Source organism: Streptomyces sp. R-74717 (assembly GCF_047305335.1).
GTDB lineage: Bacteria > Actinomycetota > Actinomycetes > Streptomycetales > Streptomycetaceae > Streptomyces > Streptomyces atratus.
In genome coordinates this window covers 8239922-8296627 of the sequence record NZ_CP102361.1, presented here as the reverse complement: position 1 = coordinate 8296627, position 56706 = coordinate 8239922, and the positions used below count along the sequence as shown (strand labels likewise).

Sequence of the window (56706 nt, the reverse complement as noted above, 5' to 3'; positions counted from 1 at the left end):
GCTCGTCCCCGGTCACGATGCCGGCCGCGCCGGGCAGGGACGCCGTGTAGCAGGTGAACATGGCCTGGAAGATCGTGGCCGTCGCGGTGTCGCGGTCGGGGTTGACCAGCCGCACGATGTCGGACAACGGCGTGTCCGCGTGGTCCAGCACGTCGAGGACGTGGCGGTGGGTGGCAGCGGCGAACTCGGCGAACGGCACCTCGGGGCGGTAGGCGGAGCGCACCGGCACCACGTTGACGAGGTAGCCGACCCACTCGGCCAGGGACCGGTCGGTGCGGCCCGCGGTGGGCACGCCGACGATCAGATCGGACTGGCCCGACAGCCGGTGCAGCAGCACCTGGTAGGCGGCGAGCAGCAGGTTGTGCAGGGTCAGCCCGTGCTCGCGGGCGTACCCGGCCAGCGGGGCGCCAGGCACCTGGAAGGCCAGGGACTCGCGGGGCGCGCCGGCATCGGGCAGGCCGAGGTCGGGCAGGGTGAGGGTGGGCAGTTCGCCGTCGAGTTCGGCCTGCCAGAAGTCACCGTGGTCGCGGGGCGCGGCCGGGGCGGGCACCGGGCGGGGGGCCGCCTGCTCGCCACGCAGTTCGGCGGCCAGGTCGGCCACGACGATCGCGAAGGATGACACGTCGCACACGATGTGGTGCAGGGACAACGCGAACAGCCAGTCGGTCTCGCGACGCAGCAGTGCGGCCCGCAGCGGGGTACCGGAGCCGAGGTCGAACGGGCCGGTCGCGACGTCGCGGTACCAGGCGGCCACCCGCTCGGCGGGCCAGGCGCGTCCGTCGGTGACCTCGACGTCGGGGGCGGTCGTGTCGCGCACCTCGGCGTGCGGGGCGCCGTCGCGCGTGGTGATCGCCACGCGCAGGCTCGGGTGGCGGGCGGCCACGGCTTGAAGTGCGGCGTGGAAGGCGTCGGGGTCGACGGTCCCGGTGACACGGAACGCGCGCGTCACGTTGTAGTCGCCGCTGTCCGGCACGGCCCGGTGCAGGAACCACAGGGCGCGCTGGGCGGGGTTGAGCACGTAGCCGCCGGTCGGGGCGGCGACGGGAGCGGCCGGCGCGGTCGGGGCGGCCGTGGTCGCCGCGGCGGCGAGCTCGGCAATCGATTCTGCCCGCAGGGCCGCGGTGGGCGCCAGCTCGACCCCGAGTGCCTCCTCCAGGTTGTGGCGCAGCCGCACCGCGGTCAGCGAGTCGGCGCCGAGGTCGGCGAGGGAGGCGTCGGCCGACGGCGGCTCGGGCAGGCCGAGCAGGGCCTCGATGTGAAGGCGCAGCGCGTCCGTCAGGGAGTGGCCCGTCAGCAGGTCCGTGAGCGAGGAGGTGCGCCCGCTCAGCGTGTCGTCGAGGAGGACGGGCAGGTCGCCGTCGAGGTACCGGCGGCGGGCTGCGTAGCGCTGGACCTTGCCGCTGGAGGTCTTGGTGATGGTGCCGGGCGGCACGATCAGGACGGTGCGGGCAGTGACACCGTGGACGCGCGACAGCGTGGCCCGCACCCTCGCGGCGATCTCGGAGTACCGCTCGGGCGGGGTGTGTGCGCCCACCTCCTGGCACACCACGACCGCTTCGTCGTCGTCGTGCTCGATGCCGAAGACGGCGCACCGGCCGGGCCGGACCTCCGGGTGGCAGGTGCCGGCGTCGGCCTCCAGGTCCTCGGGATAGACGTTGCGGCCACGCTGGACGACAAGGTCCTTGGCACGGCCCACCACGAACAGCTCGTCGCCGTCGCGGAAGCCGAGGTCGCCGGTGCGCAGGAACGTCCCGAAGGTCTGCCCGCCCCAGTAGCCGGCGCCATTGCTGCCGCCCGCGACAGCGATCTCGCCGACCTGCCCGGTGTCGACTTCGGTGTCGCCGTCACGGTCGAGCACCCGCACGTCGGCGTGGTCGGGCAGCCGGTAGGCGGTCAGCTCCCGGCCGTCGTCGAAGGTCCGGGAGGCGGTGGGTGCGACGGTCGTGACGAGCAGGGTCGCCTCGGCGAGGCCGTAGCAGGGCAGATGCGCCTCGGGCCGGAAGCCGGTGTCGCGGAAGGTCTCGGTGAAGGCCCGCAGGGTGCGGGGGTAGACCTGAGCCGCGCCGTTGAACGCGACGCGCCAGCCGGACAGGTCGAGTCCCGCCTTCTCCTCCTCGGTCACCTTGCGCACGCACAGGTCGTAGGCGAAGTTGGGGCCGCCGCTGATGTCGGCGCCCTCCTCGCTGATGGTCTCCAGCCAGCTCGCCGGGCGCCGGATGAACGACAGCGGGTCGAGGATGACGCCCTTGGCACCGGTGTACAGGGGCTGCAGCATCGCGCCGATGAGGCCCATGTCGTGGTGGAGGGGCAGCCAGCTGACGATCGTGGAGTCCGCCGTGACGCCGAACGACCGCTGGATGGCAGCCTCGTTGTGCATCAGCGCACCGTGGGTCACGACGACGCCGCGGGGCGTGCTGGTGGAGCCGGAGGTGTACTGGAGAAAGGCGACGTCGTCGGCGGCCGCGAGCGGCAGGTCCGTGCCGTCGTCAGCGGTGAAGGGCTCGATCAGGTCGGCGAGCAGCCAGTCGTGGGCTGCGGCGAACGCGCGCAGCTCCGGGTCCTCGCCGGCGGCGGCCAGGTCCCGAACGAACGACAGGGACACGACGAGCGATACGTCGCAGTCCCGGGCCACGTTCAGCACCCGCCGCCGCGCGCTCTCGTCCATCGGCAGCGGCACGGGCACGGCGATCACGCCGGCCGCGAGGCAGCCGAGGAAGGCGGGGGCGAACTCCGGCGCGGTCGGGAACAGCAGCAGCACGCGCGCGCCGGGCCGCACCCGCTCGGTAAGGGCGCGGGCCACGGCCTGCGACCGGCCCCACAGCTGCCCGTAGGTCAGATCGGCTCGCGGGCCGCCGCCGACTGACGCGATCGACAGCGCCGGCTTCTCGGACGAGTCCTGCGCGTGTTCGGCGAGCCGTGCGATCAGCCCGCCCGGGACGAACCCGGTCATTGCTTTCCCTTCCATGTGAACCGGACGGTCGCCTCACTCGCGCCGAACATGAGCCGCGGGTCGAGCAGGCGGGTGCCGGCCGGGTCGATCGCGAAGTCCAGGGTGGAGTCGAGCAGTTCACGCAAGGCGATGCGGATCTCCAGGCGCGCCAGCGGAGCGCCCAGGCAGTAGTGGATGCCGTGGCCGAAGGCGATGTGTGGGTTGTGCGAGCGCTCGATGTCGAACACGTGCGGGTCGTCGAAGACCCGCGGGTCGCGATTGGCGGCTGCGATCCACACCGACACCGACTGCCCGGCGGGGATCTCGTGCCCACCGATCACGACATCCCGGATGGTCTTTCGTTCCACCCGGGTGGTCTCCGAGCGGTACCGCATGACCTCGTCGATGGCCGAGTCCAGGAGTTCGGGCCGGGCCCGCAGCTCGGCGACGGCCTCCGGGTGGCGACCAAGGACGATCATCGCGTTCACGAGGGTGATGGTCGCGGCCTGCCCGGTGGACATCAGCAGCGCGACCAGCCCGGCTGTCTCGTCGTCGCCGAGGCCCTCGCCGTCGATCTCGGCCGCAATGAGCTTGCTGGTCAGGTCGTCGGTGGGAGCGGCGCGCCGCTTGGCGATGAACCGGTGCAGGTACGCCTCGGCGACCTGGGTCAGGGTGAACACCTTCTGCAAGCCGTTGCCCTCGGCGCTCGGGTCGGCGAGCGCCAGGAGGCTCCTCGACCACTCCTGGAACAGCTGCTGCCCCTTGTCGGGAATGCCGAGCATCCGGGCGATGACCGTGGCCACGACCGGTGAGGCGAACTCCCGCACATAGTCCGCCTCGGCCCGGCCCCGCAGGCCGGCGAGGAAGGTCTCGACGGTCTCGCGGATCATCGGTTCGAGCCCGGCGACCCAGCGGGGGGTGAAGGCCTGGCTCACCAGGCCCCGCAGGTTCCGGTGCCGGGGCGGGTCCATCCAGGTGAGGTTGCCCGTGCGATACAGGCGCATCGGTGAGTCATCGGGCACCGGCCGCACCACGGCGTTGGAGAAGGCGCCGTGGTTGGCGAGCACCTCCTTGACCTCCGGGTAGCCGAAGACGTGCCAGCCTCCGGCACCCGGGGCCCGGGTGACCGGGTCGCGGGCGCGCAGCCAGTCGGTCAGCTCGGCCTCGTCGGCGGGCGGCGGCGTCCACACGCTCGTCGTCACGCTCATGCTCCCTCGGTTGCGACCGGTGTGAGGTGTTCGGCGACCCAGTCGTTCGCGTAGACCGTGTCGGCGTACGGTTCGCCGCTGTCGGCGCACAGGAACGCCACCACCGGCTCCGGGCCTGTGTGCCCGTCGAAGTGACGGGTGATCGCGGCGTAGACGCAGCCGGTGGAGCCGCCCGCGTAGATCCCGTGGTCACGCAGCAGGGACCGGCAGCCGGCCACCTCGTCCCGCTCGGACAGCACGACCACCTTTCTGATCCAGGCGTCGTCGATGAGCGGCGGACGGATGCTGGAGCCGATGCCCGGGATGCGCCGGCGGGCCGGCGGGGCGCCGAAGATCGCCGAGCCCTCGACATCGACGGCGACCACGGCGGCCTCCGGGTGTTCCTCGCCGAGCCGGCGCGAGAGCCCGTTGATCGTCGCGCCGGTGCCGACCCCCACGAAGAGGTAGTCGATCCGGCCGACGTCGTCGAGCAGTTCCCGCGCGGTCAGCTCGTAGTGGCCGCGCGCGCCGTCCGGATTGGAGTACTGGTTCGGCCAGTACACGTCCGACAGCTCCGTGCGCAGCTCGGCGACCCGCGCGAGCCGGCTCAGCAGGTAGCCGCCGGTGCCGTCCGTCTCGGTGACCTTCTCCACCCGCGCGCACAGCCGCCGCAGCGTCCGCTCGGTGGCCGCGTTCACGTTCGGGTCCAGCACCGGCACGAACGGCACGTCCAGCTCGTTCAGAAACGATGCGAGGGCGAGTGCGAAGTTTCCGGAGGACGACTCGACCACCGTGGTGGTCCGGGTGATCTCGCCGCGCCGCACCGCCTCACGGAGGATCCAGATCGCGGCTCGGTCCTTCGCACTCCCCGTCCGGTTCTCCGACTCCATCTTGGCGTAGAGCCGGATGCCCGGGTGAGGCAGCCGCACGACCCGGGTCCTGGGCAGGGCGCCCAGGAGCGCGTCCACCCGGTCGAGCAACTGCCTGTCTATCCGCCCTTGGTCAACGTGCGCAGACACGGAAGCCCATGTCGTAGCAGCTGTAGTCGGGCAGGTTGTAGATCCGCACCCACGCCAGGCAGCCACGGGGGTCGCAGTTGTTGTAGAACGAGCCGCCGCGAATCACGCCGAGCTCGATCGAGCCCGCCTTCGTCTTGATGACACGCCCCGGCTTGTTCTCGTCGAACGGGTAGTGGTGGAAGGCGCTGGCGGTGAGCTCCCACACGTTGCCGGCGAGGTCTACGACGCCGTACGGGCCGGCCGCCTTCGGGTAGGCGTCGACGGGGGTGGTGTCGGCGACGTTCATGGTGTGGTTGCAGTGCTCGGCGGTGGGCTCTTCGTTGCCCCACGGGTAGGCGCGGCCGTCGGTGCCGCGCGCGGCCTTCTCCCACTCGGCCTCGGTGGGCAGCCGGGTGCCGGACCACTCGCAGTAGGCGAGGCAGTCGTAGGAGCTGACGTGGGTGACCGGGTGGTCGTCCTTGCCCTCCACGGTGGAGTCCGCGCCGCGCGGGGTGCGCCAGGTCGCGCCGTCGATGTCCTTCCACAGGTAGTCCTGGTCGGGGACGACGACGGCGGGGTCACCGATCCACACCCAGCTCTTGCCCTTCTTCTCCGCGCTGGTCACGTGGCCGGTCGCCTCGACGAAGCGGCGGAAGTCCGCGACGGTGACCGGGTACTTGGCCATGCGGAACTCGGCCACGTCGACCTGGTGCTCGGGCGCGGCCGCCCGTGGCTTGCCGTCCTGCCGCAGCTCGTCGGAGCCCATGGTGAAGGGGCCGCCGGGGATGGTGGCCCAGTAGTCCGCGGGGAATGCTTCGGCGGGGATCACTTCGGCCGTCACCTCGGTCACGGATTCTCCTTACGTCGTTGTGGATGCGGTCGGAACGTGCCGGCCGTCGAGGTAGTAGCGCCATACGGTGGACAGCGGCGCGCTGCCACAGCGCAGCAGCCGGTCGTGGAAGGCCTTCAGGTCGGCGGCCGAGCCGCGTACACCGGCCAGCTCGCGCCACCGTCGGATGTGCAGTTTGCCGAGCGTGTACATGGCGCCGGCCGGGTTGGCGACCACGGCCAGCACCTCGCGGCCGGCGCGCTCGGGCGACCACGCGCACAGCGTGGCGGCCTCAGCAGCGGCAGCGCCGAACTTTCTCCGTCCCGAGTGGACGGAGAGGAACACCAGCAGGCGGGTGGCAGCCTCCAGCGCGTGGCGCAGGGCGGCGACCTCGACGAGCGGGCGGCCCTCGGCAAGGCCGCGCTCGATCGCCAGCTCTTCGGTGTAGTGGGCCCATCCTTCGGTGGTCCCGGGGAACCACGGCACGCACCTGCGGATCATGCCGGCGTGCTCGGGGGTGGCCTCATGGTGCAGGTAGTGGCCGGGGACGACCTCGTGCACGGCGATCATCTCGAGCATCGGCTCGTTGAGGTAGTCGCGGAGTACGGCGGGGTCGCGCGGCTCGGGGACGTGCAGCACGTGCGGCTGCGGCACCGTCTCGAGCGCTCCGGCGTTGTCGAAGACGACCGCCGCGGAGGTCGACGCGTCGCGGGCCGGCCGGATGTCGAGACCGTGCCGGCTGGTGAGGGTGACGACGTCCTGCTCGGCCCAGAACTCCCGCAGCCGCTCGATCATCCCCGACAGTGCGGTGACCACCGATCCGGCCGGGAGCTGTGCGCTCAGCAGTTCGTACGCCTCCTGCCGGCTGCGCACGCCCAGTTGCGCGGCAAGCGCGTCGAGGCGGGCGACCAGGTGCTGCACCTCGGCCTCGGCCTCGGCGAGCAGCTCGTCCACCGGCGTGTCGACCCCCTCGGCCGCCTCAAGGTAGGCGGCGAGCAGGTCGGGACCGAAGATCGCACGTGCCGGCTCGGTGGCCGCGACCGCGTCCGCAAAGCCTGCGAACGCGGCGCTTGCCGATTCGGCCAGCCCCATGAGAGAGCTGTCGGCCGCTTCCGGCCGCAGCGCGACGAGCTGGGCGACGACGTTCGGAACGGACACCGCGCGGGCCCTGGCGTTCTCGATGCCACTGATGCGCTCGCCCGCCGGCAGAGTGCTGCCGAATGTCTTCGCCGCGGCGGCGAGGAAGTCCGGCAGCTGCGCGAGATGACGTGACAACGCCGTGACGCGCTCGTCAAGTGGTGCGTACGCGCCGCGCAGGTAGATGTGCACGTCGGTCTCGGCAAGCCACAGGTCGGGCCCGCGGTGGGACCGGCCGAGCTCGGCGATGCGGAACCGCTCGTCGGTGAGTACCCGCATCGCCGTGCCGAGGTCCGCCCGCACCTCCGGGTCCGCGTCCTCGGGCAGGGCGTCGAGCTGCGCGCAGACCGCAGTCAGCAGACCGTCCACATCGGACGGAGCGTCGGGCGCGACGTCAGGCAGCCGGGCATCGAAGTCGTGACAGCCCGCCCGCCTGCCGGCCTGCGGATATCGCTCGAAAACGTAGTCGACCACAGCGGAAACGGGACTCAGGGCAGCAGACGTCATTTCACTTTTCTCAGAGAGCAGCGAGCCAACGGCGCGCGGGAATGAACGCGAAATACCCGTTCACGGAATGCGGGACGGATTCGTCCGGCTAGGCCGTTTCAGTACCCGGATTAGGCTCGATAACGTCGCCGTCCTCGCCGTAGATCACGTCGTCGTCAAGGCTGGCCAACATATTGCGAAGCTCCTCCGGGGACATGGCCTTCAGTTCGTCGGCGTCCACCAGCTGTGAAAGTACCATTCGACTTCCCTGTGAGATTAGAGATCCGGCATTGTCGAGGGCCTCGCGCACGCTCTTCGGGCGCATGTCGGTCCATACCCGTTCGATGTGGTCGAGGCATTCCTTGCGAGGGCGGGGGCCGCCCACCGCCGTCCAGCCGTCCGGCAGATCACGGACCGCCGGCCAAATCGAGTACTGTTCCTCGCCGTTTACCACCACTAGGTATTGGGCGTTCTCGTCGTCGAACATCAGATTAGAGGTCCCATACAGTCGTTCCCGATTGGAGAAAGGCGGGATGCACTATCGGCAAGAGTCACTGCTGGATCTTAAACTGCCGCCCATCCGGGCGGTCCGGAAATGCATTCTCCGCAGTTCGGCTGGATTCAAGCTAGGTCAGGCCGATTAAGAGTGTCAAGAAACCGCGACTGCCCACACACCCAATGAACAAGACAGCAACGGTCGTTGTCGGGGCGGGTGAGACGAGGTGGTCAACCGCAGGCCTCATGCAATCGCCCTTGACCATATGGCCGGACCTGGGAATCCTCGGACCCCTGCGGAAGCGCTCCGTAAGTCGAAGGAGCGGAAGGCTGGAGCGGTCACAGACGTTGAACTCGTTGCACCCCCACAATCCGGAAGATTACGAGCCGGGCGGAAACCATCCAAGCGGTGCCGCCCGAGCATGAGCTGTTCTCGGAGTGGTCACCGCACACCGTTCGACCGGCGCCGCGCTCCAGTTGGACAGCAGCCGACGCGGGCTCCGGCCAGACACCGTGCCCGACCGGAACCGGCCGGTCACGACCAGCGGTACACGCACAGGCGACCCCGGTGTCCTCTGCCCGCGTGCGCCCGGCGACGCGGAAGACGATAGGAGATGTCAGTGACGACGACGGCCCAACCGGTCCCTGTGGACGTGCGGACCGAGCTGAGCCCCGAGGAGTTCCGCGCCGATTACATGGGGCGCAGGCCGGTGGTGATGCGCGGCGCGGCCGCACACATGCCCGCGGTGTCCACCTGGTCGGCCGCCCATCTCGGCGCGGTGGCGCCCGACCAGCACGTACGCGTCAAGGTCGGCACCGTCTCCGCGGGGCGCACCGCCGTCGTCCGCCTCGCCGACTACGCCCGCGAACTCGCGGAGTGGGAGGCCGAGGTCGCCAGGGGAGACGACCCCGGCGATCCGCCCGGCTACCTGCACGATGTGCCGCTGCTGTCGATGATCCCGGCGCTGCGCCGCGACCTGGAGCCGTTCCCTGCCGACTACTTCCCGCCGTTCTTCCGCGATCAGTGGTGGAAGTTCACGCAGTTCTTCGTCGGGCCCGCGCGCGCGGTGACCCCGCTGCACTTCGACACACTGCTCACCCACAACCTGTTCTTCCAGATACAGGGGTCCAAGCGGTTCGTCATGGTGGCCGACGCCGAGCGCGACAAGTGCTACACCTACAACTGGCGGTGGGCTGCGGTCGACCCGGACGCGCCAGACCTCGACCGGTACCCGCTCTTCCGTGACGCGACGGTGCTGACGTGCGACGTCGAGGCGGGTGACGTCTTCTACATGCCACCCGGGACGCTGCACAAAGTCACCTCGCCCGGCGCGTCGATCTCGTTCAACATCGACTGGCACGACCGTGCCAGCGCACTGCGCGGCGTCTCTGCGGTGCGTGAAGGCATGCCGCTGAAGAACCTGCGATACAACCTGCTGTTCGCGCTCGGGGTCGTCGCCGGCCTGCCACGTGGCCTGCTGCTGCCGGGACTGCGCTCGTACTACTCCTACATCTCCTAGTGAAGGCCGGGCTACGGTCGCGCTACTCCTCTCATAGGGAAAGGGCTTCCATGAGCATCTTCGACCAGCACGAGTCGAACGTGCGGTCCTACAGCAGGCGCTGGCCGGTCGTCTTCTCCCGCGCCACCGGCAGCCACCTGCACACCGAGGAAGGCCGACGCTGGCTCGACTTCTTCGCCGGCGCCGGCTCGCTGAACTACGGGCACAACAATCCGGTGCTCAAGCGAGCGCTGCTGGACTACGTCAGCAACGACGGCGTCACCCACGCACTCGACATGTTCACCACCGCACGGCACGACCTGCTCAAGACACTCGTCGAGGTGGTGCTGCAGCCGCGGGGCATGGATCACAAGGTGATCTTTCCGGGCCCGGGCGGCGCCAACGCCGTCGAGGCGGCCCTGAAGCTGGCCCGCACGATCACCGGCCGCAGCGAGGTCGTGCACTTCAGCAACTCCTTCCACGGCGCAACGCTCGGCGCGCTCGCGGTCACCGGCAACCCCTTGCATCGCCGCTCCGCCGGCGTGCCACTCACCGGCGCGACCCCAGTGCCGTTCGACGGCCACGACGGGCACCCCCACCCGGAGCATCTGGCGCGGCTCCTGGACAACCCGGGCAGTGGGCTGGACCGGCCGGCCGCGGTGATCGTGGAGACCGTGCAGGCCGAGGGCGGGGTGAACGTGGCGAGCGCCGAGTGGCTCCGTGCGCTCGCGGATCTGTGCCGGCAGCACGAGATCCTGCTGATCGTCGACGACATCCAGGCGGGCTGCGGACGGACCGGCCCGTTCTTCAGCTTCGAGGACGCGGGCATCGTGCCGGACCTGATCTGCCTGTCGAAGTCGATCAGCGGATACGGGCTGCCACTCGCGCTCACCCTGGTCCGGCCGGAGCTGGACGTGTGGCAGCCGGGCGCCCACAGCGGCACGTTCCGCGGCGTGAACCCGGCGTTCGTCACCGCGACGGCGGCGCTGTCCGCCTACTGGCGGGACGACGCACTGGAGAAGTCGACGCGCGTCAGGGGCGAGTGGGTCAAGAACGCACTGCAGGACATCGTCAACGCCCACCCCGACGCGGGCCTGTCCACCCGCGGCCGCGGCCTCATCCACGGTCTGGTGGTCGGCGCGGGGCTGGCCGACACGGTGGCCGACGAGGCGTTCGCGCGGGGCCTGCTGGTGGAGACCGCCGGTCCGCGGGACGAGGTGGTCAAGCTGCTGCCGCCGCTGACGGCCTCCGACGCGGAACTGGCCGAGGGGCTCGAGATCCTCAATATGTCCGTGCGCGTGGTTCTCGAACGGGCCGGATGAGCGCGATCATGGCCGTACCGATATTCAGGCCGTTAGTGATCCGAGACAGGAATCTGCTTGTGACCTCGCAGCACATCAACCACGTTCGCGTCTTACCGCACGCCCCGACACGACGGGGAGCACGCTGATGGCGGAGGGGAAAGAGGGCGGTACGCGGCGCGCCCTGGCTGAAGCACTGGCGCCGCTCTCCATACGGGAGTTCCGCATCCTGTGGACCGGGCAGGCCGTGTCGGCCGCCGGAGGCGGGATGACCAAGGTGGCGCTGATCTTCGCCGTGCTGGCGGTGGACGGCTCGGTCACCGACATCGGGCTCGTAATGACCGCGCAGGTCGCGACGCAGGTCCTCTTCACGCTGGCCGGTGGGGTGTGGGCGGACCGGTTGCGCCGTCAGTTCCTGATGCTGGCATCCGACCTGATCCGCGCAGCCGCACAGCTGGTGCTGGCCGTGCTCATCCTGGGCGGCGACGCCCAGGTATGGCATCTGGCCGCCGGCGCCGCGGTCTTCGGCGCCGCCCAGGCGTTCTTCGGCCCGGCGTCCAGAGGCCTGATGGCGGAGATCATGCCGCCGGAACAACTCCAGCGCAGCAACGCGCTGATGTCCTTCAGCACCAGCGCCTCCACGGTACTGAGCCCGGCGCTGGCCGGCCTGGTGATCGCGTTGTGGGGGCCGGGGCTGGTGCTGGCCATGGACGCTGTCACGTTCATCGTGAGCGCTGCGTCGCTGGCGATGCTGCGGCTCCCCGCTCGCACCATCCCCGCGCCCGAGTCGTTCTGGCGCGACCTGGGCACCGGCTGGCGCGAGTTCGCCGTGCGACGGTGGCTGTGGCTCAACCTGATGGTGCACATGCTGCAGAACCTCGCGGTCGCGGCGTACTACGTGCTCGGCCCGGCGATCGCGGACAAGTCGCTCGGCGGGCCGTCCGCCTGGGGCGTCATCGTCGCGGGCTGGGCGGCCGGCGCCATCGCGGGCGGGTTCATCGCGCTGAAGCTGGAGCCGGGCAGGCCGTTGATCGTCGGTAATCTCGCGCTGGCCCTGACCGCGCTGCCGCTGCTGGCACTCGCGGTGCCGATGCCCCTGTGGGCCGTGGTGGGCTCGGCGTTCCTCAGCGGCGCGGCGACCCTGTTCCTCGACGCCCTGTGGCAGGCGTCGATGCAGCACCTGATCCCCGCAGAGGTGATGTCGCGGGTTGAATCCTACGACTGGCTGATCTCCACGATTGCCGCGCCGGTCGGCCTCGCCCTGGTGGGCCCGCTGGCCTCCCAGACCGGTCAGGCCCAGACCCTGCTGATCGCTGCCGCGATGATCGTCATCCCGTGCAGTCTCACCCCGCTGGTGCCCGGCATTCGCGCGGTCCGGCGTACTCCCGACGGCCGTATCACCGGCCCGGCCCCACAGCAGCCTGCCCACGTGTGAGACGACGAACGAGGAGCCATGACCAACGGACAGGATGACTGGATACGCCGTTACCGGGCGGCGCCCGAGGCGGCGGTGCAGTTGGTGTGCCTCCCGCACGCCGGTGGGTCCGCGAGCTACTTCCGGCCGATGGCGATGGCGCTGTTCCCCGCAGCCGAGGTGCTGGCGGTGCAGTATCCCGGCAGACAGGACCGCGTCAACGAACCGTGCATCGGCGACTTCGCGGAACTGACCGAGCGCACGCTCGCCGCGATACGTCCCGAACTGGGCAGGCCGGTAGCGCTGTTCGGGCACAGCATGGGCGCGCTGCTGGCGTTCGAGGTGGCCAAACGTCTGGAGGCCGACGGGATCGTGCCGCTGGCGCTGTTCGCATCGGGGACGCGGCCACCTTGCCGGCCGCTTCCCCGGCACGCGCACACGGCTACCGACGAGGAGCTGATCGCGGAGCTCGCCGCGCTGGACGGCACCGACGAGCGGTTGCTGGACAATGAGGACATGCGAGTGCTGGTGCTGTCCGCGCTGCGCGCGGACTACCGGATGCTGGAGTCCTACCGATGCGACAGCTCCACGGTGGCGTGCCCGGTCGTGTCCCTGACCGGCGACAACGACGCCGTTGTGTCGATCGATGACGCGGCCGCGTGGGCGAGCCATACCGCCGGCCGGTTCGACCTGCACGTCTTTCCCGGTGGGCACTTCTACCTCGACGACCACTGGGACGGTGTGGGCGAGGTGCTCACCAAACAGCTCGGGGCGCACGTGCCGACGCGGACGGGGTGACAACGCTCGCGGTCATGCCGGCCGTTGCCGGCTTCGTCTCCCGGTGTCGGCGAATACGCTGCGCCTGGCCCGGGACCCGACTTGGATCTCGATCGTGCGGTACCGGCGGGCGGTGCGGACGAACCTCTTGATGCTCCAGCCGGCAGTGTCCTCGATGGAGCGGCTGACTGTCAGGACATCGCCGCCGGCACCCCGGACGCTGTCCGGTTCAGCGACCGGTTCCGCTTGTGACAGGGATGGTCCGAGCGGGCGGTGGAGGTGGCCGCCGGGCACCGCGGCTGCCTGCCTGCCGCGGTGCCCGAGCCCGAATCGGCCACGCCGCCGTCGATCACTGCGGCTTCCTCCGACCGGGACACCACGCCCGCTCGCCGGCACGGCCGGCGGCTGTTCGAGGTGGTGCATGCGCTGACCGACACCGGGCGCTGCACGTGAGCCAAGTCAGGTCCGGGTTTCGGCGAACACGCCGGCCTGGCCCGGGACATGGAACCGTGGTGCCACGATGTGTGGCTCGTCGGGTGACGTGGGCGATTCCACGGGCTCGCGCGCCCGGGTGCCTGTCGTCGATGTATCGGCTGCCCGACCTCAGCGATCGACCTGCCACGCGGGCTTCGCGAGGATCTCCAGCACAGCGCAGCCGAAGGCGAACCCGGTGGAGTCACCTAGCATGACGACCCGGTCCCCAACCTCCGCGGCCCCCGTCTCCAGCAGGTGGGTGAGCCCGACGAACGAGTCGCCACCACTGATGAGATGGCCGACCGTGCGTCCCAGGCCCCACGTCGTGCGCTCGTCATCGATCTCGAACTCGGCGAAGAAGTCGCGGTCGACCAGGAACCGCCCGGTGTACGGCAGGAGCCAGTGCCTGATGTCGCCGGCCCCGACCCCGGCGTCGGCGAGCGCGGCCCGCACGCAGTCGTGTTTGGCTTCGGTCATCGTCCGCATCATCGACACGACCCGCTTGCGCTGCGCCCGGCGGTACTCCTGGCGGTCTTCGAACCGACTGGGGTCGAGTGCGCTCAGCCCGCTGAATCTGCCGTCACCGACGATCTCGGTGGCGAGGAGCCGCGCGACGCCGTCCCCACGGTCCAGCACCATGGCGGTCGCGCCGTCGGCGGGCACGCCGCCTTGGTCGTCGCGGTAGCGGTCGCCCTCGCGCGCGTACTTGTCCGCCGAGGTCAGCACGGCCGCACTGCCGGCGGACACGTACATCGCGCCGAGCTCCAGCGACGCGATCGCGCCGTTGCAGCCCTGCCGCAGCCCGAGAGCCCGGGCCCGGCCGTCGTGGGCCATGCCCTGGACGTAGGAGGCCGGCTCGGCGACACCCTCCGGGCCCTGTTCGTCCACGTAGGCGTGGACGAACACGCCGATGCCGGCCGGGTCGATGGCTGACCGGGCGATCGCGACTCGCGCGACGTCGACGGCCATGTCAGCGGCGCATCTGGAGCCCGCGACCGCGATCGACTCGTAGCCGTGCGCTTCGCGGATGGCCGGGTCGTACCGGCCGGCCGCCACCGCGGCCTCCACCAACTCCCTCTCCCCCAGGGCCACGGCACAGGACCTGACGTACACATCGCCCCACTGCACGAGGCAACCTCCCGGAGTAATAACGGTGCTGAGGGTGAACGAGTCCGACCGTAACGATGTCCACTCAGCTCCGGCAACGCTCATGCCCGGGGGCGGGCCGTGCGGCCGAAACCGGCCCGGCGCGTCTGGTCACAGCGCCACCGGTCGGCTTGTCGCCCTCGTCCTTCCGGTGTTCACGCTTCTCATGCGTACCTTCACTGAGCGGCGACGCTGTGGATACGATCCCGCGACGAAACCGGGCTGGACGGGACAGAAATCGATCACACTCTGTCCAGTGTGGTGTCCGAAGGACCTGGGCTGGAGAGGAGCACCACCGTGACAGCCGCCGCGCTGCCGAACGTAAATACCGTGGATGTCGCGGGGGTCGGGTTCGGGCCCGCCAACCTCGCCCTGGCGATCGCCCTCCAGGAGTCCGACGCACCGATGACCATGGCCTTCCACGAGCGGCAGGCGAGCTTCGGCTGGCACACCGGCATGCTGCTCGAGGGCGCCACCATGCAGGTCTCCTTCCTCAAAGACCTTGCGACGATGCGCAACCCCAGCAGCCGCTATACGTTCCTCGCCTACTTGCACGCCCACGGCAGGATGCCGGCGTTCATCAACAGCAAGATGCTGTACCCGTACCGGATCGAGTTCCACGACTACCTCGGCTGGTCCGCGGCGCAGTTCGGCACGCACGTCTCCTACGACTCGACGGTCGTGGGCATCCGCCCGGTCCAGGGCACGGACGGTCACGTCGGCCTCCTCGAGATCGCCACGCAGGGCGCGGACGGCAGCCGGCATGTCCAGCGGGCACGCAACGTCGTGCTCGGCACGGGGATGGCACCCAACCTGCCGCCGGATGTCACCCCTTCGGCGCGGATCCGGCACAGCTCGCAGCTGCTCACCGGCGACCTCGCCGCGCCGCGCCACGGGCGGTACCTGGTCGTGGGGGCCGGGCAGAGCGCCGCCGAGTGCGCCGACTATCTCCACCGCACCTACAGCGACGCGGCGGTGCACACCGTCTTCGCGCGCTACGGCTACAGCGTCTCCGACGACAGCCCCTTCGCCAACGGCATCTTCGACCCGGCTGCCGTCGACGACTTCTACCGCGCGCCGGAACAGACCAAGGAGTCGCTGCTCGCGTACCACGGCAACACCAACTACGCTGTGGTCGACCTGGACTTGAGCCAGGAGCTGTACCGGCGGGTCTACCTCGAGGAGGTGCAGGGCCGCCCACGGCTGCACGTCCACCGCGTCTCGCGGGTGCGTGCCTGCACGGAGACCGCCGACGGGGTCGAGGTGGAGGTGGAGTCGCTGGTCACCGGTGAGGTGACGCGGCTCGTGGTGGACGGCGTCATCTACGCCACCGGCTACCGGCCCGTCGATCCCCTGCCGCTGCTCGGCGACCTGGCCGACGAGTGCAAGAAGGACGAGAGCGGCGGCCTGTACGTGGACCGCGACTACCGGGTCCGCACCTCGGACGCGCTGCGCTGCGGCATCTATCTGCACGGCGCAGGTACCGAGGGCAGCCACGGCCTGAGCGCGGGGCTGTTGTCCAACACCGCCGTCCGCGCGGGCGAGATCGCGAAATCGATACTCCGTCAGACCTGATACGGAGAGACACAGTGTTCGTTCCACCGATCTACCGGGTCACGAACCCCGGCCGGCTTCACCACATCATCCGGCAACACCCGATGGCCATGCTGGTGAGCAACGGGCCCACCACGCCGTACACGACCCTCCTGCCGATCATCCACCTCCCGGGCGCCGAGGAGCCTGAGGCGTTCGCCGGTTTCTCGCTCCTCGGCCACCTCAACCGGGCCAACCCGCACTGGCGGGCGCTGGCCGGCGGCACCCCCGCGAGCCTCGTCTTCACAGGCCCGAGCAGCTATGTCACCCCGGCCCTGTACGACACTCCGGTGGCCGCGCCCACCTGGAACTTCGTCACTGCCGAGCTGACCGGTGACGTGGTGCCGCTGCCCGAGGGCGAGGAGACCCTGGAGGTCGTCCGGCGCACGGCCGAGCTGTTCGAGCAGCGGTTCGGCCAGGGCTGGGAGGCCGGTGGGTCGGTCGACTACTTCCGCACCATCGTGAGCGGGGTCGGAGCCTTCCGGTTCGACGTGACGTCCGGACAGGCGATGTTCAAGCTCAGCCAGGAGAAGAATCCCGCGATCCGCGACCGGGTCGCCAAGAGCATGCTCGACGACGGTGACGGAACCCGTCGCGCGCTGGGAGTCCACATGTGCCGAATGGGGCGGACGGAGACGACGCGGCGACCCACGCTGTGGGGTGGGTCCGCGGAGCCGGAGTGTCTGCTGGACGGGCTGGCCCGCACCGTGGCCGAGCGGCCCGACGAGCTCGCCCTGGTCGACGGGGCGACCCGGCTGACCTACGCGGAGCTGTGGGCCTGGGTCGCCGAACTCGCCGCGACCCTCACCCGCCACGGCATCGAACCCGGCAGCCGGGTCGCGGTGACCGGCGGACGCAGCGCGCGCACCGTCGCGGCCCTGCTCGCCACCATCGCGGTCGGCGCCACCTATGTGCCGCTGGACGCGTCGTATCCGGTGAACCGGCTCACGTTCATGCTGCACGACAGCGGCGCGAGCGTCCTGCTGCACGACGGCCCCCGGCCGACGATCGCCGATGAGGTTGTGACCCTCGCCATCGAGGACCCCTCCGGAGCCGAGGCCGACGGCTTCCGGCCGGTCGCCTGCCGGCCGGACCTGCCGGTGTACGTCATCTACACCTCCGGATCGACCGGCCTGCCCAAGGGTGTGACGATCCAGCACAGTTGCCTGGACAACATGGTGACCTGGCAGCGCACCGACTCCGTCCGGCCCGACCTGCGGACCGCGCAGTTCGCGCCCCTGAACTTCGACGTGTGCTTCCAGGAGATCCTGGGCACCCTGTGCGGCGGCGGCACCCTCGTCATCGTCCCCGAGACACTGCGGCGCGACCCGTTCACCTTCCTGACCTGGCTGGCCGACCACCGCATCGAGCGCCTGTTCCTGCCCTATGTCGCCCTCCACATGCTGGCGGTGGCGGCATCGGCGCAGGACGGCGACCTGGGCCTGTCCCTGCTCGAGGTGAACACGGCGGGCGAGCAGCTGCTGTGCACGCCGCCGATCCGGGCACTGTTCGAGGCCCTGCCCCAGGCCCGGCTCGGCAACCACTACGGACAGAGCGAGTCCGCGATGGTCAGCTCGTACGTACTGCCCGGCGACCCCGCCGCCTGGCCGTTGCTGCCGCCCATCGGCCGGCCGCTGCCGGGCTGTGAGCTGCTGGTGCACCCCACCGACCCGGAAGATCCGACCACCGGCGAACTGCTCGTCGCCGGCGCCCCGGTCTCCCTGGGCTATCTCGGCCGGCCGGAGCTGAACGCCGACCGCTTCGTCACCGTCGAACGAACCCCGCATGGACACACCAGGGCCTTCCGCACCGGCGACCTGGTGTGCGTCAAGGACGACCTCGTGTACTTCCTCAGTCGGCTGGACCACGACGTCAAGATCCGCGGCATCCGGGTCAACCTGCTGGAGATCGAGGCCTGCCTGATGCAGCAGCCCGGCGTCGCCACCGCGGTCTGCGTGGCCCTGGAGCCGGTCCCCGGCTCGCGTCAGCTCCGCGCCGCCGTCACCCTGCACCCGGACGTGACGGAGCCCGGCGACCTCCGCGCGGCGCTGGCCGAGCTGCTGCCCGAGGCGTCGGTGCCCGCGTCGGTGACCGTGCTGCCCGGGTTGCCACGGACCCCGAGCGGCAAGATCGACCGCGACTCGGTCGCCGAGTCCCTGGCGACCAAGGGTGACCGATGACGACCGAACCGGCCACGGGCGAGACCACGACCGGCGAGCCGACCACGGGCGAGGCCACCGGGCCGTACCGGCGGCGAATCGCCGAGATCTGGTCGGCCGCGCTCGGCACCCCGGTCACCACGGCCGACCACCACTTCTTCGCAGACGGCGGCGACTCCTTCCAGGCCGCGCTCGCGACCGCGACGGTGCGCCGCGAGTGGGGGCTGGAGGTCACCGTTCAACTCCTCATCGATCACCCGGTGTTGGGGGACTTCGCAGATCGGGTGGCACGGTTCGTGGACGAGCGATGACAGATCGCGTCGATCATGTCGTGGCCGCCTGGGCACGGCGCGCCCCCGACGCCCCGGCCGTGCCGTCTCGCTCGGTCCGGTGGGGTTGCGTACGGTGCGGGTCCGGCCGCCGCGGACCTCGCGGAGCTGGATGGTCGAGGCGTTCCCCGGCGCCGACGGCGACTGGGACCTCGTCACCACGTGGCGCGCGGACGTCCTGTCGCCCGCCGACGGACGGCGTCGGCCGACGAGGTGGCGGCAGCGGTGGCGGAATTGACCGGTGCGTGAGGGAGACACAGAACATGTTGATGATCTTGGACTACCCGGGGCGCCGGCCGGAGGCCCCGGTCACCGCGCTGGGGCTCGACGGCATGGTCACGCTGCTGACCGACCCGCTGCCGGTCGAGGGCACCGGCCCCGCGTACGCGGCCCGACTCGACGACGGTCCCGATCCGATCCTGGCGTACTGCGCCGCGTCGGCGATCGCGGTCCACCTCGCCCGCCGGTCCGGGCGCCCGCGCCCCCTGGTCCTCTTCGATCCGATGCCGACCACCGACGACGACGTCGCCCGCGCCTATGCCGGCGCGGTCGCCCAGGTGCCGGGGAGCGGCGAGCCGCCGGTACCGATCGAGGAGCTGCCCGCCGAACCGGAGCCGTTCCTGAAGGCCGTCCGCGAGGACCTGACGCAGCGCGCGGAGACGGCCCTGCGGGCGCAGGGGCTGGGCGACGGCGCGATCGCCGAACCGGTCGCGCACTTCGCCCGGCAGCACGTGTCCTATCTCGCCTACCTGCTGGCGGCGCGGGGCGCGTTGCCCAAGGAGCCCATCGGGCCGATGCTCCAGGTTCTCTCCCACGACCACCCCGACCACCGGGACTGGCTCCCCGAGGGGGAGCTGACCACCATACGCGTCGGCAGCGACCGGGCCGGGCTCACGGCCCACGAGTCGACCAGGACCGGCGTTGTGTCGTTCCTGTCCGCGACAACGAGGAGGCAACACGCATGACGGGCGAAGAACTGCGCGCCGCGGTTCGGACGATCTGGCGGGAGGTGCTCGGGGCCGACGTCGACGACGACACCGACTTCTTCGACGCGGGCGGTACCTCGTTCGCCGCGCTGCGCATCATCGCGATGCTCAACGACCGGCACGGGACCCGGACGCCGGTGAAGGTGCTGTTCGACAACCCCCGGTTCGCCGACTTCGTCGCGGTCCTGGACAAGGAGCCTGAGCTCAGCCCGCGGAGCTGACGAGGTCGGCCGCGCAGCCGCCGCACCGGTTCGTCCGGGTGCGGCGGCTCACCGGTGACCAGCCGCAGCGTGCGCCGCCTCGCGATCAACCATCCGGACAGCTCTCACATGGACGCGTCGGACGAGACGACGTCTTGTGCAGGATCACGTCGTCGGGGCCGAGCGGGTACGCGCGCCGGGAGCACGGCCGGGACTGCGACGATCAGTTCGGGAACGCGCTCGATGACGACGGCCACCCGGGCGGCCCCCATTACCTTCTTGGGGCCCCGCACCGGGGTTCCCGGCCTCCGGGCCCGGCATGACTGCTCCCCCTGTTGATCGCATGGCAATGCCGTTTCGTCGGCCCGGTTCACCGTCTGCTTCATTCTCGCCATGTGTCTCTTCCCGCACTACGTCGGGCCGACGGACAAGATCTCGTGCCAGAAATCGGACGTGTTCCCGCCGCAGGGCCTGAGTCACGCCGAACATGATTCTTGGCGTCGCATCGCCTGGTCAACATCCTGTCTGAGCTGGACAATCGGGGCGACGCCTGTTGCGATGAGGACTTCCAGGCCATCGAGAAACAGGGGGCGTCCTTGTCTGTGCCGTTGACGGTCGACTTGTTGCATTCGGCGCTGTACGCGGGCGGGAACCCGTACGAGGTGTGGCGGGCCATGCGGGAGGTCGGCCCCGTGCACCACCAGGTGGCGAAGACCGGCTCGGAGTTCTGGGCCGTGGTCGGGCACGAAGCCGGCAAACGGGTGCTGACCGACTGGAAGGTCTTCACCTCCACCCGCGGCACGACGCTGCGCGAGGACGACAACTCCGCTCCGTACCCCGGTGCCGGGAAGATGCCGGTCCTCACCGATCCGCCGCGACATACCGATCTGCGCAGGGCTGTCGCCCCGTTGTTCACGCCGCGGGCCGTGGAGAAGCTGGGCGCGCTGGCCGGTGAGGTGGCGGGTTCGCTCCTGGCGGATCTGCGTGAGCGGGGCGGCGGCGATTTCGTCACCGATGTGGCCGCGAAGTTCCCCCTCGCGGTCCAGGCCGAGATCCTGGGCATCCCCCCCGGGGACATCCCGCTGATCTTGGATGCCACGGGCCGCTCCGTGGACGAGGCGGAACACGGGTCCGCCGGCCACCACGACGTGATGACGTACTACCTGAACGCGCTCGGCACCCGGCGGGGAGACGCTGGCCGGGACCTGATCGGCATGCTGCTGGAGGCCCGCGCGGGCGGCCTGCCGTTGTCGGACGAGGAGATCGTCCTGACCTGTGACAACATCGTGGTGGCCGCGAGCCAGACGGCTCGGCACGCCGCGAGCGGCGGCCTGTTGGCGCTGCTGGAGCACCCGGCGGCGTGGGAGGCGCTGCGCGAGGGGCGGGTCGGTGTCGACTCCGCCATCGAGGAACTGCTGCGCTGGACCGCGCCGGCCACGCACGTGATGCGCACCGCGGTGTGCGACACCGAACTCGCGGGCACCACGATCCGGGCCGGTGACGCGCTGGCGGTGTGGATCGCCTCAGCCAACCGCGACGGCACCGTCTTCGCCGACCCGGAGGAGCTGGTCCTGGACCGCCGTCCCAACCCGCACCTGGCCCTCGGCGCCGGCATGCACTTCTGCCTCGGCGCCGCCCTGGTCCGCGTGCTGCTGCGGGCGCTGTTGGAGGACCTGATCAGGGCCGACACGTCTCTGGCGCTCGCGAACCCGCCCGACTGGCAGTCCAACTGGGTGGTCAACGGCCTGCGCTCCCTGCCGGTGACGGTCGTCCCCGCCTGATCGGCCCCGGCCCCCGCCGTCGCTCCGCGGCGCCAGGCGCACTCCGTCATGCTCAGCGGTATTCCACGCGTGCCGGGAAGAACCTTCGGCGGCAAACGGCCGTAACCCACCGCGGACTTGATCGGTCTGCCGTTCAAGGCTCGCAGTCAGTCGGCTCCCTGTGACGCTCGGGCCGACGCGGCTGCGCAGCGTACAGCCCCACCCGTTCCGCGAGCGCGATCCGACCACCACAGGGAAGGCACCGTGAACAGCGAACTCCTTGTCTCCGACGCGAGCCACTTCCGGGTCGACTACGAGATCAACCCCTACATGGACACCACGATCCAGCCTGACACCGAGGCGACGCTCGCCGAGCACCAGGCAATCGTGGCCGCGCACCTCGCAGCCGGCCGCAAAGTCGAGTACCTACCGTCCGCACCGCAGTGCCCGGACATGGTGTTCACCGCCAACGCCGCCGTGGTCCGCGGCGACCGAGCCGTCCTGGGCTGCCCGCCGCCCCAGCGGAAGGCCGAGATCCCCTACTTCCAGGAGTGGCTGGCCGACCGGGGGTTCGAGGTCATCGAGGCGCCCTACGCGTTCAGCGGCCAGGGCGACGCGCTGGCCTGCGGCGACCTGCTGCTGACGGGGTACGGCCAGCGCACCGACGAGCGGATGCTCGGGGTACTCGCCCGCGAGCTGAACTACGAGGTGGTGCCGCTGCGCACGGTGAGCCCCCGCTGGTACGACCTCGACCTGGCCGTCGGTGTCATCGCCCCGGACACGCTGGCGTACTGCCCGCAGGCCCTCGACACGCTCAGCCTGCGGACCCTGCGCGGGCTCGGCGTCGAGCTGATCGAGGTGTCCGCCGAGGAGGCGGCGCGGTTCGCGCTGAACCTCGTCAGCGACGGAACCACCGTGACCATGGCCCAGGGCGCGCCGCGCCTCGCCGCCACACTGCGCGACCGCGGTCTGAAGGTGGTCGAACTCCACACGACTCAACTGGCAAAGGGAGGCGGCGGTATCCGCTGCACCGCCCTGACGCTGGACAACCCGCCGACGAAGCAGCGGTCCGAAGACTGAGCCCAACCGTGCAGTCGCCAAGTGGCGTAGCGATGGGGAGCTCAGAACTCCGCAGGTCAGCGAAGCCGAAAGTCCGGCGTCTCGACAGTGCTGCCGCTCCCAAGGCTGTGAGCAGCACGGAGAGCGCCCCGCTGATGCCGGCGAGGGCGACCGCGCAGGCAACGGCCGACGCCCTCCGCGCCGGACCCCCACCCCACCCTCTGGCCGGGGACATGGGACAAGATCTCTCGCCGGCGGCGGTGGGCAGGTCGGTGAGCGAGTAGTCGGTGGTTTCTCGGCTGCTGGGGCCGCTCCACCAGAAGGGGCCACTTGGACCGACCGTACCGACAGCACGGCGAAGTGAGGTCACACGTCCTTCGCTGCTCTGGCGCCGGGCGATCAGGGAATGGTCTGCCCCTAGGCAGCACTGGCAATCACCACTGGGGACCTCCGGCCCCTGCGCGAGCGCAGGACCTGGCCGTTGAGGATCGCCTACCCGAACCGTGCCGTCGGCGCGTGAAGGCCCGTCACCGCAAGACCGCGAGCAGGCACGAGTTCAAGTGGGGCGCTCATCCGCGCACCGTCCGGACCTGCGCACTCGGCATCCTGATGATCAAAGATGGCTGTCTTGACCGGCCCGGGGCGGTGAGCAGCGCGGCGGGGCGATGGGAGCCGTCATCAGAAGTCCCAGCCCTCGTCGTCCTCCGCCGGCGCCTCGGCGGCCTGCTCGGCGAAGGCGTGGCCGGCCATCCCGGCTGTCAGCGTGGTGCCGTCGGCCGGGTCGATGAGCAGGAAGGAGCCGGTGCGGCGGGAGTCGGCGTAGCCGTCGATGGGCAGCGGCTCGGCGGTGCGGATCACCACCTGGCCGATGTCGTTGGCGGCGAGCGAGCCGGGCGCCGGATACTGGGACAGGTCGTCCAGCGTGAGCCGGGACGGGATGTCCTTGACGATCGCCCTGACCGTGCGGGTGGCGTGCTTGATCAGTACGCGGGCGCCCGGGGTGAGCGGCCGGTCCGCGACATGGCAGACGGTGGCCTCGATGTCCTGGGTGACGGCCGGCGCGGAGCCGGTCGGGGCGATCAGGTCGCCGCGGGAGATGTCCAGATGGTCGGCCAGGCGCAGCGTCACCGACTGCGGGGACCAGGCGACGTCGACGCTCTCGCCGAGCAGGTCGATGCCGGTGATGGTGGTCGTCCGGCCCGACGGCAGGATGGTGACCTCCTGGCCGACGCGGAAGGAGCCGGCGGCGATCTGGCCGGCGTAGCTGCGGTAGTCGGGGTGCTCGGGGGTCTGCAAGCGGATGATGTACTGCACCGGGAAACGTGCCGGGCAGCCGGTCAGCTCGTGGCTGACCGGGACGGTCTCCAGGTGCTCCAGCACGGTGGGGCCGCCGTACCAGTCCATGTGCGAGCTGGGCTCCACGACGTTGTCGCCCTTGAGCGCCGAGATCGGGATCGCGGTGACCTCGGGCACGCCCAGCTTCGTGGCGTAGGCGGTGAACTCGTCGGCGATGGCGGCGAAGGTCTCCTCCGCGTAGCCCACGAGGTCCATCTTGTTCACCGCCAGCACGACGAGCGGCACCCGCAGCAGCGCGGCGACCGCCGCGTGGCGGCGGGTCTGCTCGACGACGCCGTTGCGGGCGTCGACCAGGACGACGGTCAGCTCGGCAGTGGAGGCGCCGGTGACCATGTTGCGGGTGTACTGCACGTGCCCGGGGGTGTCCGCGAGGATGAAGCGGCGGCGGGCCGTGGCGAAGTAGCGGTAGGCGACGTCGATCGTGATGCCCTGCTCCCGCTCGGCCCGCAGCCCGTCGGTGAGCAGCGCCAGGTCAGGGGTGTCCTGGCCTCTGCTCCGGGACGCGTGCTCGACGGCCTCCAGTTGGTCGGCCAGCACCGACTTCGAGTCGTGCAGCAGCCGGCCCACCAGCGTCGACTTGCCGTCGTCGACGGAGCCCGCGGTGGCGAAGCGCAGCAGCGTGGTCGCCGCCGGCTGTTTCGTGGTGCTGGTCATCGTCAGAAGTACCCTTCGCGCTTGCGGTCTTCCATCGCGGCCTCGGACAGCTTGTCGTCGGCCCGCGTCGCACCCCGCTCGGTCAGCCGGGAGGCGGCGATCTCGGCGATCACAGCGTCGAGATCGGTGGCGTCGGAGTCCACCGCGCCGGTGCAGGACATGTCGCCCACGGTGCGGTAGCGCACCATGCGCTTCTGCACGGGCTCGTCGTCCTTCGGGCCGCCCCATTCGCCGGCGGTCAGCCACATACCACCCCGCAGGAACAGCTCGCGCTCGTGCGCGAAGTAGATCTCCGGCAGCTCGATGCCCTCGCGGGCGATGTACTGCCACACGTCCAGCTCGGTCCAGTTGGACAGCGGGAAGACCCGTACGTGCTCACCGGGGGCGTGCCGGCCGTTGTAGAGGTTCCACAGCTCGGGGCGCTGGCGGCGCGGGTTCCACTGCGAGAACTCATCCCGCAGGCTGAACACCCGCTCCTTGGCCCGGGCCTTCTCCTCGTCCCGCCGTCCGCCGCCGAACACGGCGTCGAACCGCCGCTCGCGGATGGTGTGGGTCAGCGGCACCGTCTGCAGCGGGTTGCGGGTGCCGTCGGGACGCTCGCGCAGCTCGCCACGGTCGATGTAGTCCTGGACGGACGCCACATGCAGGCGCAAGGAGCGCTCGGCCACCACCCGGTCGCGGTAGGCAAGCACCTCAGGGAAGTTATGCCCGGTGTCCACGTGCAGCAGCCCGAACGGCACCGGCGCCGGCGCGAACGCCTTCAGCGCCAGATGCAGCATCACGATCGAGTCCTTGCCGCCGGAGAAAAGGATCACCGGCCGCTCGAACTCACCCGCCACCTCACGGAAGATGTGCACCGCCTCGGACTCCAGGGCGTCGAGGTGGGTGAGCACGCACGGCCCGCCCACCTCCTCGGCCACTGCGGTCGATGACGTCATGCGATGCCCTTTCTCTTCAGCAGATCCAGCAGCGCCTGTGCCGACTCATCCACGCTCTGCTGGTGAGCCGCGATCCGCAGATCCGGATCGGTCGGCGGCTCGTACGGGTCGTCCACCCCGGTCAACCCGGACAGCTCACCAGCGGCCTGCTTGGCGTACAGGCCCTTCACATCGCGATCGGAGCACACTTCCACCGGCGTGGCCACGTGCACCTCCAGATACGGCGTGCCGGACGCCTCGTGGCGCCGGCGCACCGCCTCCCGGCCCTCCGCGTACGGTGCGATGACCGGAGCGAGGGCGAGCACGCCGTTGGAGGCCAGCAGTTCGGCGACGAAGCCGATGCGGGTCACGTTGGTGTGGCGGTCCGCACGGGAGAAGCCGAGCCCGGCGGAGAGGAACTCGCGAATCTCGTCCCCATCCAGCACCTCCACCCGGCATCCGGCCGCGCGCAGCCGCCCGGCGGCCGCGGTGGCGATGGTCGTCTTGCCCGCGCTCGGCAGGCCGGTCAGCCAGACGGTGGCACCGCACTCCCACGGCCCAGAGCGAACCATGATCGGGTCAACCTCTTTCCCACTCAGAGAGTTTGGTCGGCAAGGCGTAGGTGTGTTGTGTGGGGCGCGCCAGGCACACTGGACCATTCATTGTGTTGAAGGGCAGCGCCCCGGGTGCCACCACCAGCGACCACGGGAACCCGAATCCACGGCAGGGAGAAGACGTTCGACCGGGCCGCACTGATACACCTCGCCTGGGAATTTTCTGAAAATCTTACTCCGACCGCCTGGTTCACCCTGAATTGCCAGTAAATGTCAATCAGGTCGAACAGGTACGAGCCGGGCACAATTTCAAGATCTGCATCGGTCTCCTAGGCCTTCTCCGCGAACCGGCCCACCTTGTCGATGACGTCCTCGCCGTACAGGCGCAAGGCCTGCTGCAGCGCGAACTCGGCCATGTAGCGGCGGAATTCGTCCACCGGCTCCTCGGCCAGGTTCAGCATCCGCCGGTTGGGCACGACCGCCGGGCCGCGCAGCCGGTCGACGGCGCGGGCCACGGCCGCGTCGATCTCCTCCGGCTCCACCACCTCGTCGATCAGCAGCCGGGCGTCCGGCTCCGTGGCCCGGATCCGGCGACCCTGCAGAATGACCTGCCGGGCGATCCGGGGTCCGGTGTGCCGGCCGAGCCGGAAGTTGCCGGCCCCGGGCACGATGCCCTCTCGGGCGGCGGGCAGGCTGAGATAGACGTCCGACGCGGCCAGCACGTGGTCGAAGACGAGCAGCAGCTGCGTGCCGCCGCCGATGGCGAACGTCTCGACGGCCGCCACCCACGGCTTCTCGACCGTGCGGGCGTGCCAGGGTGCGTCCTCGGTCCGAATCCCCCGCACGAGCTTGTGGATGTAACCGAGCTCGCGCCGCAGCAGGAACCCGACCAGCGAAATGTCCCCGGCGTGCAGGCTCTTGAGGTTGATACCCGCGCTGAACACCCGCCGGCCCCGGTAGCGCGAGTGGGTCATCGTGCCGCCGCGCAACACGCCCACCTTCACCCCCGGGTCGAGGAGCGCCAGGTCGACGGCGGTCTCCATGTCCTCGACCTGCTGGTCGTCCTCGGCGTTCAGGCAGTCGTCCCGGCACATCGTGAGATACGCCGCGCCGTCCCGCCGCTCCACCCGGACCGACTCCGTCTCGAGGACGCCCGTGCGGGTGAACTCCGGCAGCAGCCGCAGCGCCCGGGGGGTGGGCCGGAGCATCGTGTCGAGCAGATGCGAACCGGCCTGGGGTGAACCCAGCACGGCCCGCAGGAAGATGCCCTGGTCGATCTCGTACCCCTCCTTGTCCGCCTGCCGCCGGCCGCGGTCGGCCGCGAGCTGCCCGGCCGTCGGCACCAGCGCGGGGAACTCGGCCGCGGCGGCCTCGACGAGCTCCGCGATCCGCAGCCCCTCAGTGCCACCGGCCGTGAGGCGGTCGTACACGGCGTCGGCATGCGTCTCCAGGAAGCGCATCCGCAGCGTCCGCGCGGCGTCCTTCGCCGCGGTGAGCTCCGCCTGTTTCTCGGGCAGCCGCGAGCCGGGCTCCGGCATCACGGACACCAGTTCTTCGACGCGGCCGGCCGCCTCCCGCAGGGCCGGCCAGACCGGAACGCTCACGACGCCACCGCCACGGGCTTCCGCAGCACCCGGTCGCACGCGGCCAGATGCGGGCCGAGGGCGTCCTCGAAGCTGGTCGTCGCGGCGTCGAAGAGCAGCTGCCGGCGGATCGCGATCTCCTTGCCGGCCAGCCCGCTGACCAGCCCGGCGGCAGCTGCGAGCGCACCCGCCGGGTCGTCGGCCAGCTCGTCGGCGAGGCCGAGCCGCAGCGCCTCGGGAGCCTCGATGGGCAGCCCGAACAGCAGCGCGCGGCGGACCCGTGCGGCCCCGGCCAGCTGAACGAGTCGGTATCCGGCCATCCCGGGCCAGGTCGCCGTGCCGTCGCCGGACACCAGCAGCCGGGCGCCGGGCGTGACCACCCGGATGTCGCAGGTGAGGAAGGCGTCCAGGGCCGCGCCGCCGCAGTCGCCCGCCGCCACCGCCACGGTGGCGCGCGGAAGTCGCTCCAGCCGGCGCAGCGCCCGCTCCCACTTGCTGACCTTCATCACGTCGAGGCCGCTGGTCCACCCTTCGGCCGGGGCACCGCTGACCCGCACGACGACGACACCGGAACCGGCCCGGTCCTCGGCCGCGTCACAGACCGTCTGCACGGCCTTCACCGTCGCCGCCGACGGCGGCTCGGTGCCGTCGATCACCAGGGTCAGCACTTCTTCCATGACTTCCTCCGCGTTCACCACTGAACCAGCGCCGTTTCGATCGTTGAGCCGGGCCCCATGGTCATCAGCACGCCGTACTCACCGGGCCGGGCGACTCCCTCGTCCAGGAGCCGTTCGTACGAGAAGAGGAACGAGCCGCTCGACACGTTGCCGTAGTCGCGCAGCACACCGACGGTGTGCCGGACGTCGTGCCGGGTCAGCCCGAGGTTGACCACGACGGCGTCGATGACCTTCTTGCCGCCGGAGTGCACCAGCCAGTGGGCGATGTCGCTGCGGCGCAGTCCGGTGTCCGCCAGCAGCCGGTCCACAACCAGCTCGGCGTGGGCGCCGACCACATAGGGGACCTGCGGGTCCAGGAAGAAACTGAAGCGGCCCTGCTCCCGGTCCCAGTCGTAGCGCATGGCGTCGACGGCGTCCGGGATGATGCAGCTGGCGAACTTCAGGATGTGCGGGCCCTCGGGAACGGCCGCCTCGTCCGGGGCGGGGCCCGAGCGGATCGCGATCGCGGCGGCACCGTCACCGAAGAGGCTGTTGACGACGGCGGTGCGCATCGTGGAGTCCATGGCGTAGGCGGCGGAGCAGGCCTCCGCACAGAGCACGACGGCGAGTTCGCCGGGGTGGGCGGCGGCCCAGCCGGAGACCACGCCCAGGGCGTTGAGGCCGGCGTTGCAGCCCATGCCCACGATGTCGGAGCGGCTGCAGTGCCGGTCGATGCCGAGTTCCTTGATGAGCAGGGCGCTCAGTCCCGGGGTGAGAAGTCCGGTGGATGTCACGCAGCACAGGTGGCGCAGATCGGAGAGTTCGGCCCCGGCGCGCTTGAGGCAGGCGCGCAGTGCCTCGGCGCCCATCTCGATGGCCTTGGCCTTGTGCTTGTCGAGGAGGTCGCCCTGTGGCTCGTAGACGCGGCCGCCCGCGCCGTCCGACGGCGGGAGCGTCAGATGGCGGCGCTCGATGGCACTGTTGAGGAAGACCGAACGGATCTTGGGGTCGGTGATCTCGAAGGCGTCGAGCACCTCCTGCTGGGTGTACGAGGTGGGCGTCACCGCCGTACCCACGCCCAGGGCGCGGGGCCGCAGCTCGGCTGCCAGGGTCATCGGAACGTCCACCCCCACATACGCGGCTTGCTCCGCGGTCGTCGATTCCGACTCGGTCCGGACACGTGCACGACCTCTCTCGCTGGGAATTGCGCTGTCTGCACTGCTGGTCAGAGCGCCGCGCTCTGCGCCTCGACAAAGCGCGCGAGCCTCGCGGTGCCCTCTTCGATCTCGGCAGGCGTCAGATAGCTGGTCGACAGCCGGATGCCGTGGTGGCCTCCGGTGCCGGGATAGAAGTGCGTCATCGGCGTCCAGATCACGCCGAAGTCCTCTGCGGACGTGGTCAGCTGGGCGTTGTCCACCCGGAACGGGACCCGCATGGTGAGGAAGAAGCCGCCGGTCGGCTCGTTCCAGCGCACGCCGAGGGCCTCGCGGCGGTCGGCGGGCAGCCGGGCGTCGAGCTGCCGCAGCATCTCCCGCATCGCGTCGCCGTAGTAGGCGGCTGCCTCGGCGTTCAGCTGCGACAGCCGGCCCTGGGCGCCGAGCAGCGCGCCGGCCACGGCCGCCTGACTCAGCGACGAGGTGTTGACCGTCACCATGCTCTTGATCTTGGCGAGTTCGTCGGCCAGCAGATGCTCGCCGCCCCCGGCGTTACGGACGCGCTGGTCGGCGACGACGAAGCCGACCCGGGCGCCGGGAAAGACCGTCTTGGAATACGAGCCCAGATGCACCACCCGGCGCGCCCGGTCCCGGGACTTCAGGGTCGGCAGCGGCGTGCCGGGGCTCACCAGCCGGTACGGGCTGTCCTCCAGCACCAGGAAGTCGTACCGCTCGGCGAGCTTCAGCAACTCCTCGCGGGCCTCGGTCCCTATGGTGTTGCCGGACGGGTTGGAGTGGTCGGGCACCACGTAGAACGCCCGGGGGCGGCGGCCGTTCGCCAGCTCCTCCAGCACCGCGGCCTCCAGATCGGCGGCACTGAACCCGTCCTCGCGCTCCTCCACCGGGCGTACGGCCACGTCGAGCAGCCGGGCGGCGCCGGTGATTCCGACATAGCAGGGGCTGGAAACCAGCAGCACGTCGTCGGGGCCGGCGATGAGCGCGCGCAGCACCAGCAGCATGGCCTCCTGGGCGCCGACGGTCACCACTATGGACTCGGCCGGCACGTCGGTGTCCTCGTCTGCCCGCAGCGAGTCGGCGATGATGCCGCGGATCAGCCCCGCGGTCGGCCCGTACTGGTACAGCGCGGTGCGGATGTCGTCCGTCGAGCTGCCCTGCTCCGCCAAGTGGTCAAGATAGCGGCGGATATGGGCGAAGACCTGCTCGGTGTCGAAGAATCCGTCGTACGGCCGCCCCGGTGCGAACGAAATCGCGTCCGGATAGCGATGGGTCACCTCGTTGAGGAAGTTCATGGTGTCCAGCACCGGCTCGGAAACACTGCCGTGCAGCTCTGCCATTTCCAGCCAATCCCGCGAACGGGTGTCGGTGGCAATGGTGATTCCTGGCATGAAATTCCCCTGGGCGCCAATGAATTGAGGCTGATTGAGGCCTCAGCATCACACGATCACTCGTGCTTCGCCAATGCCGTCCAAGTGCTTTGCCGACGCCGTCCCAGCTGTTTCGCCGGCGCCGTCCAACCGGCCGAACTGCGCGCTTGGGCCGCCTTGCCATGCGCTGTCTTCCCGGCACCGATTCAGCCGGTATGACGTCCCATCCGTCGGTGCGGGGCGAGGTGGTCAATGTCGCCCGGGCCCGCCGCGCTCTGCCGCGCCGGTGCCGCTGCGGTGGACAGCACGTCGAGGACGAGGACCGGGGCGGCACAGGCCGGGAGCGCCACGGTGCTGCGGGTGACGACCAGGATGAGCGAGATCCGGTCGGCAGGCAGCGTGGGATCCACTGGCAGATGGCAGGCACCGACCCTGAGGATCGCCAAGAAGGTGACGACGAGTGCAGCGGAGCGCGGCAGCACGGCCGCGACCGGGGTCTCGGGACCAGCCCCCCGGGCGATCAGCAGCCGAGCCAGTCGGTTGGCGCGCTCGTTGAGCTCCTGGTACGTGAGCTGGACGTCGTCCGCGACGACCGAGGGCTCGTCCGGGGTGCATGCGGCCTGGGCGGCGATCCGCTCGACGAGGTTCTGCCCGGGCAGGGCGACTGCCGGGCCGTTCCAGTCGGCCAACAGGGCAGTCAGCTCACCGGGGTGAGGGGACAGGGCGCGGAGACCCGCTGCCCGGGGTCGGCCACGACCGTCGTGAGCAGCGTGGCAAAGCGGTCACTGATCCGCTCGACCGTCGACGCATCGAACAGGGCGGTGTCGTACTCGATGTAGCCGGTGATGCCGACGGGGCGACGCTGGTCGTCGTACTGCTCGGTGATGCTGAAGAGCAGGTCGAATTTCGAGGTCGACGTGGCCTCCTCGACGACCGAGACGTCGAGGCCAGGCATCGCGAACTCGTAGCCGGTGACGTTCTGCAGGACGAGCATGACCTGGAAGAGCGGGTGCCGGGACAGCGAACGGGCCGGGTTGACGGCCCCCACGACCTGCTCGAAGGGCACGTCCTGGTGGGAATACGCGCCCAGGGCTGTCTCCCGCACCCGGGCGAGCAACTCGGTGAAGGAGGGGTCTCCTGACAGGTCGGTACGCAGGACGACAGTGTTGACGAAAAAGCCGACCAGGTCGTCGAGTGCCGCGTCGCCGCGCCCGGCCACCACGCTGCCCAGGGGGATGTCCACCCCGGCGCCGAGCTGGTGCAGCAGCATCGCAAGTCCGGCCTGCATCACCATAAATGGCGTAGCGTCATGCTTTCGCGCCAACTCAACGATGGAAGCGAGTAGTTCAGCATCAAGGCAGAGCGGGAGGGCCTCGCCCTGGTGAGTGCCGTCCGCGGGGCGCGGTCGGTCGAAGGGCAGGGCCAGCTCGTCCGGTGCACCGTCCAGGGCGTCCTTCCAGTACGCGAGCTGACGCCCGGCGAGGCTGTCGGGGGAGCCGGGGTCGCCGAGGAGCGTGTGTTGCCACAGCGTGTAGTCCGCGTACTGCACGGGAAGCTCGGACCACGCCGGGGCTTCGCCCGCGCGCCTGGCCGCGTAGGCGGTTGCCAGATCACGGCTGAGTGGCGCCTTGGACCATCCGTCCGAGGCGATGTGATGAAGTGTCAGCACAAGCACATGCTTGCGCTCGCCCAATACGAACAATTCGGCACGCAGGAGCAGGTCGGCCTTCAGGTCGAACGGCCGGCGGCCGGCCTCCCGTACTGCGGCGTCGAGCTCCGCCTCGTCGAGGTCCCTGACGGGCAGGACGAGGTGCAGGTCGGCCGGGTCGAGCACCACCTGGTACGGCTCGCCGCCCACCTCCCCCACGACGGTGCGCAGGCTCTCGTGCCGGACGATCACATCCCGGACCGCCTCCTGAAGCGCGTCCCGGTCCAGGTCACCGGTCAGCCGCAGGACAACGGGCAGGTTGTACAGAGGGGAAGGGCCGTCCCACTGTTCCAGGAACCACATCCGGTGCTGGGCGGCGGACAGCGGGACACGGGCGGGGCGCCCGTTCCGGGCAAGCACCGGGCGCCGGACCTTCGTGTCCTGCGCACGGAGCAGCGGAAGCAGTGTGGCAACCGTCGGGGCGCCGAAGAGCAGCCGGATGGACACGTCCGCATCGAAGGTGGTCCGGAGCTCGCCGATCAGCTGGGTGGCGAGGAGGGAGTGGCCGCCGAGGTCGAAGAAGTTGTCATCCATACCGACCCGCTCGATACCGAGGGCCTCCGCGAAGAGCGCGCAGAGTTTCTCCTCATCCGGGGTGCGCGGGGCGCGGTAGGCGGCGGTTGCGGTGAATTCCGGTGCGGGCAGGGCCCGGTAGTCGACCTTCCCGTTCGGGGTGAGGGGGAAGGCGTCCAGGGCGACGAAAGCGGCAGGGACCATGTACTCGGGCAGGGCAGCCGCAACGTGGTCGCGCAGCGCGCCGGCATCGATCGCCTTGTCGCCGACGACGTAGGCCACCAGCCGCTTGTCACCGTTGGCCTCCCGGGCCGTGACCACGACCTGGGTGAGCCCTGGGAACGTCGACAGGACGGTTTCGATCTCGCCCGGCTCGACGCGGAAGCCGCGGATCTTGACCTGCGCGTCGGCACGGCCGAGGAACTCGAGCATGCCGTCCGGGTTCCAGCACACGATGTCGCCGGTGCGGTACATGCGGCTGCCGACCGGCCCGTACGGGTCGGCGACAAAGCGTTCGGCGGTGAGACCGGGGCGGTGAAGGTAGCCGCGGGCCAGGCCGGCCCCGGCGATGTACAGCTCACCGGGGATGCCGACGGGGACCGGGGTCAGGTGCTCGTCCAGGACGTACGTGCGCATGTTGTCCAGCGGGCGGCCCATGGGGACCCGGTCGGCGACCTGGGCAGCGTCGGTGTAGGCGTGCTGGGTGGCGAACAGTGTGGTCTCGGTGGGGCCGTACGTGGCGCGCACCACAGTGCCGGGGCAGGCCTGAAGGATCCGCCGCACCGCGACCGGGGAGATGATGTCGCCACCCGTGGACACTTCGCGCAGCCCGTGGAAGGTCTCCGGGGCGGCCTCGGCGATGGTCCGCAGCAGGCCGGCGGTCATCTCGACACTGGTGATCTTCTCCGTTTCGAACAGCTCTCGCAGCCGGGGCGCGGACACATCATCAGCACCGGCGATGACCGAGGTGGTGCCGCGCAGCAGCGGCATCCACAGGCCGTGCAGTGAAGCGTCGAACGCATACGGGGCGATCATCAGGACCCGGTCGTGATGCCCGGTGTCGAACAGCGAGTCCTCCACCAGATCCGTCACATCACGGTGGGTGACGGCGACGCCCTTGGGCACCCCGGTGGAGCCGGAGGTGAACATCACATACGCCAGCTGGTCCGGCGCACACACCACCCTCACCGGCCGGAGCGCAGCCCTGGCGCGTACCGGCTCGTCCACCCGCACCACGGTGAAATCGCCCTCGGGAAGTCCCTGGGCGGCCATCACCGCATCGGTCAGCAGCACCCGTGCGCCCGTCTGACGGATGATCCATTCCATCCGCTCGGTCGGGAACCCGGTGTGCAAGGGCACGTAACAGCCGCCGGCCTTGAGAACACCCAGAAACGCCACCGGGACATCCACACTACGGTCGGTCAGCACCGCGACCGGTGCCTCCCGGCCCACCCCCAGGCCGATAAGGACATGCGCCAGCGCATCGGAGCGCCGATCCAACTCCCGATACGTCAGCTCACGCCCCGCGGAACGCACCGCCACCGCATCGGGAGTACGCCCAACTTGCTCATAAAACCGCCCGTGAAGGGAAAGCGAATCACGCATCTGGTTCGACTCCACATAATGCTCGAGACGGCGGTCTGCAAGCGTCAGAGAAGAGGGAAGTCCCAACTCCTGCTTCGGCGGGAAAAGAGCAAGTGTCGCAACGAATAACCAACCCTGAGGTGGAGCCGACTCTGTTCCATCGCCCAATTCGGAAAGGCTTTCAGCGGCACATGAATCACCGTCAACCGGAGATCTTGGTGACGTGCGCCACAAGACCATGAACGACTGGGAGTGTCAACGTAACCGGTCTGTACGGCACTTGCACAACGGCTGAGTAGATAGCCGCGCGGGATGCCGAATTGACCCCATTGGCACGTTCGTTGGAGTACTTATTCAACCGGCCGGGGCGCCCGACGAGACCGGCTTTGCCACCAAGCCGGAGCTGGCCATCGCCATGCTCGGGCACGCCCTCGCGGCCGACGCGCCGTTCTCCTGGTGCCGGCGGATGCCCGGCTACGGCCGCGACCCGCAGCTTCGGGCCTGGCGCCCCGACCATGCGGTGCCGTACGTGTTCGGCGTCCCGGTCGACCTCCCCCTCGACGGCCAACCGGGCAAGCCGCGCCAGCCGGTCGTCAAGCACGCCGACGACCTGCTGCGCTACGCGAAGACCTGCGACCAGTGGGAGCGCCGTTCTTTGGGCGACGGCGCCAAGGGCGGGCGCATCTACTCGAGTAACGCCCGGAGGCTGAGACCGTTCGCGCCCTGGCCCGAACCTCGGCTCGTCCGGTTACGCCTTGCCGACCAAACTCTCCGAGTGGGAAAGAGGTTGACCCGATAAGAGCCATCCTTCAACTTGCCTGCCAAAATGGATAGTTGCATATCGATCCCGCTGTTCAAGCGAATTCCGGAACCACTTGGACAGCAGGCGTGAGCGTTCTTTGGCCGGACTTGGACGCCGACGAGAACATCACCGGGACATGGGTGGCCGAGACGGGTCTTTCCCGGTCCGTCGCCGCACCCAGGGCGCGAGCGACAGTGCCCCGGCCATCTCCCGGACAGGCGCCGGCCGGCCTCCTCCCGTGCCCTGGGGCCACCGGCCCCAGGGCGCTGCACATCCAGCCCAGCTTTTCGGGGCGTCACTCGGTAGGAGAAGGGAGGAATCCCTGCTGTATGGCGAGCACCCCTGCCTGGAAACGGCTGCGCGCGCCCAGGTGGGTCATGAGGCTGGATGTAATGCGGCGGGCGGTACGTGGTGACACCGCGAGGCGCTTGGCGATGGCCTCGTCGGTGTGGCCGAGCGCCAGAAGTCTGAGCGCCTCGGCCTGCTGACAGGTCAGCTCTCCAGGGGCCGGGTGCACGGGTGCCTCAAGCTGCTCCGCAGACTGCCACATGCTCTCGAACAGACTGTGCAGCGCTGTGACCATCCCCGGTGAGCTCACTTGAACAGCTCCGGCGGCGGTATCGTCGGCGTTGGAGGCGATCATCGCGAGTTTACGGTCGTAGATGATCATCCGGTTCGGCAGCGACGGGACGGTGCGTACCTCGCATCCCTGTTCGGTCAGCCAGCGCGCGTGATCCATGGTGGGCCGGTCGTTCCGAATGCTGTTCAGGTAGACCGTGCGCATCTGTACGCCACGCCTGAGCAGTTGCTGGTTGAGCGGCCGGGACGCCTGCATGTTCTCCCGCTTCTGCGGGCCGCCGGGCGCGAATGTGAGGAGTTCTTCGGCTACTTGATCGTTGAGGACCGTCAGATGGTCACGGATGGCGTCCAGCCCTACGAGGTATTTGACCTCGGCCCCGTCGGCGCCGGGAGGCTGACGTCCGTCGTAGTCCAGGATGAACTTGGCTGCTGCGGCTTGCGCTGCTTCCAACCTCTCCTGGTGTTTGGCGAGTTCGGAGCGCTGTTGAGCGATCAGGATCTCCATGCCCACGTGCGGACTGACCGCGTACAGATGATGGGGGGATTCGACCGACGTGCGTACGAGGGCCAACTCGCTGAGGCGGTCGAGGGCGCCCCGGACGACGTGCTCCGGCAGGTCCAGTCGGCGGCAGATATCAGCTACGCCTTGCGTTCTGTCCAGCAGGGCGATGTAGACGGACTCGATGAGCGGCTCCAAACCGAGTGAGCCCAGGGAACCCGGATGTATTGCCTCTGTGTCAACCACGCCGCCCCCGCTTTGATGTATTCAAGACATTCCCGACGGGGGGTTGAGTTTATGAGATCAAGCTGCAACAAAGCAAGAAGCTGCCGGAGTTGAACGGAGTTGATTCATATGTACCCAGTTGGCCACCTGTGTACTCTCAGGGCACGCAGACCGCGGCCGGGATCAGCCCGGCGGCTGCGGAATAGCATCGTCCGGCACCAGGCATTCGGATGGCAAGGACATCTATGTTTCTCGTCCACGTATCTCTCCGGCCGCGTTGGCCCGATGCAGTAGTACCGTCCTCGGCTGCGAAGTCCATCGCCCGATCCTGTGCCGGCCGGGACGGATTCGAGCATGTGAGCGTGCACCCGGGTACGCTGCCCCACCCAATCGTCGGCTTCTACGTGCATGCCGACTCGCTGAAGGAGGCGGAGGCGGCGGCCCTTTCCCTGTGGTGCCATGCCAGCTCAGCCGTCGCGGAACTGCGGGCCTGGGAGCTGGTTCGTGCCGAGATCCCCTTGTTCAGGCCTGACATCGAGGCGGGCCCGGCCCGAGGGCAGGGGTGGACGGAGTAGGTCATGGCCGGTTTACCTCCCGCCTGCCTACTTTTCTTCTCCTTGCGCTGACGGCAATCTCTTGCGTGTCAGCGAGATCCAGTCAAGGAGAAGGGGTATCCGATGTCCCGCCTGATTCCGCGCAAAGTCTTTCGGAGCATGATTCTGACCGGTGTTCTTGCGATGGCGACCGGATTTGCCGTGCAGGTCGAGTACGCCGACTCCCGAGCGCTGGAAGGTCAGCCGACTGCCGGTTACTCGGAGACATCCTCGGCTGGTGAGAACGACCATGGATGGCAGTGAAGTCAACCACTTGTGAATCGGACTGGCTTCGTGCGATGGGAGTGGCTGTGGACCGAGCAGACTCAGATTATTTGATCAAGCTGCAGCAATCCATCCTCAAAGAACTGCCCGTTGAGCGAGTCCCGGTGGAACTTCTTCGGACTGGTTTCTCCCCGCGGGTACACGGTGAAGACGCCGACCACATCCGGATCCTCGCCGAGACCGCCGACGAGCTCCCGCCGATCCTCGTGCACCGCGCAAGCATGACCGTCATCGACGGCGCCCACCGGTTGCGCGTGGTCGAGCTCCTGGGGGAGGACCGCATCGCGGCGCGGTTCTTCGACGGTGATCAGGAGGACGCCCGGCTCCTTGCGGTGGCAGCCAACATCGCACACGGGCGCCCACTGTCCACGACCGACCGGACGGCTGCCGCGATGCGGATCTTCACCTCGCATCCGCAGTGGTCCGACCGGGCCGTCGCGGCGGTCGCCGGCCTCTCCCCGAAGAAGATCGCGCGGCTCCGCAAGGAGATGGCGCTGCCGCAGTCCGACAGCAGAGTCGGGCGGGACGGCCGGGTCCGGCCCATCGACTCCGCACGCAGACGGGAACGAGCCGGTGAGCTGATCCGGAACAATCCCAGCTTCTCCCTGCGGCAGATCGCGGCGGAGGTGGGTCTGGCCCCGGCGACCGTCGCGGACGTGCGCAACCGGATCCAGCGCGGCGAGAGCCCGGTACCGAGCGGCGTACGGGGTCGCGTGGCTCAGGCCGCGGAGGCCGGGAGACACACGCCGGCGGCGGAAGCGGTTCCGGTCCGGGCGCCCGCGACCGGGGCCACCATCACCCGGCTGCCGGCCACACGGCGGCGTGCTGTTGCCGATGAGAAGACGCTGGTCATGGCCCTGGAGGACGTCAGGAAGATCACCGGCATGCTGACCCGCGACCCTTCGCTGCGTCACAACGCCTCGGGGCGCTCCCTCCTGCGCCTGCTCGACGTCTGCACACTGATCACCCGGGACCGGCAGAAGATCGCCGAGACGGTGCCCGCGCACTGCAAGGAGTCTGTGGCGCGGCTGGCTCAGGGATACGCCGGGATGTGGCGGTGGCTTGCCGAAGATCTGGTGCAGCAGGTCGAGGAGATGCACGACCTGGGCGAAGATGACGGGTCGCTCAGCGCGTAAATTCCGCGCAGAGTTCTTCTCCCTTTCCGGGCGAGGTAGGTATTGAACCACCCCGTGTCGAACAGAGAATCGATGTCATGGAGGGGTCGGAGTCATGGCGCGACCTTCCTCCTATCCACTTGAGCTGCGGCGACGTGCGGTGCGCATGGTGCCGAGGTCCTGAAGGACTACCCGATCGAGTCCGGCGCGCTGAAGGCGGTCGCCGCGAAGCTCAACATCGGGTCGACCGAGACACTGCGCAACTGGGTGCGGCGCTGGACGTGTCGCCTACGGTGTTACTGGAAGGGGGGCCACCCGGCACATCCGGTCCGGGTCCGTCCGGCGGCACCGGGGCGGGATTCGTGGAGGTTCAGGATGGACATGATCCATGTCCGCGCGGTGAGCCCGCCGGACCTGACCGACCAGGTGGTGGTCCTGCTCGCCGATGATCCATGTGTGCTGAATCTGATCGTCCAGCCGGGTGCGGTACGCAAACCGGACGGCGACGGCATCGCCTGCGACGTGCTGACGGGCGCGGCCAACGAAATCCTGCGCAGCCTGCGCGCACTGCACCTGGACCACCGCGGCTCCATCGACATCGAACCGGTGGACATTGCCTTCTCCGGCCGGACCTCGGGCCACTGACCCGCGCACCGGTCTGGGAGCAGGTGGAGGCACGCATCCGCGCCGAGGGCACGTACGCGCCGAGCTTCTACCTCTACCTCGTCATCGCGGGGATCATCGGTTCGGTCGGGATCGTCACCAACTCCCAGATCCTGATCGTCGCGGCGATGGTCGTGGGCCCCGAGTACGGTGCCATCGTCAGCATCGCGCTGGGTATCGACCAGGGCGACCGGAGCAGGATCCGGCGGGGGCTCCTGGCGCTGTTCACAGGCTTTGCGCTGACAATCGTCGTCACCTTTCTCTTCAGTCTTCTGGTCCGCGGTTTCGGCCTGGAGTCGGCCGCGTTCGATGCGGGGCTGCGGCCCGTCTCCAACCTGATCAACACCCCCAACTTCTTCTCGGTCGCCGTGGCTGCGCTGGCAGGCATCGTCGGCATCGTGTCCCTCACCGAGGCCAGAACGAGCGCCCTGCTCGGTGTGTTCATCTCGGTCACGACCATCCCGGCCGCCGCGGACGTCAGCGTCTCCACCGCGTTCACGAGCTGGCCCGAGGCATGGGGCTCGCTCGTCCAGCTGCTGGTCAACATCGCGGTGCTGATCGTGGTGGGCACGGCCGCGCTCAGATGTCAGCGGGCGATCTGGCGGCGGGTCGGTCTCCGGCACGACCCGCCGACTCGGCGGTAGCGGACCGATTACGGAGTGTGATGCGCGAACCGTCCAGATGATGCCGGAACCGGCCCGACCCGCGATGATCGGACGGAGGACGCACGGTGCAGAGCAGCCAGGAGGGTCTCGGATGCCCCAGAACACCACCTCGAACCTCCGCACCGCACCGCACGCGACACCAGAACAGCGAGCTGCTCGCGGCAAGGCGGCCCGGCGCGACACGCCACGCTCCAGCCATGCACCAGGGACCCCGGGATCAGGGCCCAACTGTGCGGGGACGCCCACCTGCTGAACTTCCAGCTGCTGGCCTCGCCCGAGCGGAACCTGCTGTTCGTGTGACCGCATTGTGCTAACTCCTTGTGGACGCTTGCGGAACAGCATGTTCCAGATGGGTTCCGACGCTGAGGAGACAACGATCATGCCGGCCACCACCACGGCGCCACCGGACCCCTTCACACTGATCCGCACCCGCGCTTACGCCACGCTCCTCGTGGTGGCAGCGCTTCTCGGAATCCCGATCTCGGCGGTGGCGTTCGGGTTCCTCGCTCTCGTCGACAGACTCCAGTCGCTCACCTACGACGATCTGCCCAGGGCGCTGGGCTTCACCGGCACGCCCTCCTGGTGGCCGGTGCCGCTGCTCGCCGTGGCCGGCCTGCTGGTCGGGCTGACCGTCCGCCACCTCCCCGGGAAGGGCGGCCACCGACCCGCCGACGGTCTCATGAACACAGGGGCGCCCTCGGCGGTGGAGTTGCCCGGCATCGCATTCGCGGCGCTCGCCTCGCTGGGTGTCGGCGCCGTGCTCGGTCCCGAGGCGCCGCTCATCGCGCTCGGCGGCGGTCTGGCCGTGTACGCGGTGCGTCTGGTCAAGCCCGGCATCAGCCCCAAGGCGAGTGCCGTGGTGGGAGCCGCGGGGAGCTTCGCCGCCATCAGCGCACTGCTGGGGTCTCCGCTCCTGGGCGCCTTTCTCCTGATGGAGGCCTCGGGGCTGGCCGGGATGTTGCTCGGGATGGTCCTGGTGCCGGGACTGCTCGCCGCCGGCATCGGAGCGCTCATCTTCACCGGTCTCGGCTCATGGACCGGCCTGGGGACGTACTCCCTGGCTCTCCACCATGTGCCCCACGCCGAGGAGCCCGACATCGCGCAGTTCGGCTGGGCGGTCGTGCTGGGCCTCGCGGCAGCCATCACCGGCGTGGGCATTCAGCGGCTCGCCCTGTTCCTTCAGGCTCGGGTCGAGCGGCGGACGGTGGTGGCCACCATGGTCATGGGCCTGGTCGTCGGCCTGGTGGCGTTCGTGTACGCGCAGGGCACGGGAAGGGACGCATCCGGGGTGCTGTTCTCCGGGGAGAGCGCGCTCGGCCCGCTGCTCTCCCAGAGCGCGGGCTACTCGGTGGCCGCGCTCCTGGTGCTCGCCCTGTGCAAGGCGCTGGCGTACTGCGCGTCCTTGAGCAGCTTCCGGGGAGGCCCCGTCTTTCCGGCGATGTTCGTAGGGGCGGCGGGCGGGCTCGCGCTGTCCCATCTCCCCGGACTGAGTCTGGTGTCGGGCTTCGCGATGGGCATCGGTGCCATGTGCGTGGCGATGCTGAAGCTGCCGATGACCTCGGTGCTGCTGGCCACCTTGCTGCTGGGGTCCGAGGGCCTCACCGTCATGCCGCTGGTGATCGTCTCGGTCGTGGTCTCCTATGTCGTCACGCTCAGGCTCACTCCGTCATCGGCCGCCCTGCCCCCGGCACCCGACGCTCCGACGGGTGCCGGCTCCCGACCGGATCGAGGATGACGGGCAGGCCGCGCCTCAGGCCCTTTGCTCCTCCTGCGAACCCGCGCAGAGCGCCCAGAGGATGAAGACGTTGATGGCGACGAGCACGATGGCCCAGAACGGGTAGAAGGGCAGCCAAAGGAAGTTGGCGAGTGCACCCAGGCCTGCGAGCACGAGGCCCACGTCGCGTGCCCATGCGGCCCCGGTGAACAGCGCGCAGCCGGCGAGGACTATGAGGATGCCCAGAATGAGCTGGATCCAGCCCCAGCCGGTGAGGCTGAACTGGTACACATAGCTGCGTGTGGCGACGAAGACGTTGTCCTTGGCGAGCGCGGCGATCCCTTCAAAGATCGCCATCGCTCCGCCGAGGATCATCAGAACCGCCGCAAAGACGGTCCAGCCGTACCGGAAGGGATGATGCGAACTCGGGGTGGCGTCACGCGCCACACTCGGCCCGGTGCTGGCACTGGCCATATCGGCCTCCTCGGGTAGCAGAGCAACCCGGCAGACCCGAGTGGGCCCGCCGGGACCTCCCCGAACAAGCGTGACACGACAGCACCCGGTCAGCAGAACAACCACGTCCGGCCGTCACCCATGACACAGTCTTCTCCGATCAGGGATATTGTCTCTGCTGTGAGAGAATTCGAAGGGGCGGAGCCCGGCACCATCGACGCCCGGCTCGCCGTGCGGCTGGGCGAACTGCGTACCGAACGCGGCTGGTCGCTGGATGAGCTCTCCCGGCGCAGCGGGGTGAGCCGCTCCACGCTGTCCCGGCTGGAGCGCGGCGAGTTGAGCCCGGCCGCCTCCCTTCTCGGCAGGTTGTGCACGGTCTACGAGCGGACGATGTCCCGGCTGCTGATGGAGGTGGAGGCGGAACCACCGCAGCTGGTTCCCGCCGCGCGGCAACCGGTGTGGCGCGACGAGGCATCGGGCTTCGTACGCCGCTCGGTCTCGCCGCCGCACACCGGTCTGCGCGCGGAGGTCATCGAGGGCACTCTCGGCGCCGGGTCCGCCATCGCGTACGAGAACGCGCCCGTGCCGGGTGTGGAGCAGCATGTCTGGGTGCTGGAGGGGACGGTCGAGATCACCGTCGACGGCACCGTGCACACCCTGCACAGCGGCGACTGTCTGCGCTTCCGGCTGCGCGGCCCTTCGCGCTTCCAGTGCCCGGGGCCCGAGCAGGTCCGCTACGCCCTGATGATCGTCCTGCCGTGAATGCTGTGAAGCCGTGAAAGGACCCGTCTCATGACCGAGATCGTCCCGGTCTCCGGACCCGAACTGGTCACCTACGCCGATGAGTTGGCCGCCCTCCTGGTGGAGACCGTGAACGGCGGATCGTCGGTGGGATTTCTCGCACCGCTGGACCGTGACGTGGCCGCCGCCTGGTGGCGGGAGAGGGCCGGGGCCGTCGATGCCGGACACCTTCAGGTCTGGATCGCCCGGGATGCGGAACGGCTGGCCGGGACCATCGGCCTGGTCCGGCCTCCGCTGCCGAACGCCCGTCACCGTGCGGAGGTGGCCAAGCTGATGGTCCGTCCGTCGGCCCGCGGCCAGGGTCTCGGCAGGTCGCTGCTCGCCGCCGCCGAGCGGTCGGCCACCGACACGGGAGTCACACTGCTGATGCTGGACACCGAGAGCGGCAGTCCTGCCGAACGGCTCTACCGTTCGGCGGGCTGGGCGGAGTGCGGATCGATTCCGGACTACGCCAGTGACCCGGCTGGGGTCCTGAAGCCGACAACCCTCTACTACAAGGTGGTCGGCTTCGCGCAGGGAGCATCGGATCGGCCGACGAGCCCGTCCACGTTCTTGTAGGCAACACCCTCTCGGCTGAATCCGGGCGATCGGGATCGTGCCGATCAACTTGTGGGCGTGACAATGACGGTGGAAGTCACCCTCACAAGGAGAACCACATGGCGCTGTACGACATCCCGCTGCGCACGCTCACCGGCGAGCCCACCTCCCTGGACGACTACCGCGGCCGGGCGGTCCTGTTGGTGAACGTCGCGTCGAAGTGCGGACTCACCCCGCAGTACGCGGGCCTGGAACGACTCCAGAACGAGTACGCGGACCGCGGCTTCACCGTGCTCGGCGTGCCGTGCAACCAGTTCGCCGGCCAGGAGCCGGGGAACGCGGAGGAGATCCAGACCTTCTGCTCGACGACGTACGGTGTCAGCTTCCCGCTGCTGGAGAAGACCGACGTGAATGGAGAAGGGCGCCACCCGCTCTATGCCGAGCTGACCGGACTCGCGGACGAGGACGGCGAGGCCGGTGACGTCCAGTGGAACTTCGAGAAGTTCCTCATCTCGCCTGCGGGCGAGCCGGTCGCGCGCCTGCGCCCGCGCACGGAGCCGGAGGCCCCGGAGCTCATCGCAGCCATCGAGTCCCAGCTGCCCGCCTGACCGGTTCCCTCCTCAATACCGGACGGCCGCTTTGCGCTCGATCGCCGGACGGGCCGGAATTTCAGCCCGCCCGGCGATCGAGGACAGCCGGCGCCGGGGTGCGGGCCGCACGAGCGTGAACCGTGCACACCACCACCCCGCCCCGCACTAGCGGATCGGCATGCCCGAGAGGGTGCGGGCGATCACCAGGCGCTGGATCTCACTCGTGCCCTCGAAGATCGTGTAGATCGCCGCGTCCCGGTGCATCCGCTCCACCGGGTATTCACGGGTGAAACCGTTGCCGCCGAGGATCTGCACGGCCTGCGCGGTGACCTTCTTCGCCGTCTCGCTCGCGTACAGCTTGGACATGGAACCCTCGGCCGAGGTGAACGGCTTGCCGGTGGTCGCCATCCAGGAGGCGCGCCAGACCAGCAGCCGGGCCGCGTCGATCTGCGTACGCATGTCGGCGAGCTGGAAGGCGATGCCCTGGTTGTCGATGATCGGCCGGCCGAACTGGGTGCGGGTCTTCGCGTAGTCCAGCGCGACCTCGTACGCCGCACGGGCGGTGCCGACCGCCATGGCGCCGACCGCGGGGCGGGAGGCCTCGAAGGTTGCCATCGCCGCGTTCTTCACCCGCTCGCCACCGGACGCGGCGCGCTCGCGGGCCCGCGCCAGGCGCTGATCGAGCTTCTCCTTGCCGCCGAGCAGGCAGTGGCCGGGCACACGGACGTCCTCGAGGACGACCTCGGCGGTGTGCGAGGCACGGATGCCGTGCTTCTTGAACTTCTGGCCCTGGGAGAGGCCGGGGGTGTTCGGCGGCACGATGAACGAGGCGTGTCCCTTGGAGCCGAGCTCCGCGTCGACCACGGCGACGACGACATGGACGCCCGCGATGCCGCCGTTGGTCGCCCAGGTCTTGGTGCCGTTCAGCACCCACTCGTCCTTGGCCTGGTCGTACACCGCGCGGGTGCGCATCGAGGCGACGTCGGAACCCGCGTCCGGCTCGGAGGAGCAGAAGGCGGCGACCTTTACATCGTCGGCGTCGCCGTACATCTGCGGGATCCAGGTGCCGATCTGCTCCTCGGTGCCGTTGGCGAGGACGCCCACGGCCGCCAGGCCCGTACCGACGATCGACAGGGCGATGCCCGCGTCCCCCCAGAAGAGCTCCTCCATCGCCATCGGGATGCCGAGGCCCGTCGGGTCGAAGAACTGCTGGGCATAGAAGTCGAGGGAGTAGATGCCGACCTTGGCCGCCTCCTGGATGACGGGCCAGGGTGTTTCCTCACGCTCGTCCCACTCCGAAGCCGCCGGTCGGATCACATCCGCGGCGAAGCCGTGAAGCCAGTCACGGACCTGCTTCTGGTCATCGTTGAGTTCGAGCGTGAACTCGGCCATGTTCCCCTCCACGTACTGCCCTGAAAAACCACTCGTTACTTGCGGTAACCCCAGTCTGTTACCGACAAGTAGCCTGTGTCAACCACCCGGGTGCCGATCCGCACCCCGCAGGGCAGGGTGTTACGTTGCGCAGGCAGGACGCAATTGCATGGCCAGGGGTGGGGAGAGGCGACATGGAGACCACACGACAGGCCGAGCGCCAGCGGACAGCGACCGAGAGCCGCCGCCGCGAGCTGCTCGAGGCCGCCGACCGCGTGGTGCTCAGGGACGGCCCGGGGGCCTCGATGAACGCCATCGCGGCGGAGGCCGGAATCACCAAGCCCATCCTCTACCGGCACTTCGGCGACAAGGGCGGCCTCTACCGCGCCCTCGCCAAGCGCCACACCGATGCCCTGCTCATCGCTCTGCGGGCCGCGCTCGACGCACCCGCCGAGCGCCGCCGGCGCGTGGAGTCGACGCTCGACACCTATCTCGCGGCGATCGAGGCCCGGCCGCAGGTCTACCGCTTCCTGATGCACCCGTCCGACGACTCGGCACCCTCGACCGAACAGGGCTTCGACGTCGGAAGGCATTCCGCACCGCTGCTGCGCCGGCTCGGCGAGGAGCTCGCCCTCGTGATCGCCGAGCGGGTGGACCTGGGCCCGGACAGCGAGGCCATGGCCCGCATCTGGGGCCACGGCATCGTCGGCATGATGCACGCCGCGGGCGACTGGTGGCTGGGGGAACGCCCTTGCTCCCGCGAGCAGTTGGTGCGCAGCCTGGCAGATCTGCTGTGGGGCAGGCTGGCCGAAGCGGGCGACCGGCCCGGCGGCCCGGGATTCTGAGGGTCTGTGCGGTCAGCCGCCCGACGCCCAGTGCGCCCGGCGGGCCGCGCGCAGCGCTCTCGCCCGGCGCAGCCCGGTCAGCCGGTCCGTGTACACCGTGCCTTCGAGGTGGTCGCACTCGTGCTGCAGACAACGGGCGAAGAAGCCGGTGCCGGTGACCCGTACCGGCTCGCCCTCGACCGTCACGCCCTCGACGACGGCACGGTCGAAGCGCGGGGTGCCGGCCTCGATGCCGGGCAGCGAAAGACAGCCCTCCGGGCCGCGTACGGTGATGCCGTCCGCCTCGACCAGCTTCGGGTTGACGAGATGCCCGAGGTGACGGACGTCGTCGTCGTCCGGGCAGTCGTAGACGAACACCCGCAGCGGAACTCCGACCTGATTGGCCGCGAGCCCGACCCCCTGGGCCGCGTACATGGTGGCGTACATGTCCTCGACGAGGCGGGCGAGCGAGGGACCGAAGTCCGTGACGGGTTCGCAGGCACCGTGCAGCACCGGATCACCGAGCAGACTCATGGCACGAATCAGTCCGGAACTGCCGGGGATCGGGCGGTTTCGCATGGAGGCAATCGTACGTTCCACGTGACCTCCACCTCCCCGGCGGTGCCGCGGTGCGGTCGCCGCGCCGGACATCGATAGGCTGGGCGCGGACCGATGCAAGGAGGATCTAGGACGATGGCAGGCAACACGGAGCCGCTGTCGCCGCGGGCCAAGCTGGCCGTGACGGCGGGTAAGGCCGCGGCAGCGGTGTCGCGCGCTGCGGGGCGCGGCAGCGGATCGGTGATCGGCGGCCGGGTGGCACTCAAGCTCGACCCCGACCTGCTGGGGCGGCTGGCGCAGCACCTGGACGTGATCCTCGTGTCGGCGACGAACGGCAAGACGACGACGACCCGGCTCATCGCCGAGGCACTGCGGGCTGCGGGCCCGGTCGTGTCGAATGCGCTCGGGGCGAACATGCCGGCGGGCATCACCTCGGCGCTGGCAGGCGGCTCGGACGCGAAGTACGGCGTGATAGAGGTCGACGAGAAGTACCTCGCCGGGGTCGCTCGCGACACGACGCCCAAGGTGATCGCGCTGCTCAACCTCTCCCGCGACCAGCTGGACCGCGCCGCGGAGACCCGGATGCTCGCGGAGAAGTGGCGTGAGGGGCTGTCCGGCTCGAAGGCCGTGATCGTCGCCAACGCCGACGACCCGCTGATCGTCTGGGCGGCGTCCTCCTCCCCCAATGTGGTGTGGGTCGCGGCCGGCCAGGCGTGGAAGGACGACGCCTGGTCCTGCCCGTCCTGCGGCGGTGTGATGCAGCGTCCCGGCGACGACTGGTTCTGCGGCGAGTGCGGATTCCGCCGCCCCGCCCCCAGCTGGGTGCTGCACGGCGACTACGTCCTGGACCCGCACGGTTCGGCGTGGCCGATCCACCTCCAGCTGCCCGGCCGCGCCAACAAGGCCAACGCCACCAGCTCCGCCGCCGTGGCCGCCGTCTTCGGTGTGCCGCCGCAGGTCGCGCTGGAGCGCATGTACCAGGTGCAAGCCGTCGCGGGCCGCTACGACGTGGTCAGCTTCCTCGGCCGTGAGCTGCGGCTGCTGCTGGCGAAGAACCCGGCGGGCTGGCTCGAAACGTTTTCCCTGATCGACCCGCCGCCCACCCCCGTGATCCTCTCCGTCAACGCCCGTGGCGCGGACGGCACGGACACCTCCTGGCTGTGGGACGTGGACTACACCCAGCTCGCCGGTCACCCGATCTTCGTGCTCGGCGACCGCAAGCTGGACCTCGCGGTCCGCCTCGAGGTCGCCGGTCTCGGCTTCCGGGTCTGCGAGAACCTCGACGAGGCCGTGCAGCAGGCCCCGCCCGGCCGCATCGAGGTCATTGCCAACTACACCGCCTTCCAGGATCTGCGCCGTCGTGTCGGCAACTGACCCCGGCCCCGGCCACCTCCGGAGAGGACGAAGCATGAGCAACAACGGTCTGCGTCTGGTCTGGGTCTACCCCGACCTCCTCAGCACCTACGGCGACCAGGGCAATGCGCTCGTGGTGGAGCGCCGGGCCCGCCAGCGCGGTCTCGATGTGCAGCGCGTCGACGTCCGCAGCGACCAGCCGGTCCCGACGTCCGGCGACATCTATCTGATCGGCGGCGGTGAGGACCGGCCGCAGCGCCTCGCCGCGGAGCGGCTGCGCCGCGACGGCGGGCTCAGCCGGGCCGCGTCCAACGGCGCGATCATCTTCTCGGTCTGCGCCGGGTACCAGATCCTCGGCCATGAGTTCATCAACGACCTGGGTGAGCGCGAGCCCGGTCTCGGGCTGCTCGACGTGGTCTCCACCCGCGGTGAGGGGGCCCGGTGCGTCGGTGACGTACTGGCCGACATCGACCCGCGCCTCGGCCTGCCGCCGCTGACCGGTTTCGAGAACCACCAGGGCATCACCCATCTCGGCCCGACGGCACGGCCGTTCGCCCGGGTGCAGTTCGGCGGCGGCAACGGCACCGGCGACGGCACCGAGGGTGCGTACAACGACACCGTCTTCGGTACGTACATGCACGGGCCCGTGATGGCGCGCAACCCGCTGATCGCGGATCTGCTGCTGAAGCTCGCACTCGATGTCAACGCCCTGCCGCCGACGGACGACCGCTGGTACGAGGCGCTGCGCGCAGAGCGCATCGCCTCGGCGACCCAGCCCGCCTGATGAGGCACATTTCGCTCAGCTGAGCGGCGTCCAGCAGGCGGACGCCCGGTTCGGCCCCGCCACCCTGCGCCGGTAGGGTGGCGGGGATCCAACCGGACGACGTGGTCCGGTCGTCGGCCCACGTTGCAAAGGTTTCCCGGGCAATGCGAATTGGTGTGCTCACCTCCGGCGGCGACTGCCCCGGCCTCAACGCCGTCATCCGTTCCGTCGTGCATCGCGCGGTGGTCGACCACGGCGACGAGGTCATCGGCTTCCACGACGGGTGGAAGGGTCTCCTCGAGTGTGACTACCGCAAGCTCGACCTCGACGCGGTCGGCGGCATTCTCGCCCGCGGCGGTACGATCCTCGGCTCCTCCCGGGTCCAGCCCGCCCATCTGCGGGGTGGCGTCGAACAGGCCCGGGGCCATGTCGCCGACCTCGGTCTCGACGCGATCATCCCCATCGGCGGCGAGGGCACTCTCAAGGCGGCCAATCTGCTCTCCGAGGCGGGCCTGTCGATCGTCGGCGTACCGAAGACGATCGACAACGACATCGCCTCCACCGATGTGACCTTCGGCTTCGACACCGCCGTCGGTGTCGCCACCGAGGCCCTCGACCGGCTGAAGACCACCGCCGAATCTCACCAGCGGGTGCTGATCGTCGAGGTCATGGGCCGCCACACCGGCTGGATCGCCCTGCACTCGGGCATGGCGGCCGGTGCGCACGCCATCGTCGTGCCGGAGCGTCCCTTCGACATCGACGAGCTGACCGAGCTGGTCGGCAAGCGCTTCTCGGCCGGCAAGAAGTTCGCGATCGTCGTCGTCGCCGAGGGCGCCAAGCCGCGCCAGGGCGGCTCCATGGAATTCGAGCAGGGCACCAAGGACATCTACGGGCACGAGCGGTTCGCCGGCGTGGCCACGCAGCTCTCCGTCGAGCTGGAGCAGCGCCTGGGCAAGGAAGCCCGCCCGGTGATCCTCGGCCATGTGCAGCGCGGCGGCACCCCGACCGCGTACGACCGTGTTCTTGCCACCCGTTTCGGCTGGCACGCGGTGGAGGCCGCGCACCGCGGCGAATTCGGCATGATGACGGCGCTGCGCGGCACGGACATCGCGATGGTGCCGCTGAGTGAGGCCGTGGAGACCCTCAAGACGGTCCCGGCCGAGCGCTACGCCGAGGCGGAATGCGTGCTCTGAGCGACACCCCTGTCCGACGAACTGCCCCCGGCCGCAGCTGCGGCCGGGGGCAGTTCTACTCTGGTCGGGACAACCGGCACGAAACGGGGATGTCCCCAGCGGGAGTGAACAGATGGATCACAGCGGGCACGGCATGAACATGGATCTGCCGCCGTTCACGCTGGGACGTGGGCTCCAATTCTCCGCGGACCCGTTCTTTCTCATCGGCTGCGTGCTCGCCATCGGCCTGTACGGGTACGCCGTGCTGCGGCTGCGCAGACGCGGGGACAGCTGGCCGGCCGGCCGGATCGTCTTCTTCGTCGTCGGCGTGCTGTCCATCGCCCTGGTGATGTGCACCAAGCTGAACGACTACGGCATGGTCATGTTCAGCGTGCACATGGTGCAGCACATGGTGATCAGCATGCTGTCACCGATCCTGCTGCTGCTGGGCGCTCCGGTGACTCTGGCGCTGCGTGCGCTCCCGGTCGCGGGGCGTGACCGCACCGGCCCGCGCGAGCTGCTGCTCATGTTGCTGCACAGCCGGTACATGAAGATCATCACGCATCCGGTCTTCACGATTCCACTCTTCATCGCCAGCTTGTACGCGCTGTACTTCACCCCCCTCTTCGACTTCCTGATGGGTTCGAAGACCGGGCACATCGCGATGATGGTGCACTTCCTCGCGGTCGGTCTGGTGTTCTTCTGGCCGATCATGGGCGTCGACCCGGGGCCGCACCGGCCCGGCTATGTGATGCGGATGCTGGAGCTGTTCGCGGGGATGCCGTTCCACGCGTTCTTCGGTATCGCGCTGATGATGGCGACATCCCCGATGGTGGAGACGTACAAGAACCCGCCGGCCTCGCTCGGCATCGACGCTCTGAGCGATCAGAACTGGGCGGGCGGTATCGCCTGGGCATTCAGCGAGATCCCGTCGGTGCTGGTGCTGATCGCGCTGGTCTTCCAGTGGTACCGCTCCGAGCAGAGGACGGCGAAGCGCTCCGACCGGGCGGCCGAACGGGACGGGGACCAGGAGCTGCAGGCGTACAACGCCTATCTCGCCTCGTTGCAGGCGCGCGGGCAGTAGCGGTGGGCATGCCTCCGGGGTGACGATGGCATCCACGGCCGCGTGGCCGATGAGGAGGGTGCGGGCATGTCCGGATCCACGAAGACCATGGGAGTGATCACCGTGGCGGCCCTGGTGGCGGTCACCGGCTACACGGTGGCGCTGGGGAGCAGCGGCTGGCTCTGGTTCGGATGGGTGGTGCTCGGTCTGATCACCCTGGGGATGGCTGCGACGCGCGAGTCCTGAGCCGGGTGGGTCACCCGGATCGGGCCGGCCGGGTTCATTCAGAAGCGGAAGACCGGTCCGGTGACCGTGTCCATCACGCAGGCGTTGGGGAACGTCCGTTGCCAGCTGACGGGGCGCCCGTCCCAGTTGCCGGTGGCGGTGGCCGTCACCGGGTCGTACCCCTCGATGCACAGGCGCGGGCTGCCGGGCAGGGCGTCCAGATCACCTTCCGCCCGGTCGATCGCCGCGCAGGCGGCGGCCGCATGGGGGTGATGGGCGTCCGGAGCGGGCGGGCAGAACAGTGCGACGCCACGGATCCAGGTGTTCTCGCTGCCCGAGACGGTGAGGAGGAGCCCGCGGTCCGGAACCGGGTCATTGGACTCGGCGGCCGCGGCAGGCACCGCGACGGTGAGAGTGAGCAGGGCAGCGGCGGCGAGAGCGGCGCGCAGGCGCATCGGAGAACTCCTATGGCTCGGGGCGTCCCGGGGATGGACCGGGTACGTCTCGGTCGTCCTGGGCGGCCCGCATTCGGGAACCCGGCAAGATGATCTTTCAAGTTCGCACCGGGCAAGGAGCCGCGCCGCGGATCCCATCCTCCGGAGTCGGTCGGCGGGTCCGGCTGGAGTACCGTCCGGCGGGTGCTCTGCACCCGGACGGATTCGACCGGCGGGTCACCCAGAGCGCCTGCCCTCTCCCCCGTCGCGGGTCCCTTAGCGTTCGGGGTCACAGTGCCGCCGGAGCGACGGCACGGATCCGGGGAGCTCTTGTGATGGGGAACCATTGGAGGACAGCCTCTGCCGCGAGCGCGGTGGGACTGTTCGCCTCGGCCGTCTGCGGGTGTTCGAACAGCAGCGGTACGAAGTCGGCGGCGTCGAAATCCGCCGGTGCGAGCATCCCGACGGCATCGGAGAGCTCCTCCCCCTCGGCCTCCCCGTCGGAATCGGTCTCCGCGTCGGCGACCGTGGCCTCCGCGTCCAGCCCGCTCGGGACCATCCTGGTCGACGGGGAGGGCCGGACCCTCTACCTCTGGGAGGCCGACACCACGTCCCGGTCGACCTGCTCGGGCGAATGCGCCAAGGAGTGGCCACCCGTGATCGTCAGCGGCGAGCCGGTCGCCGGCGAGGGCGTGAAGGCCGGTCTGCTGGGTACGACGAAGCACAGCGACGGCAGCAGGGAGGTCACGTACAACGGGCACCCGCTTTACTACTTCGCGGATGACAAGAAAGTCGGTGGCATCAACGGCCAGAAGGTGAACGATTCCGGTGCCGAGTGGTACGTACTCGACACATCCGGCAACGAGGTCACGGACAGGGCGAAGTCCGGCACTCCGCAACCGAGCCCGGCTCAGCCGACCAGCGGTGGCGGTCACTGACATCATGCGCGCTCTGCTTCTGCCCGGCCGGGCAGGTATCACCGTGGCCGCCGCGATCGTCTGCACGACCGCTCTCGTCGGCTGTTCGAACAGTCGTGGCGGCAGCTCGTCGTCCTCCAGCGTCACACCACCCACTTCCTCCTCGCCCACCCCGCCCCCTTCGCCCTCCCCCGCCGGCAAGGCGCTGATCACGATCAAGGACTTCGCGTTCAAGCCGGCCCGTCTGACGGTCGCCCCGGGCACGCCGGTCACCGTCGTCAACGAGGACGCGGCACGCCACACCGTGACCGCGACCGGCAGCAAGGCGTTCGACACCGGCGATGTCGCGGCAGGGCAGACGGTCACCTTCACCGCACCGGCCAAGGCCGGCACGTACCCATACATCTGCACCATTCACCCTTACATGAAGGGTTCACTCACTGTCCGATGACGCGCACGGAATCCCGCGCGGGCACAACACACGGCTGCGGCCCCGGGCGCACCTCGTGTCACCAGCAGTTGTGTGCCGCGGGCCGAACGTTCGACAGGGCGTGACGTTAACGAATCCGTAAAGCAGTGGTGATTTGACTCTTGCCAGGTGCGCATCACCACGCCACCTTGGGAGCGCTCCCACAATCAAGACTTGCACACAAAGGCCGCCGTGGACGGCGTCGACCGACGACACCGCTGTGACCGCGTACGACGTGTACCGGGCGGGAGTTCAGGTGGGTTCCACCGCGTCGACCTCCTACGCGGACACGGGCCTGACGGCCTCGACCGCGTACAGCTACACGCTCAAGGCGCGGGACACTGCCGGCAATGTCTCGGCGGCTTCCGCGGCAGTCCCGGCCACGACCGACCAGGGCGGCGGCACCGGGAACGGCACCCTCAGGGTCCAGTACAAGAACACCGATTCCTCCGCCACCGACAACCAGATCCGGATGGGCCTGCAACTGGTCAACACCGGATCCACCACGGTGGATCCGTCCACGGTGAAGGTGCGGTACTGGTTCACGCCCGAGACCGGTGCGAGCACCTTCTCCACCGCGTACGACTACGCGGTCATCGGCTGCTCCCATGCGGCCGACGGGGCTGTGCACACCGCCGGCACGGAAGCGGTAGTAGTAGTGCCTGCCCGGCTGCAGCCCGGATACCTCGACGTCGACGGAATGGGCGAGTTCGGGCACTGCGCGGGCCCGTTCCCGGCGTACGACGGATCGGAAGCGTTCGTCGCGGGCGACCTCCCACTGGACGTCGACGGAGTACGGCGCCATGCCTCCGGCCCCGTCGGGGGCGAGGGGCTGGGGCACGAGGCGGGTCCACAGCACGCATCCGTCCGGCCATGGACTCCCAGGGCGAACGGGCTGTCGTGGAAGGGGGCGCCACCTCAGGCGTTGCCCGCCGACAGGCCGGCCGCGGCGAGGGCCATCCCGACCGTCCCGCCGAGCAACGCCCGTCTGCCGAACCCTCCGGTGCCGCCTGACCCACTGTTCATTTGCATGAATCTCGTCCCTTCGTCGGACGGGATCCCGTGCGGTACGAGGTGGGATCGGCGCGTAATTTCACGTCCACCCATGTGGTAATCACAGGCTGGATATCACAGGGGAATCACGCGCCACAAGACCGCGCTCCGGTGGTCGCAATACCGTTCACAGGCGGTTAGTTGGGGAGACATCGACCATTTCCCGAGGCGACTGAGGACGGGTCGGCAACACCCTTGACACCCCTCAGGGGGGCTCATAGTCTCCACGCCACAGAATTAACGTTAGATTTCACATCGGGAAAATCGGTGCGACGGAAGGACGTGCTCGTGTCCGGTCCCTCGGCAGCGGATGTGCCCGCCCACCGCCCCGCCGAAGGAACGGCGGCCGGACGTCCCGAAGACCGGACGCTGCGGCCGTACGGTCTGCGATGCGAGCACCGCACCACTCCGCTGGGGATCGATGAACCCGCGCCCCGGCTCTCCTGGCGGCTGGCGTCCGACCGCCGTGGCGACGATCCCGTGGCCTACCGGGTCCGTGTCGCCGAACGCCCCGAGGAGCTGGACGGGGGCGGTCAACTCCTGTGGGACACAGGCCGGGTGGCGGATCCCCATGCAGCTGCCGTGGAGTACGCCGGACCCGCTCTCCTGGGCCGTACCCGCTATCACTGGCGGGTCTCCGTATGGCCGGCCGGAACGGCGGTGCCCGCCGAGGCCACGTCCTGGTTCGAGACGGCCTTCACCGATGCCGGGGCGTGGCGGGCGTCGTGGATCACCCACGACCCGCATCCGGTCGACGTCATGGACGCACCCACCGAGGGCGAATTCGCCCTCGACGACCACGGGCTCGCCCCGTGCCCCGTCCTGCGCCGCACCTTTACCGGCTCGCCCGGCACGCACGCCCGGCTGCTTGTCAGCGCGCGCGGTCTGTACGAGGTCCGGCTCAACGGCGCACGGGTCGGCGACGCCGAACTCGCCCCCGGCTGGACCGATTACCACTGTCGCGTCCAGTACCAGACCTATGACGTGTCCGAGTTGCTGCGTGAGGGTGAGAACGTTCTTGCCGCGACCGTCGCCGACGGCTGGTGGAGCGGATTCGTCGGCTTCGAGCCGCGCAGGGCCGGAGCGCACTACGGTTCGTTCCCCCAGTTCCTGGCCGAACTTCACCTCACCGGTCCGGACGGCCGCAGTACTGCGATCGTCACCGACGAGACGTGGCGCACCAGCACGGGAGTCATCCGTCACGCGGATCTGCTGATGGGCGAGTGTCATGACCTGCGGCACGCGGCCGACGGCTGGGAACTGCCGGGCTTCGACGACACCGGCTGGTCCCCGGCCCTGATCGCGGGGGCGGACCACCATCTGCTCGTGGCGTCCGTCGACGAGCCCGTGCGGGCGATGGCCGAGCTGCGCCCGTGCTCGGTCAGGCGTATCTCCCCGGATATCCACATCGTCGACTTCGGCCAGAACCTCGCCGGGCGCGTACGGCTCCGGGTCGGTGAACTCGCCGCCGGGGCACGGGTGGTGATCCGCCATGCCGAGGTGCTGGACGAGCCGAACCAGTTGTACACGGCCAATCTGCGGACCGCCGCCGCGACCGATGTGCTCGTCGGGGACGGGCGCCAGGACATCGTGTTCGAGCCGCGTTTCACCTATCACGGGTTCCGATACGCCGAGATCAGTGGAGTCCCGGAGCTGACCGAGTCCGATGTCGTTGCTGTGGCGCTGCACAGCGACACCCCGTGGGCCGGGGAGTTCGACTGCTCGGACGCCGAGCTCCGTCGGCTCCACGAGTGTGTGGTGTGGGGGCAGCGCTCAAACTTCGTCAGTGTGCCCACGGACTGTCCGCAGCGTGACGAGCGGCTCGGCTGGCTGGCCGACGCGCAGGTCTTCCTGCCCACGGCCACGCTCAACGCGGACGTCGCCGCGTTCTTCACCAAGTGGCTGCGCGACATCGATGACGCCCGCACACCCGACGGCGGCTTCACCAATGTGGCCCCGCGCCTCGTGGGGGTCTGTGACCAAGGCGCGCCCGGCTGGGGCGACGCGGGTGTGATCATCCCGTGGCACCTCTACCGCGCCTACGACGACCCGCGGTTCCTCGCCCGGGCACTGGAGGGAATGCGCACCTGGGTGGATCTGATTCACCGTCATAACACGGATCTGGTCTGGCGCAGGCGGGTGGGTCCGCACTTCTCCGACT

The 56706-nt window shown here is 69.6% G+C and carries 53 protein-coding genes and 5 pseudogenes (2 of these 58 only partly in view); 34 read left to right on the top strand and 24 right to left on the bottom strand.

The features are described from left to right. The 6 genes from NRF20_RS38140 to NRF20_RS38115 form a co-directional block, all read right to left on the bottom strand. On the bottom strand, positions 1 to 2950 hold the 5' end (the start) of the coding sequence (locus NRF20_RS38140) for an amino acid adenylation domain-containing protein (RefSeq protein WP_413754048.1). 3416 nt of this gene lie to the left of the window's left edge; only the first 2950 of its 6366 coding nucleotides appear in the window; its start codon is at positions 2948 to 2950; the stop codon falls past the left edge of the window. Beyond that, positions 2947 to 4131, bottom strand: a complete 1185-nt coding sequence (locus NRF20_RS38135) for a cytochrome P450 (protein ID WP_398630850.1) — start codon at positions 4129 to 4131, stop codon at positions 2947 to 2949. The genes NRF20_RS38140 and NRF20_RS38135 overlap by 4 nt, the downstream gene beginning before the upstream one ends. Positions 4132 to 4133: 2 nt before the next feature. Beyond that, entirely contained in the window at positions 4134 to 5135 is a 1002-nt protein-coding gene (sbnA, locus tag NRF20_RS38130; protein ID WP_398630849.1) for a 2,3-diaminopropionate biosynthesis protein SbnA, read from the bottom strand. Continuing rightward, the gene (locus NRF20_RS38125; RefSeq protein ID WP_266363839.1) at positions 5119 to 5964 is read right to left on the bottom strand and encodes a formylglycine-generating enzyme family protein; all 846 of its coding nucleotides are present in this window, start codon (positions 5962 to 5964) and stop codon (positions 5119 to 5121) included. Before NRF20_RS38125 ends, sbnA begins: the two co-directional genes overlap by 17 nt. A 9-nt stretch (positions 5965 to 5973) precedes the next feature. Continuing rightward, positions 5974 to 7554, bottom strand: a complete 1581-nt coding sequence (locus NRF20_RS38120) for a DUF885 family protein (protein WP_413754047.1) — start codon at positions 7552 to 7554, stop codon at positions 5974 to 5976. 121 nt (positions 7555 to 7675) lie between these two features. Next, complete coding sequence (locus NRF20_RS38115) at positions 7676 to 8053, bottom strand: MbtH family protein (protein WP_398630847.1); 378 nt, start codon at positions 8051 to 8053, stop codon at positions 7676 to 7678. 628 nt (positions 8054 to 8681) lie between these two features. On the opposite strand from NRF20_RS38115, the gene NRF20_RS38110 reads away from it, so the two are divergent. The 5 genes from NRF20_RS38110 (at position 8682) to NRF20_RS38090 (ending at position 13505) form a co-directional block, all read left to right on the top strand. Then, positions 8682 to 9581, top strand: a complete 900-nt coding sequence (locus tag NRF20_RS38110) for a cupin-like domain-containing protein (RefSeq protein ID WP_398630846.1) — start codon at positions 8682 to 8684, stop codon at positions 9579 to 9581. 50 nt (positions 9582 to 9631) lie between these two features. Continuing rightward, a complete protein-coding gene (gene ectB, locus NRF20_RS38105) occupies positions 9632 to 10882 on the top strand; it encodes a diaminobutyrate--2-oxoglutarate transaminase (RefSeq protein ID WP_398630845.1) in 1251 nt (416 codons plus the stop codon). A gap of 127 nt (positions 10883 to 11009) precedes the next feature. After that, positions 11010 to 12296, top strand: coding sequence for an MFS transporter (locus tag NRF20_RS38100; protein ID WP_398630844.1), 1287 nt, complete (start codon positions 11010 to 11012; stop codon positions 12294 to 12296). Positions 12297 to 12314: 18 nt separating this feature from the next. Beyond that, complete coding sequence (locus tag NRF20_RS38095; RefSeq protein WP_398630843.1) at positions 12315 to 13073, top strand: thioesterase II family protein; 759 nt, start codon at positions 12315 to 12317, stop codon at positions 13071 to 13073. Between the two features lie 294 nt (positions 13074 to 13367). After that, positions 13368 to 13505 carry a hypothetical protein gene (locus tag NRF20_RS38090; protein WP_413754046.1) on the top strand — a complete coding sequence of 46 codons (138 nt, stop codon included), beginning with the start codon at positions 13368 to 13370 and terminating at the stop codon, positions 13503 to 13505. 150 nt (positions 13506 to 13655) lie between these two features. On the opposite strand, the gene NRF20_RS38085 is transcribed toward NRF20_RS38090, so the two are convergent. Continuing rightward, entirely contained in the window at positions 13656 to 14654 is a 999-nt protein-coding gene (locus tag NRF20_RS38085; RefSeq protein WP_398630842.1) for a ketoacyl-ACP synthase III family protein, read from the bottom strand. A gap of 348 nt (positions 14655 to 15002) precedes the next feature. Between NRF20_RS38085 and NRF20_RS38080 the strand changes: the two genes are divergently transcribed. The 8 genes from NRF20_RS38080 to NRF20_RS38045 all read left to right on the top strand — a co-directional run bounded on the left by NRF20_RS38080 (position 15003) and on the right by NRF20_RS38045 (position 22779). Then, positions 15003 to 16247: a lysine N(6)-hydroxylase/L-ornithine N(5)-oxygenase family protein gene (locus NRF20_RS38080; protein WP_413754045.1), complete on the top strand. Its 1245-nt coding sequence runs from the start codon at positions 15003 to 15005 to the stop codon at positions 16245 to 16247. A 14-nt stretch (positions 16248 to 16261) separates the two neighbouring features. Then, positions 16262 to 18445 (top strand): AMP-binding protein, encoded by a 2184-nt coding sequence (locus NRF20_RS38075; protein WP_413754044.1) that lies wholly within the window; start codon positions 16262 to 16264, stop codon positions 18443 to 18445. After that, positions 18442 to 18735, top strand: coding sequence for a phosphopantetheine-binding protein (locus tag NRF20_RS38070; RefSeq protein ID WP_266363818.1), 294 nt, complete (start codon positions 18442 to 18444; stop codon positions 18733 to 18735). Before NRF20_RS38075 ends, NRF20_RS38070 begins: the two co-directional genes overlap by 4 nt. 79 nt (positions 18736 to 18814) lie before the next feature. Continuing rightward, a complete protein-coding gene (locus tag NRF20_RS38065; RefSeq protein ID WP_413754043.1) occupies positions 18815 to 18991 on the top strand; it encodes a hypothetical protein in 177 nt (58 codons plus the stop codon). A 25-nt stretch (positions 18992 to 19016) separates the two neighbouring features. Continuing rightward, on the top strand, positions 19017 to 19718 hold the full coding sequence (locus NRF20_RS38060; protein ID WP_398630839.1) for a hypothetical protein: 702 nt from the start codon (positions 19017 to 19019) through the stop codon (positions 19716 to 19718). Next, positions 19715 to 19960, top strand: coding sequence for an acyl carrier protein (locus tag NRF20_RS38055; RefSeq protein ID WP_398630838.1), 246 nt, complete (start codon positions 19715 to 19717; stop codon positions 19958 to 19960). Before NRF20_RS38060 ends, NRF20_RS38055 begins: the two co-directional genes overlap by 4 nt. 473 nt (positions 19961 to 20433) lie before the next feature. Beyond that, positions 20434 to 21720 carry a cytochrome P450 gene (locus tag NRF20_RS38050; protein ID WP_413754042.1) on the top strand — a complete coding sequence of 429 codons (1287 nt, stop codon included), beginning with the start codon at positions 20434 to 20436 and terminating at the stop codon, positions 21718 to 21720. A gap of 243 nt (positions 21721 to 21963) precedes the next feature. Beyond that, entirely contained in the window at positions 21964 to 22779 is an 816-nt protein-coding gene (locus NRF20_RS38045; RefSeq protein ID WP_398630837.1) for a dimethylarginine dimethylaminohydrolase family protein, read from the top strand. 657 nt (positions 22780 to 23436) lie between these two features. Here the strand turns inward: NRF20_RS38045 and NRF20_RS38040 are convergent. From NRF20_RS38040 to NRF20_RS38000, 9 genes are all read right to left on the bottom strand, one after another. Beyond that, positions 23437 to 24768, bottom strand: coding sequence for a sulfate adenylyltransferase subunit 1 (locus NRF20_RS38040; protein WP_413754041.1), 1332 nt, complete (start codon positions 24766 to 24768; stop codon positions 23437 to 23439). A 2-nt stretch (positions 24769 to 24770) separates the two neighbouring features. Beyond that, positions 24771 to 25706, bottom strand: a complete 936-nt coding sequence (gene cysD / locus NRF20_RS38035) for a sulfate adenylyltransferase subunit CysD (RefSeq protein ID WP_398630835.1) — start codon at positions 25704 to 25706, stop codon at positions 24771 to 24773. Further along, on the bottom strand, positions 25703 to 26257 hold the full coding sequence (cysC, locus tag NRF20_RS38030) for an adenylyl-sulfate kinase (protein WP_398630834.1): 555 nt from the start codon (positions 26255 to 26257) through the stop codon (positions 25703 to 25705). Before cysC ends, cysD begins: the two co-directional genes overlap by 4 nt. Positions 26258 to 26568: 311 nt before the next feature. Next, positions 26569 to 27843, bottom strand: a complete 1275-nt coding sequence (dpgC, locus tag NRF20_RS38025) for a (3,5-dihydroxyphenyl)acetyl-CoA 1,2-dioxygenase DpgC (RefSeq protein ID WP_398630833.1) — start codon at positions 27841 to 27843, stop codon at positions 26569 to 26571. After that, complete coding sequence (gene dpgB, locus NRF20_RS38020) at positions 27840 to 28499, bottom strand: enoyl-CoA-hydratase DpgB (protein ID WP_398630832.1); 660 nt, start codon at positions 28497 to 28499, stop codon at positions 27840 to 27842. The genes dpgC and dpgB overlap by 4 nt, the downstream gene beginning before the upstream one ends. Positions 28500 to 28513: 14 nt before the next feature. Beyond that, positions 28514 to 29593, bottom strand: a complete 1080-nt coding sequence (gene dpgA, locus NRF20_RS38015) for a 3,5-dihydroxyphenylacetyl-CoA synthase DpgA (RefSeq protein ID WP_398630831.1) — start codon at positions 29591 to 29593, stop codon at positions 28514 to 28516. Positions 29594 to 29703: 110 nt separating this feature from the next. Continuing rightward, a complete protein-coding gene (locus NRF20_RS38010) occupies positions 29704 to 30987 on the bottom strand; it encodes a PLP-dependent aminotransferase family protein (protein ID WP_266363795.1) in 1284 nt (427 codons plus the stop codon). Between the two features lie 236 nt (positions 30988 to 31223). After that, positions 31224 to 31706, bottom strand: coding sequence for an AMP-binding protein (locus tag NRF20_RS38005; RefSeq protein ID WP_413754040.1), 483 nt, complete (start codon positions 31704 to 31706; stop codon positions 31224 to 31226). A gap of 8 nt (positions 31707 to 31714) precedes the next feature. Continuing rightward, on the bottom strand, positions 31715 to 34843 hold the full coding sequence (locus tag NRF20_RS38000; RefSeq protein ID WP_413754039.1) for an amino acid adenylation domain-containing protein: 3129 nt from the start codon (positions 34841 to 34843) through the stop codon (positions 31715 to 31717). A 394-nt stretch (positions 34844 to 35237) separates the two neighbouring features. On the opposite strand from NRF20_RS38000, the gene NRF20_RS37995 reads away from it, so the two are divergent. Beyond that, entirely contained in the window at positions 35238 to 35621 is a 384-nt protein-coding gene (locus NRF20_RS37995; protein WP_413754038.1) for a hypothetical protein, read from the top strand. A gap of 298 nt (positions 35622 to 35919) precedes the next feature. Here NRF20_RS37995 and NRF20_RS37990 read toward each other — a convergent pair whose 3' ends face one another. Then, complete coding sequence (locus NRF20_RS37990) at positions 35920 to 36948, bottom strand: helix-turn-helix transcriptional regulator (RefSeq protein ID WP_413754037.1); 1029 nt, start codon at positions 36946 to 36948, stop codon at positions 35920 to 35922. Positions 36949 to 37283: 335 nt separating this feature from the next. Here NRF20_RS37990 and NRF20_RS37985 point away from each other — a divergent pair, with 335 nt between their 5' ends. Continuing rightward, entirely contained in the window at positions 37284 to 37502 is a 219-nt protein-coding gene (locus NRF20_RS37985) for a hypothetical protein (protein WP_413754036.1), read from the top strand. A gap of 102 nt (positions 37503 to 37604) precedes the next feature. Continuing rightward, positions 37605 to 37784, top strand: coding sequence for a hypothetical protein (locus NRF20_RS37980; RefSeq protein ID WP_398630824.1), 180 nt, complete (start codon positions 37605 to 37607; stop codon positions 37782 to 37784). Between the two features lie 62 nt (positions 37785 to 37846). On the opposite strand, the gene NRF20_RS37975 is transcribed toward NRF20_RS37980, so the two are convergent. Then, entirely contained in the window at positions 37847 to 38017 is a 171-nt protein-coding gene (locus tag NRF20_RS37975; protein ID WP_398630902.1) for a hypothetical protein, read from the bottom strand. Between NRF20_RS37975 and NRF20_RS37970 the strand changes: the two genes are divergently transcribed. The 4 genes and pseudogenes from NRF20_RS37970 to NRF20_RS37955 all read left to right on the top strand — a co-directional run bounded on the left by NRF20_RS37970 (position 37967) and on the right by NRF20_RS37955 (position 41983). Beyond that, on the top strand, positions 37967 to 38941 hold the full coding sequence (locus tag NRF20_RS37970) for a ParB N-terminal domain-containing protein (RefSeq protein WP_398630898.1): 975 nt from the start codon (positions 37967 to 37969) through the stop codon (positions 38939 to 38941). The two genes, NRF20_RS37975 and NRF20_RS37970, sit on opposite strands and share 51 nt — an antisense overlap. Before the next feature lie 354 nt (positions 38942 to 39295). After that, positions 39296 to 40227, top strand: a pseudogene (locus NRF20_RS37965) (DUF389 domain-containing protein). A 112-nt stretch (positions 40228 to 40339) separates the two neighbouring features. Then, positions 40340 to 40542: pseudogene (locus NRF20_RS37960) on the top strand (DUF2252 family protein); the annotation flags it as partial. A gap of 55 nt (positions 40543 to 40597) precedes the next feature. Next, on the top strand, positions 40598 to 41983 hold the full coding sequence (locus tag NRF20_RS37955) for a chloride channel protein (protein ID WP_413754035.1): 1386 nt from the start codon (positions 40598 to 40600) through the stop codon (positions 41981 to 41983). Between the two features lie 15 nt (positions 41984 to 41998). Here the strand turns inward: NRF20_RS37955 and NRF20_RS37950 are convergent, their stop codons facing one another. Next, positions 41999 to 42436: a hypothetical protein gene (locus tag NRF20_RS37950; RefSeq protein WP_413754034.1), complete on the bottom strand. Its 438-nt coding sequence runs from the start codon at positions 42434 to 42436 to the stop codon at positions 41999 to 42001. A gap of 120 nt (positions 42437 to 42556) precedes the next feature. On the opposite strand from NRF20_RS37950, the gene NRF20_RS37945 reads away from it, so the two are divergent. The 3 genes from NRF20_RS37945 to NRF20_RS37935 all read left to right on the top strand — a co-directional run bounded on the left by NRF20_RS37945 (position 42557) and on the right by NRF20_RS37935 (position 44361). After that, entirely contained in the window at positions 42557 to 43177 is a 621-nt protein-coding gene (locus tag NRF20_RS37945; protein WP_413754033.1) for a helix-turn-helix domain-containing protein, read from the top strand. A 30-nt stretch (positions 43178 to 43207) separates the two neighbouring features. After that, on the top strand, positions 43208 to 43774 hold the full coding sequence (locus NRF20_RS37940; RefSeq protein WP_413754032.1) for a GNAT family N-acetyltransferase: 567 nt from the start codon (positions 43208 to 43210) through the stop codon (positions 43772 to 43774). Positions 43775 to 43872: 98 nt separating this feature from the next. Further along, positions 43873 to 44361 carry a glutathione peroxidase gene (locus tag NRF20_RS37935; protein ID WP_413754031.1) on the top strand — a complete coding sequence of 163 codons (489 nt, stop codon included), beginning with the start codon at positions 43873 to 43875 and terminating at the stop codon, positions 44359 to 44361. A gap of 147 nt (positions 44362 to 44508) precedes the next feature. Here NRF20_RS37935 and NRF20_RS37930 read toward each other — a convergent pair whose 3' ends face one another. Continuing rightward, the gene (locus tag NRF20_RS37930) at positions 44509 to 45735 is read right to left on the bottom strand and encodes an acyl-CoA dehydrogenase family protein (protein ID WP_266363770.1); all 1227 of its coding nucleotides are present in this window, start codon (positions 45733 to 45735) and stop codon (positions 44509 to 44511) included. Between the two features lie 173 nt (positions 45736 to 45908). On the opposite strand from NRF20_RS37930, the gene NRF20_RS37925 reads away from it, so the two are divergent. Further along, a complete protein-coding gene (locus NRF20_RS37925; RefSeq protein ID WP_398630818.1) occupies positions 45909 to 46559 on the top strand; it encodes a TetR family transcriptional regulator in 651 nt (216 codons plus the stop codon). A gap of 12 nt (positions 46560 to 46571) precedes the next feature. Here the strand turns inward: NRF20_RS37925 and def are convergent, their stop codons facing one another. Further along, on the bottom strand, positions 46572 to 47117 hold the full coding sequence (gene def, locus NRF20_RS37920) for a peptide deformylase (protein ID WP_398630817.1): 546 nt from the start codon (positions 47115 to 47117) through the stop codon (positions 46572 to 46574). A gap of 114 nt (positions 47118 to 47231) precedes the next feature. Between def and NRF20_RS37915 the strand changes: the two genes are divergently transcribed. The 5 genes from NRF20_RS37915 to NRF20_RS37895 all read left to right on the top strand — a co-directional run bounded on the left by NRF20_RS37915 (position 47232) and on the right by NRF20_RS37895 (position 51693). Continuing rightward, positions 47232 to 48470 carry a MurT ligase domain-containing protein gene (locus tag NRF20_RS37915; RefSeq protein ID WP_398630816.1) on the top strand — a complete coding sequence of 413 codons (1239 nt, stop codon included), beginning with the start codon at positions 47232 to 47234 and terminating at the stop codon, positions 48468 to 48470. Positions 48471 to 48504: 34 nt separating this feature from the next. Continuing rightward, positions 48505 to 49233, top strand: coding sequence for a type 1 glutamine amidotransferase (locus tag NRF20_RS37910; RefSeq protein ID WP_093893408.1), 729 nt, complete (start codon positions 48505 to 48507; stop codon positions 49231 to 49233). 143 nt (positions 49234 to 49376) lie between these two features. Beyond that, positions 49377 to 50405, top strand: a complete 1029-nt coding sequence (locus tag NRF20_RS37905; protein WP_413754030.1) for a 6-phosphofructokinase — start codon at positions 49377 to 49379, stop codon at positions 50403 to 50405. 112 nt (positions 50406 to 50517) lie between these two features. Continuing rightward, positions 50518 to 51468 carry a cytochrome c oxidase assembly protein gene (locus NRF20_RS37900; protein WP_093893406.1) on the top strand — a complete coding sequence of 317 codons (951 nt, stop codon included), beginning with the start codon at positions 50518 to 50520 and terminating at the stop codon, positions 51466 to 51468. Between the two features lie 66 nt (positions 51469 to 51534). Continuing rightward, positions 51535 to 51693, top strand: a complete 159-nt coding sequence (locus NRF20_RS37895) for a hypothetical protein (RefSeq protein WP_107451288.1) — start codon at positions 51535 to 51537, stop codon at positions 51691 to 51693. 38 nt (positions 51694 to 51731) lie between these two features. Here NRF20_RS37895 and NRF20_RS37890 read toward each other — a convergent pair whose 3' ends face one another. Both NRF20_RS37890 and NRF20_RS37885 read right to left on the bottom strand, forming a co-directional pair. Further along, positions 51732 to 52127 carry an SSI family serine proteinase inhibitor gene (locus NRF20_RS37890; protein WP_398630815.1) on the bottom strand — a complete coding sequence of 132 codons (396 nt, stop codon included), beginning with the start codon at positions 52125 to 52127 and terminating at the stop codon, positions 51732 to 51734. 268 nt (positions 52128 to 52395) lie between these two features. Next, positions 52396 to 52665: a hypothetical protein gene (locus NRF20_RS37885; RefSeq protein ID WP_398630814.1), complete on the bottom strand. Its 270-nt coding sequence runs from the start codon at positions 52663 to 52665 to the stop codon at positions 52396 to 52398. On the opposite strand from NRF20_RS37885, the pseudogene NRF20_RS37880 reads away from it, so the two are divergent. The 4 genes and pseudogenes from NRF20_RS37880 to NRF20_RS37865 all read left to right on the top strand — a co-directional run. Continuing rightward, positions 52634 to 52708: pseudogene (locus tag NRF20_RS37880) on the top strand (hypothetical protein); the annotation flags it as partial. The gene NRF20_RS37885 and the pseudogene NRF20_RS37880 sit on opposite strands and share 32 nt — an antisense overlap. Before the next feature lie 54 nt (positions 52709 to 52762). Next, the gene (locus tag NRF20_RS37875; protein WP_413754647.1) at positions 52763 to 53044 is read left to right on the top strand and encodes a hypothetical protein; all 282 of its coding nucleotides are present in this window, start codon (positions 52763 to 52765) and stop codon (positions 53042 to 53044) included. 4 nt (positions 53045 to 53048) lie between these two features. Continuing rightward, complete coding sequence (locus tag NRF20_RS37870) at positions 53049 to 53474, top strand: cupredoxin domain-containing protein (RefSeq protein WP_413754029.1); 426 nt, start codon at positions 53049 to 53051, stop codon at positions 53472 to 53474. A gap of 490 nt (positions 53475 to 53964) precedes the next feature. Beyond that, a pseudogene (locus tag NRF20_RS37865) lies at positions 53965 to 54063 on the top strand (cellulose binding domain-containing protein); the annotation flags it as partial. 96 nt (positions 54064 to 54159) lie between these two features. Here the strand turns inward: NRF20_RS37865 and NRF20_RS37860 are convergent. Further along, a pseudogene (locus tag NRF20_RS37860) lies at positions 54160 to 54333 on the bottom strand (PhoD-like phosphatase N-terminal domain-containing protein); the annotation flags it as partial. Positions 54334 to 54833: 500 nt separating this feature from the next. Here NRF20_RS37860 and NRF20_RS37855 point away from each other — a divergent pair. Continuing rightward, on the top strand, positions 54834 to 56706 hold the 5' portion of the coding sequence (locus tag NRF20_RS37855) for a family 78 glycoside hydrolase catalytic domain (protein ID WP_398630811.1). The gene runs 1049 nt beyond the window's last position; only the first 1873 of its 2922 coding nucleotides appear in the window; it begins with the start codon at positions 54834 to 54836; the stop codon falls past the right edge of the window.

Excerpts from the sequence above, each read along its gene's own strand:
- NRF20_RS38115 (WP_398630847.1), bottom strand. The coding sequence starts at position 8,053 with ATGTTCGACGACGAGAACGCCCAATACCTAGTGGTGGTAAACGGCGAG.
- ectB (WP_398630845.1), top strand. The coding sequence starts at position 9,632 with ATGAGCATCTTCGACCAGCACGAGTCGAACGTGCGGTCCTACAGCAGG.
- NRF20_RS38100 (WP_398630844.1), top strand. The coding sequence starts at position 11,010 with ATGGCGGAGGGGAAAGAGGGCGGTACGCGGCGCGCCCTGGCTGAAGCA.
- NRF20_RS38095 (WP_398630843.1), top strand. The coding sequence starts at position 12,315 with ATGACCAACGGACAGGATGACTGGATACGCCGTTACCGGGCGGCGCCC.
- NRF20_RS38070 (WP_266363818.1), top strand. The coding sequence starts at position 18,442 with ATGACGACCGAACCGGCCACGGGCGAGACCACGACCGGCGAGCCGACC.
- NRF20_RS38060 (WP_398630839.1), top strand. The coding sequence starts at position 19,017 with ATGTTGATGATCTTGGACTACCCGGGGCGCCGGCCGGAGGCCCCGGTC.
- NRF20_RS38055 (WP_398630838.1), top strand. The coding sequence starts at position 19,715 with ATGACGGGCGAAGAACTGCGCGCCGCGGTTCGGACGATCTGGCGGGAG.
- NRF20_RS38040 (WP_413754041.1), bottom strand. The coding sequence starts at position 24,768 with ATGACCAGCACCACGAAACAGCCGGCGGCGACCACGCTGCTGCGCTTC.
- cysD (WP_398630835.1), bottom strand. The coding sequence starts at position 25,706 with ATGACGTCATCGACCGCAGTGGCCGAGGAGGTGGGCGGGCCGTGCGTG.
- cysC (WP_398630834.1), bottom strand. The coding sequence starts at position 26,257 with ATGGTTCGCTCTGGGCCGTGGGAGTGCGGTGCCACCGTCTGGCTGACC.
- dpgB (WP_398630832.1), bottom strand. The coding sequence starts at position 28,499 with ATGGAAGAAGTGCTGACCCTGGTGATCGACGGCACCGAGCCGCCGTCG.
- dpgA (WP_398630831.1), bottom strand. The coding sequence starts at position 29,593 with ATGACCCTGGCAGCCGAGCTGCGGCCCCGCGCCCTGGGCGTGGGTACG.
- NRF20_RS38010 (WP_266363795.1), bottom strand. The coding sequence starts at position 30,987 with ATGGCAGAGCTGCACGGCAGTGTTTCCGAGCCGGTGCTGGACACCATG.
- NRF20_RS38000 (WP_413754039.1), bottom strand. The coding sequence starts at position 34,843 with ATGCGTGATTCGCTTTCCCTTCACGGGCGGTTTTATGAGCAAGTTGGG.
- NRF20_RS37995 (WP_413754038.1), top strand. The coding sequence starts at position 35,238 with ATGCTCGGGCACGCCCTCGCGGCCGACGCGCCGTTCTCCTGGTGCCGG.
- NRF20_RS37980 (WP_398630824.1), top strand. The coding sequence starts at position 37,605 with ATGTCCCGCCTGATTCCGCGCAAAGTCTTTCGGAGCATGATTCTGACC.
- NRF20_RS37955 (WP_413754035.1), top strand. The coding sequence starts at position 40,598 with ATGGGTTCCGACGCTGAGGAGACAACGATCATGCCGGCCACCACCACG.
- NRF20_RS37950 (WP_413754034.1), bottom strand. The coding sequence starts at position 42,436 with ATGGCCAGTGCCAGCACCGGGCCGAGTGTGGCGCGTGACGCCACCCCG.
- NRF20_RS37945 (WP_413754033.1), top strand. The coding sequence starts at position 42,557 with ATGACACAGTCTTCTCCGATCAGGGATATTGTCTCTGCTGTGAGAGAA.
- NRF20_RS37940 (WP_413754032.1), top strand. The coding sequence starts at position 43,208 with ATGACCGAGATCGTCCCGGTCTCCGGACCCGAACTGGTCACCTACGCC.
- NRF20_RS37935 (WP_413754031.1), top strand. The coding sequence starts at position 43,873 with ATGGCGCTGTACGACATCCCGCTGCGCACGCTCACCGGCGAGCCCACC.
- NRF20_RS37930 (WP_266363770.1), bottom strand. The coding sequence starts at position 45,735 with ATGGCCGAGTTCACGCTCGAACTCAACGATGACCAGAAGCAGGTCCGT.
- NRF20_RS37925 (WP_398630818.1), top strand. The coding sequence starts at position 45,909 with ATGGAGACCACACGACAGGCCGAGCGCCAGCGGACAGCGACCGAGAGC.
- def (WP_398630817.1), bottom strand. The coding sequence starts at position 47,117 with ATGCGAAACCGCCCGATCCCCGGCAGTTCCGGACTGATTCGTGCCATG.
- NRF20_RS37915 (WP_398630816.1), top strand. The coding sequence starts at position 47,232 with ATGGCAGGCAACACGGAGCCGCTGTCGCCGCGGGCCAAGCTGGCCGTG.
- NRF20_RS37910 (WP_093893408.1), top strand. The coding sequence starts at position 48,505 with ATGAGCAACAACGGTCTGCGTCTGGTCTGGGTCTACCCCGACCTCCTC.
- NRF20_RS37905 (WP_413754030.1), top strand. The coding sequence starts at position 49,377 with ATGCGAATTGGTGTGCTCACCTCCGGCGGCGACTGCCCCGGCCTCAAC.
- NRF20_RS37900 (WP_093893406.1), top strand. The coding sequence starts at position 50,518 with ATGGATCACAGCGGGCACGGCATGAACATGGATCTGCCGCCGTTCACG.
- NRF20_RS37895 (WP_107451288.1), top strand. The coding sequence starts at position 51,535 with ATGTCCGGATCCACGAAGACCATGGGAGTGATCACCGTGGCGGCCCTG.
- NRF20_RS37890 (WP_398630815.1), bottom strand. The coding sequence starts at position 52,127 with ATGCGCCTGCGCGCCGCTCTCGCCGCCGCTGCCCTGCTCACTCTCACC.
- NRF20_RS37885 (WP_398630814.1), bottom strand. The coding sequence starts at position 52,665 with ATGGTCCCGAGCGGGCTGGACGCGGAGGCCACGGTCGCCGACGCGGAG.
- NRF20_RS37870 (WP_413754029.1), top strand. The coding sequence starts at position 53,049 with ATGCGCGCTCTGCTTCTGCCCGGCCGGGCAGGTATCACCGTGGCCGCC.